General features: G+C 60.4%; 43 protein-coding genes and 1 pseudogene. 16 read left to right on the top strand and 28 right to left on the bottom strand.

The features are described from left to right. Both H0V34_06255 and H0V34_06250 read left to right on the top strand, forming a co-directional pair. Positions 1–2,948 (top strand): NAD-glutamate dehydrogenase (locus H0V34_06255; protein MBA2491313.1); only part of this gene is annotated, 2,948 nt, incomplete at its 5' end. A 697-nt stretch (positions 2,949–3,645) separates the two neighbouring features. Continuing rightward, positions 3,646–3,891 carry a BolA family transcriptional regulator gene (locus H0V34_06250; GenBank protein MBA2491312.1) on the top strand — a complete coding sequence of 82 codons (246 nt, stop codon included), beginning with the start codon at positions 3,646–3,648 and terminating at the stop codon, positions 3,889–3,891. A gap of 34 nt (positions 3,892–3,925) precedes the next feature. Here the strand turns inward: H0V34_06250 and H0V34_06245 are convergent, their stop codons facing one another. From H0V34_06245 to folB, 5 genes are all read right to left on the bottom strand, one after another. Next, entirely contained in the window at positions 3,926–4,249 is a 324-nt protein-coding gene (locus H0V34_06245; GenBank protein ID MBA2491311.1) for a cytochrome c, read from the bottom strand. A 3-nt stretch (positions 4,250–4,252) separates the two neighbouring features. After that, positions 4,253–5,692: a c-type cytochrome gene (locus H0V34_06240; GenBank protein MBA2491310.1), complete on the bottom strand. Its 1,440-nt coding sequence runs from the start codon at positions 5,690–5,692 to the stop codon at positions 4,253–4,255. Positions 5,693–6,035: 343 nt separating this feature from the next. Beyond that, on the bottom strand, positions 6,036–6,278 hold the full coding sequence (locus H0V34_06235) for a hypothetical protein (GenBank protein MBA2491309.1): 243 nt from the start codon (positions 6,276–6,278) through the stop codon (positions 6,036–6,038). Then, a complete protein-coding gene (locus H0V34_06230) occupies positions 6,275–7,810 on the bottom strand; it encodes a DUF4331 domain-containing protein (GenBank protein ID MBA2491308.1) in 1,536 nt (511 codons plus the stop codon). Before H0V34_06230 ends, H0V34_06235 begins: the two co-directional genes overlap by 4 nt. A 253-nt stretch (positions 7,811–8,063) precedes the next feature. After that, the gene (folB, locus tag H0V34_06225; protein MBA2491307.1) at positions 8,064–8,441 is read right to left on the bottom strand and encodes a dihydroneopterin aldolase; all 378 of its coding nucleotides are present in this window, start codon (positions 8,439–8,441) and stop codon (positions 8,064–8,066) included. Between the two features lie 159 nt (positions 8,442–8,600). On the opposite strand from folB, the gene rpmB reads away from it, so the two are divergent. Together rpmB and rpmG are read left to right on the top strand one after the other, a co-directional pair. Then, positions 8,601–8,837, top strand: coding sequence for a 50S ribosomal protein L28 (gene rpmB, locus H0V34_06220; GenBank protein MBA2491306.1), 237 nt, complete (start codon positions 8,601–8,603; stop codon positions 8,835–8,837). A gap of 2 nt (positions 8,838–8,839) precedes the next feature. Beyond that, complete coding sequence (rpmG, locus tag H0V34_06215) at positions 8,840–9,007, top strand: 50S ribosomal protein L33 (GenBank protein ID MBA2491305.1); 168 nt, start codon at positions 8,840–8,842, stop codon at positions 9,005–9,007. A 173-nt stretch (positions 9,008–9,180) separates the two neighbouring features. On the opposite strand, the gene H0V34_06210 is transcribed toward rpmG, so the two are convergent. Continuing rightward, positions 9,181–10,365, bottom strand: coding sequence for a fatty acid desaturase (locus H0V34_06210; GenBank protein ID MBA2491304.1), 1,185 nt, complete (start codon positions 10,363–10,365; stop codon positions 9,181–9,183). Positions 10,366–10,665: 300 nt separating this feature from the next. Between H0V34_06210 and H0V34_06205 the strand changes: the two genes are divergently transcribed. The 4 genes from H0V34_06205 to H0V34_06190 are packed head-to-tail and all read left to right on the top strand — an operon-like array spanning position 10,666 to position 14,601. Continuing rightward, entirely contained in the window at positions 10,666–11,631 is a 966-nt protein-coding gene (locus H0V34_06205; protein ID MBA2491303.1) for an ATP-binding cassette domain-containing protein, read from the top strand. Continuing rightward, on the top strand, positions 11,628–12,383 hold the full coding sequence (locus H0V34_06200) for an ABC transporter permease (GenBank protein ID MBA2491302.1): 756 nt from the start codon (positions 11,628–11,630) through the stop codon (positions 12,381–12,383). The genes H0V34_06205 and H0V34_06200 overlap by 4 nt, the downstream gene beginning before the upstream one ends. A 7-nt stretch (positions 12,384–12,390) precedes the next feature. Next, positions 12,391–13,749, top strand: a complete 1,359-nt coding sequence (locus H0V34_06195) for a GldG family protein (protein MBA2491301.1) — start codon at positions 12,391–12,393, stop codon at positions 13,747–13,749. A 24-nt stretch (positions 13,750–13,773) separates the two neighbouring features. Beyond that, positions 13,774–14,601, top strand: coding sequence for a DUF4340 domain-containing protein (locus H0V34_06190; GenBank protein ID MBA2491300.1), 828 nt, complete (start codon positions 13,774–13,776; stop codon positions 14,599–14,601). On the opposite strand, the gene H0V34_06185 is transcribed toward H0V34_06190, so the two are convergent. Next, complete coding sequence (locus tag H0V34_06185; protein ID MBA2491299.1) at positions 14,598–16,652, bottom strand: NAD(+) synthase; 2,055 nt, start codon at positions 16,650–16,652, stop codon at positions 14,598–14,600. The two genes, H0V34_06190 and H0V34_06185, sit on opposite strands and share 4 nt — an antisense overlap. A gap of 218 nt (positions 16,653–16,870) precedes the next feature. Here H0V34_06185 and H0V34_06180 point away from each other — a divergent pair, with 218 nt between their 5' ends. Next, positions 16,871–17,461 (top strand): cysteine hydrolase, encoded by a 591-nt coding sequence (locus tag H0V34_06180; protein ID MBA2491298.1) that lies wholly within the window; start codon positions 16,871–16,873, stop codon positions 17,459–17,461. A 207-nt stretch (positions 17,462–17,668) separates the two neighbouring features. On the opposite strand, the gene gatB is transcribed toward H0V34_06180, so the two are convergent. From gatB to gatC, 3 genes are all read right to left on the bottom strand, one after another. Further along, the gene (gatB, locus tag H0V34_06175; protein MBA2491297.1) at positions 17,669–19,108 is read right to left on the bottom strand and encodes an Asp-tRNA(Asn)/Glu-tRNA(Gln) amidotransferase subunit GatB; all 1,440 of its coding nucleotides are present in this window, start codon (positions 19,106–19,108) and stop codon (positions 17,669–17,671) included. A 187-nt stretch (positions 19,109–19,295) separates the two neighbouring features. Continuing rightward, positions 19,296–20,753, bottom strand: a complete 1,458-nt coding sequence (gatA, locus tag H0V34_06170; protein ID MBA2491296.1) for an Asp-tRNA(Asn)/Glu-tRNA(Gln) amidotransferase subunit GatA — start codon at positions 20,751–20,753, stop codon at positions 19,296–19,298. 80 nt (positions 20,754–20,833) lie between these two features. Next, positions 20,834–21,121 carry an Asp-tRNA(Asn)/Glu-tRNA(Gln) amidotransferase subunit GatC gene (gene gatC, locus H0V34_06165; protein MBA2491295.1) on the bottom strand — a complete coding sequence of 96 codons (288 nt, stop codon included), beginning with the start codon at positions 21,119–21,121 and terminating at the stop codon, positions 20,834–20,836. 114 nt (positions 21,122–21,235) lie between these two features. Here gatC and H0V34_06160 point away from each other — a divergent pair, with 114 nt between their 5' ends. The 3 genes from H0V34_06160 (at position 21,236) to mreD (ending at position 23,799) form a co-directional block, all read left to right on the top strand. Beyond that, complete coding sequence (locus H0V34_06160; GenBank protein MBA2491294.1) at positions 21,236–22,279, top strand: rod shape-determining protein; 1,044 nt, start codon at positions 21,236–21,238, stop codon at positions 22,277–22,279. 144 nt (positions 22,280–22,423) lie between these two features. Beyond that, positions 22,424–23,290 (top strand): rod shape-determining protein MreC, encoded by an 867-nt coding sequence (gene mreC, locus H0V34_06155; GenBank protein MBA2491293.1) that lies wholly within the window; start codon positions 22,424–22,426, stop codon positions 23,288–23,290. Positions 23,291–23,313: 23 nt separating this feature from the next. Next, complete coding sequence (gene mreD / locus H0V34_06150) at positions 23,314–23,799, top strand: rod shape-determining protein MreD (protein ID MBA2491292.1); 486 nt, start codon at positions 23,314–23,316, stop codon at positions 23,797–23,799. Here mreD and H0V34_06145 read toward each other — a convergent pair. Beyond that, positions 23,796–25,322, bottom strand: a complete 1,527-nt coding sequence (locus H0V34_06145; protein ID MBA2491291.1) for a dynamin family protein — start codon at positions 25,320–25,322, stop codon at positions 23,796–23,798. The two genes, mreD and H0V34_06145, sit on opposite strands and share 4 nt — an antisense overlap. Before the next feature lie 168 nt (positions 25,323–25,490). Further along, entirely contained in the window at positions 25,491–26,504 is a 1,014-nt protein-coding gene (locus H0V34_06140) for a ChaN family lipoprotein (GenBank protein MBA2491290.1), read from the bottom strand. Here H0V34_06140 and rnd point away from each other — a divergent pair. Both rnd and H0V34_06130 read left to right on the top strand, forming a co-directional pair. After that, a complete protein-coding gene (gene rnd, locus H0V34_06135; GenBank protein MBA2491289.1) occupies positions 26,503–27,699 on the top strand; it encodes a ribonuclease D in 1,197 nt (398 codons plus the stop codon). The two genes, H0V34_06140 and rnd, sit on opposite strands and share 2 nt — an antisense overlap. A 6-nt stretch (positions 27,700–27,705) precedes the next feature. Beyond that, the gene (locus H0V34_06130; protein ID MBA2491288.1) at positions 27,706–28,203 is read left to right on the top strand and encodes a hypothetical protein; all 498 of its coding nucleotides are present in this window, start codon (positions 27,706–27,708) and stop codon (positions 28,201–28,203) included. 747 nt (positions 28,204–28,950) lie between these two features. Here H0V34_06130 and H0V34_06125 read toward each other — a convergent pair. From H0V34_06125 to H0V34_06115, 3 genes are all read right to left on the bottom strand, one after another. Next, on the bottom strand, positions 28,951–29,556 hold the full coding sequence (locus H0V34_06125) for a nucleotidyltransferase domain-containing protein (GenBank protein MBA2491287.1): 606 nt from the start codon (positions 29,554–29,556) through the stop codon (positions 28,951–28,953). A 40-nt stretch (positions 29,557–29,596) separates the two neighbouring features. After that, a complete protein-coding gene (locus H0V34_06120) occupies positions 29,597–29,788 on the bottom strand; it encodes a DUF86 domain-containing protein (protein ID MBA2491286.1) in 192 nt (63 codons plus the stop codon). A 147-nt stretch (positions 29,789–29,935) separates the two neighbouring features. Next, positions 29,936–30,244 carry a nucleotidyltransferase family protein gene (locus H0V34_06115; GenBank protein ID MBA2491285.1) on the bottom strand — a complete coding sequence of 103 codons (309 nt, stop codon included), beginning with the start codon at positions 30,242–30,244 and terminating at the stop codon, positions 29,936–29,938. A gap of 290 nt (positions 30,245–30,534) precedes the next feature. On the opposite strand from H0V34_06115, the gene H0V34_06110 reads away from it, so the two are divergent. Then, positions 30,535–31,095 (top strand): hypothetical protein, encoded by a 561-nt coding sequence (locus H0V34_06110; GenBank protein MBA2491284.1) that lies wholly within the window; start codon positions 30,535–30,537, stop codon positions 31,093–31,095. 383 nt (positions 31,096–31,478) lie between these two features. Here the strand turns inward: H0V34_06110 and H0V34_06105 are convergent. The 11 genes and pseudogenes from H0V34_06105 to H0V34_06055 form a co-directional block, all read right to left on the bottom strand. Then, positions 31,479–32,717 (bottom strand): annotated as a pseudogene (locus H0V34_06105) (SAM-dependent DNA methyltransferase). A gap of 12 nt (positions 32,718–32,729) precedes the next feature. After that, a complete protein-coding gene (locus tag H0V34_06100; GenBank protein ID MBA2491283.1) occupies positions 32,730–33,170 on the bottom strand; it encodes a HEPN domain-containing protein in 441 nt (146 codons plus the stop codon). Then, the gene (locus H0V34_06095; protein MBA2491282.1) at positions 33,103–33,735 is read right to left on the bottom strand and encodes a nucleotidyltransferase domain-containing protein; all 633 of its coding nucleotides are present in this window, start codon (positions 33,733–33,735) and stop codon (positions 33,103–33,105) included. Before H0V34_06095 ends, H0V34_06100 begins: the two co-directional genes overlap by 68 nt. 115 nt (positions 33,736–33,850) lie before the next feature. After that, positions 33,851–34,156 carry a nucleotidyltransferase family protein gene (locus H0V34_06090; GenBank protein ID MBA2491281.1) on the bottom strand — a complete coding sequence of 102 codons (306 nt, stop codon included), beginning with the start codon at positions 34,154–34,156 and terminating at the stop codon, positions 33,851–33,853. A 111-nt stretch (positions 34,157–34,267) separates the two neighbouring features. Continuing rightward, on the bottom strand, positions 34,268–36,775 hold the full coding sequence (locus tag H0V34_06085) for a DEAD/DEAH box helicase family protein (protein MBA2491280.1): 2,508 nt from the start codon (positions 36,773–36,775) through the stop codon (positions 34,268–34,270). Beyond that, positions 36,772–39,240: a site-specific DNA-methyltransferase gene (locus H0V34_06080; protein MBA2491279.1), complete on the bottom strand. Its 2,469-nt coding sequence runs from the start codon at positions 39,238–39,240 to the stop codon at positions 36,772–36,774. Before H0V34_06080 ends, H0V34_06085 begins: the two co-directional genes overlap by 4 nt. Before the next feature lie 38 nt (positions 39,241–39,278). Continuing rightward, positions 39,279–39,494, bottom strand: coding sequence for a hypothetical protein (locus H0V34_06075; protein MBA2491278.1), 216 nt, complete (start codon positions 39,492–39,494; stop codon positions 39,279–39,281). A gap of 164 nt (positions 39,495–39,658) precedes the next feature. Continuing rightward, positions 39,659–40,060: a type II toxin-antitoxin system VapC family toxin gene (locus H0V34_06070; protein MBA2491277.1), complete on the bottom strand. Its 402-nt coding sequence runs from the start codon at positions 40,058–40,060 to the stop codon at positions 39,659–39,661. A 6-nt stretch (positions 40,061–40,066) separates the two neighbouring features. Continuing rightward, a complete protein-coding gene (locus H0V34_06065) occupies positions 40,067–40,318 on the bottom strand; it encodes a type II toxin-antitoxin system prevent-host-death family antitoxin (protein MBA2491276.1) in 252 nt (83 codons plus the stop codon). Positions 40,319–40,452: 134 nt separating this feature from the next. Next, the gene (gene msrA, locus H0V34_06060; protein ID MBA2491275.1) at positions 40,453–41,061 is read right to left on the bottom strand and encodes a peptide-methionine (S)-S-oxide reductase MsrA; all 609 of its coding nucleotides are present in this window, start codon (positions 41,059–41,061) and stop codon (positions 40,453–40,455) included. A gap of 116 nt (positions 41,062–41,177) precedes the next feature. After that, the gene (locus H0V34_06055; protein ID MBA2491274.1) at positions 41,178–42,890 is read right to left on the bottom strand and encodes an alpha-keto acid decarboxylase family protein; all 1,713 of its coding nucleotides are present in this window, start codon (positions 42,888–42,890) and stop codon (positions 41,178–41,180) included. Positions 42,891–43,038: 148 nt separating this feature from the next. Here H0V34_06055 and H0V34_06050 point away from each other — a divergent pair, with 148 nt between their 5' ends. Beyond that, complete coding sequence (locus H0V34_06050; GenBank protein MBA2491273.1) at positions 43,039–43,719, top strand: rhomboid family intramembrane serine protease; 681 nt, start codon at positions 43,039–43,041, stop codon at positions 43,717–43,719. A gap of 31 nt (positions 43,720–43,750) precedes the next feature. Here the strand turns inward: H0V34_06050 and H0V34_06045 are convergent, their stop codons facing one another. Beyond that, positions 43,751–44,515 (bottom strand): DUF2182 domain-containing protein, encoded by a 765-nt coding sequence (locus H0V34_06045; protein ID MBA2491272.1) that lies wholly within the window; start codon positions 44,513–44,515, stop codon positions 43,751–43,753. A 79-nt stretch (positions 44,516–44,594) separates the two neighbouring features. Continuing rightward, a partial coding sequence (locus tag H0V34_06040) for a DUF1326 domain-containing protein (GenBank protein MBA2491271.1) occupies positions 44,595–45,190 on the bottom strand: 596 nt, incomplete at its 5' end.

The raw sequence follows: 45,190 nt of genomic DNA, 5'->3' as shown, positions 1-45,190 counted from the left end.
CGTTCACACGCATCGTCAGCGGCAAGATCGAAAACGACGGCTTCAACCGTCTGGTGCTGGCGGCCGAACTGAACTGGCGCGAGATCGTACTGCTGCGCGCGCTGTGCAAATACCTGCTGCAGACACGGCTGCCGTTGAGCCAGGCGTACATGGAGCAGAGCCTGGCGAACAACCCCGCGGTCGCGCGCTGGCTGATGGAACTGTTCAAGCTGCGCTTCGACCCGACTGTGCCCCCGCAATCGGAGCACGTCGAAGCAGTCAAAACGCGCATCGAGCAGGCGCTGGAGGCAGTGACCAGCCTGGACGAGGATCGCATTCTGCGGTGTTTCATGGCGCTCGTGCTCGCCACCCTGCGCACCAATTATTTTCAACGTGAATCCGCAGGCCGCGAGGAGAAGTCTTACCTTGCCTTCAAACTGGACTCGGCCGAGGCCCCGGAACTGCCGCTGCCGAAACCGATGTTCGAGATTTTCGTCTATGCGCCGTGGGTGGAAGGCGTGCATCTGCGTGGTGGCCGGGTTGCCCGCGGCGGCATTCGCTGGTCTGACCGGCGCGAGGATTTTCGTACCGAAGTGCTGGGCCTCATGAAGGCGCAGACCGTCAAGAACGCGGTGATCGTACCGGTAGGCGCCAAAGGCGGGTTTGTGTGCAAGAATCTGCCGACGCCGGATGACCGCGACGCGGTTCAGCGGGAGGTCATCCGTTGTTATCGCACTTTCATCAGCGGCCTTCTGGATGTCACCGATAATCTCGTCGATGGCGCTGTGCGACCGCCACCGGACACGGTGCGTCACGACGGGGACGACCCGTATCTGGTGGTGGCGGCCGACAAGGGCACGGCCAGTTTCTCGGACATCGCCAACGAGATTTCCGCGCAATACGGCTTCTGGCTGGGTGACGCCTTCGCCTCCGGCGGCCGGTATGGTTACGATCACAAGAAGATTGGCATTACCGCGCGCGGCGCTTGGGAGTCCGTACAACGTCATTTCCGCGAGCTGGGGCTGGACGTGCGCAGCACCGCGTTCACCGTTGTCGGTGTGGGCGACATGTCCGGCGACGTGTTCGGCAATGGCATGCTGAGGTGGCCGAAGATGCGCCTGCTCGCCGCGTTCGACCATCGGCATATCTTCATCGATCCCGATCCGGACACCGAGCTCGCGTGGGCCGAACGTCAGCGGCTATTCTCGCTGCCGCGTTCGTCGTGGGACGATTACGCTGTTAGCGCGATTTCAACCGGCGGTGGGGTTTATCCGCGCACGGCGAAGTCCATTGCGTTAAGCCCGCAAGCGCGCGTGGCGCTGGGCATTCAGGCCGAGCGACTGCCGCCCATTGAACTGATCCGCGCGATCTTGCGCGCGCCGGTTGACCTGTTCTGGAACGGCGGCATCGGCACCTACGTGAAGGCCAGCGCGGAAAGCCACGCTGATGTGGGCGACCGCGGCAACGATGGCGTGCGCGTGGACGCCAACGAATTGCGCTGCCTGGTAATCGGCGAGGGTGGTAATCTGGGTCTGACCCAGCTCGCGCGCATCGAATTCACGCGCGGCGGCGGGCTGGTCAACACTGACGCGATCGACAACTCCGCCGGCGTGGATTGTTCGGATCACGAGGTCAACATCAAGATTTTGCTGAACCGCGCGCTGGCCAGGAGTGAAATCAATCTCGAACAGCGCAATGCGTTGCTGGCGGCCATGACCGATGACGTCGCGAGTCAGGTGCTGCGCGACAATTATTTGCAGACGCTGGCTATCAGCCTCGCCGTCTCCCAAGCCGCGGAACTGTTGGGTGACCAGAAGCGCCTGATCGCGCAACTGGAGCGCGAGCGCCTGTTGAACCGCGCGCTCGAAGCCCTGCCGTTGGACGAAGAGATCGCCAAACGCGAGACTGCGCGCGCGGGACTGATGCGCCCGGAGCTCGCGGTGCTGCTCGCCTACAGCAAGATCCGGCTGGCGCGCGAACTCACCGATTCCGGCATCGTCGACGACCCGTACTTTACGCGCGAACTGCAAGCGTATTTTCCGTCCATCTTGCGCGCGCGGTTCGCGCAAGCTCTGGTGGATCATCCGCTACGCGGCGAGATCATCGTCACGCATCTGACCAACGACATCGTCAATCGCATGGGCAGTACGTTTTACATGCTGGTGCACGAGCGCACTGGTGGCGGCGCGGATGATATCGCGCGCGCGTACGCCGCCACGTGCGAGATTTTCGGTGCGCGCGCATTGTGGGCGGCGATCGAGGCACTGGACGCTAAGGTCGCGGCCGCGATGCAACTGGAAATGATGACCGCAATCTGCCGTTTGATCGATCGCGCCACCGTGTGGCTGCTGCGCAATCGCCGCATGCCGCTGGACATTACCGCCACGGCCGAACATTTCCGCGGCGGCATGGAGGTAGTGCAAGCCCGCATTCCGCGTCTGCTGCACGATCACGGCCACGTGGAGCTGGAATTGCACATCGCAGAGTTGTGCGACGCGGGCGTGCCGGCGGAACTGGCGCGACAGGTCGCGGGACAGGAGATCGTGTTCGCCGCGCTCAACGTCGTGACCGTGGCCCGCGACACGGACACGCCGCTGGAGGTGGTGACGGACGTCTATTTCGAGCTGGGCTTCGCGCTGTCGTTCGACTGGCTTTACGTGTGCGTGCGCGATCTGCCGGCGCTGGATTACTGGCATCGCGGCGCGCGCGGCATGTTGCGCGACGAACTGAGCGTCGAACTGCGCAAGCTTACGACAGATGTACTCAGGCTAACGCCGGACAGCCTTTCGTTCGCGCAGCGAATCGACACCTGGCTGGAACTCAAACAGAACAAGCTCGCCCATTATCGTAGCGTGATCGCCGAACTGAAATCAGCCGGCACGCCGAACTTCGCGATGCTGTCGGTGGCCGTGCGCGAAGTCCGCGCGCTGACGCGCGACGGACAAATCGACGGGGAGAACGCGGCTTAAGGCGCGCGCGACGCGCCACCGAGCGATCTTTTCTCGCGATACACGGTTAACAACCTATTTAGGTTACCTTTGGTTAACGCGGTAATTACACCGATGCTTCTGGCAACATGAGCGTGCGTCATCTTTAGAAGCCCGGGGGTGCTCATAGCGCACCCGCCTTGCTGCAGTGGATACAATGTTCCCGGCGTTGGCGTAAGTGTCAAACGGGTAAGATTTCGCAATCTTGGTTAGTCCCTTCATGTCGCCAGCTCACAATGATGCGGGATTTTGGATTGAATTCGTAATAATAGCGGCAGGTGCCGCGAAACCGATATTTGTTTTCAGTGTTTCCATTTGGCAAGCGCCTGCGTTTCACCAGGGCACTACGGTCTACCCAATAAGTGCGGGGATCGTCTATATTCCTGCCAACGCCATCATCTATAAGAATCAAAAAGTTTTGATGTGGCGTTACCGAACTGCACGACGATAACGACATCAATAACAAAATCTAAGCCAGAATTACCTCAAATTTACCCTCATATGCCAGGCGTCCGGATGAATCTAATCAGGGTTTTCGTCTCGTAAAAGATACTGTCACACGATGAAATTATTCTGCCAGCCCTCGTGAGAATAAACGGAAAGCGAACCTGCAACGCTTCCCGCGGGCGCTGATCAACATGCGCATGACAGCGCGCTCAAAGTCCTTTACCCTTGAGTCATGCAGCCCGAAGATATAAAGACACTGATCGAGGCCGGCATTCCCGGCGCGCAGGTGATTGTGACCGGCGACGGCTACAAATTCGAAGCCGTGGTTATCAGCGAGACGTTTGAAGGCTTGAGCATGGTCAAGGAACAGCAGCAGGTTTACGCCACGGTGAACGCGCAGATCGCCAGCGGAGAGCTGCACGCGTTAACCATCAAGGCTTACACGCCTGTGGAATGGCACGTGCTTAACGCGCGCTAGGGTATACTCCGGCGCCCACGGGCGGCGGCTGTATTCAGTCGAGCTCCGGTTGAGACAAACCTTGCTGCTGCGAGAAATACGCGGCCAGGTCTTCGATATCCTGCTCCGACAGTGGCCCGGCCATGCCGGCCATTACGGGATTTTCGCGCGCGCCTGATTTGTAGTCGTGCAGCGCCTGCGCCAGATAGTCCTCGTGCTGGCCCGCGAGCTTGGGATAGGTCGGCGAGGTGCTGTTCCCGTCCGGCCCGTGACAGGAGGCGCATTGTTGCGCTAATTTCTCGCCCGCGGCAGGGTTACTCTCCGCCTGCGCGATGTTGAAAAACAGCGTGACGCTCAAGGTCAGAAGCATCGCTTTCATTGATTATTGCCCCTTTCTGGCAGTGCCTGACTGTGGCTCGTTGGCCGCGGTCGCCTTTCCTGATTGCCGTTGCCCGCCCGCAACCTGAGAAATAATGTAGTCAACGGCGAGTTTCACGTCAGCCTCGCTGGCCTGCGGATTACCGCCTTTGGCAGGCATGGCGCCGACGCCACCGATGGCGCTTGTGTAAAGGGCTTCCGCGCCCATCGCGATGCGCGTCTGCCACGCGCCCTTGTCAGTTATCTTCGGTGCGCCCAGCGCGCCTGAATCGTGACACGAAGCACACATGCTCTGATAAGCAGATTCGTTGGCTAGCGATGCGCCCTGCGTGGCTATTTGCTTGATATTTTGCCCCTTTGTTGCAGCGCCTGACCGTGGCTCGCTGGCCGCAGCCGCTTTTCCTGATTGCTGCTGTCCGCCGCCCGCAACCTGAGAAATAATGTAGTCAACGGCGAGTTTCACGTCGGCCTCGCTGGCCTGCGGATTACCGCCTTTGGCAGGCATGGCGCCGACACCACCGATGGCGCTGGTGTAGAGGGCTTCCGCGCCCATGGCGATGCGCGTCTGCCACGCGCTCTTGTCAGTTATCTTCGGTGCACCTAGCGCGCCTGAATCGTGACACGAAGCGCACATACCCTGATAAACCGATTCATTGGCTAGCGATGCGCCGCGTGCGGCTGCCTGCTTGATACCCGCCCCGGTAGCGGCGGGCTGAGATTCCTGCGCCGCCTTGCCGCCTGAGGACGCAGTCTGCTGCGCACCGCCGGCTTCGCTGACCATGTAATCGACGGCTGCCTGCACGTCCGCCTCGCTGAGACTGGGATCGCCGCCCTTGGCCGGCATCGCGCCGATACCGTTGATGGCGTGCTCGTACAGTGTCTGCCGGCCTTGTGCGATGCGCGGCTGCCAGGCCGTTTTGGAGCCCAGCTTGGGCGCGCCGGAGGCGCCGGAGTCGTGACAGGTCGAACATACCTGCGCGTAGGTCTGCTCGCCGCCGGCCTGTGCGCCACCCGAGGACTTCGCGGACGTTTGCTGACTACCAGACGAGGCCGTCTGTTGCGCTTGTTTGCCGGCGCCGGGCGCCGCGCTTCCCAGCGACTCGAAATACGCGGCGATATCGGCCATATCCTTATCGGAAAGCTCGGCTGCCTGAGCATGCATGGTGTCGTGATCGCGCTGACCGGCCTTGTAAGCCTGCAACGCGGAGACGATGTAATCGGCGTGCTGACCCCCCAGTATGGGTACGTGATAGGACGGATAGACGTTGGTATAACCGGGTATACCGTGACAGCCGAGACAGGTGTCGGCCTTCAGCCTGCCCACCTCGACGTTCCCTTGCGCCAGCACTGAACCGCTCAGTGGGCCGCACAGGATCGCGAATGCGCACGGCCAGGTGGCTTTAATCGATAACTTTCCGCCAATGCCTGGCAGCTTTCGCCTCATGCCTGCCTCTCCTCCGATGTATTTTGCTTGGACAAAAAACCGCGTCAGTATAACCGTATTTTTCAGCTGTGCGGAACAAAATCGCCCGCCATCGGACAGCATTAATTACATGCGCGCGGTCAACTGGAAGCTCTGGCGAAGAGATCGACGCTCTTCACAGGCATCAATTAAAATTACATTAGTGACCGAGGGGAAATGTCACACCGTGGATGGGTGTGCAGGCCCGGCGGCCGTCTCGGAAAAAAAGAAGGGGCCTCTGTGGACCCCTGGAATTCCTCCGATGTGCCGCCTGCTTTTTATTGACTGAGGTCAAACACCCTGCTGGCGGCATTGGTCATGCGGACTACAAAACGTCGTCGGGCTCCCTGGGTTCCTCATTCGGGCCACCGAATAATTTGCCGATACCGGGCTGAAGCGCGGCGGGATCGCCGTAGTCGACCGGCTCTGAGTTGGCGTCCCGTGTGAAGATGTCCGTAAAGGCGTTGCCCCCCGCACCCACGCCATCATCATCATCGTCATCCCCGCCGCAACCGGCCATGAGCAACGGCGCGGCACAGAGCAGCGCAACAAGTGAGCGCGTAATCATAGTCCGGTACCTCCGCCATTCGGCTCGCTGGACTCGAATGGCGAGCCCGGCAAAGGCAGTCCCAGATACGGAAACTGATCGATGAACAGGCCGTCTCCGGCGTTGGCCAGCGACGCGCCGTCGGTAACCACGGCGCCCGGCACCACGCTCGGGCTGGCGGGATTGCTCACGTCGCAGGTTTGCAGGCCATTGGGATTCTCGGCGGTAATGGCGCCCAGTGCGACACTAAGCGCGATGTCCACTACGTCGTCTATGGGCCGCCGGCCATTGGGAAAGCCGCTCAGGTCGCAGCCCAGAAACGCAAGATCGCTCTGGCTGCCGATTGGTGTCGCCGGCACGGCGGTGTTGAGCCGCAACATCTCGCCCGCACCCGCCAGCGTGGCAAGATTGACGTTGGCCGGCTTCGTCAGACCATCGACGCCGGTCACGAACGCCTGTACCAGATCGAGCCGGGGCGGCGTCGGCACCGCGGTGTCGAACAGCACGTTGGCCAGCACCGGCAGTGTCGGGTTGGTCACGTAAGTCGCAAAGTTGCTGACATCATTCGCCGGCTGGCTCGCGTTGAACAGATTCTTGTCCGGCAGGCCGATCACCACTTCGTTGACCAGCGGCGAACCCAGTCGCGACACCTGCGTCCATGCGCCGCCGTCGGCGGTGGGCGCGTCCAAATCCGGCGTCGGGTCCAGCACGCGCGCTTGCGGTAGCGATGCGGTGGCCCAGGCGCCGATGACCGGCTCCTGTCCAGCGGTCAGGCACTCGGTCGGCACCTCCAGTGCGAATGAGGTGACGTTCTTGTCGTCGATGATATTCTGCCCCTCGCTGCGATCGCCGACCGGATTGAGATTGATCAGGTCGAACACCTCGCCCAGATTGATATAGAAACCTTCACGGCGCTGACCGACGAAAACCCGCGCACCGGCGGCGCTGCAACCGGGAATGGTAATGTCAGAAATGTGCGCGTCGGCGTAGCTCTGGTAATCGGGGATGGATTTCTCGCCGATGTTATCGACCGGTTTGATGAAACTTGTTGCGCCGCTAGAGTCGGTCACGGGCTGGCTGACGCCAGAGCGCCGGTCGCCGCGCACCACGTTCATGGTGTAGCGCTCGACTCGGTTCAGATTGGCATCGGCAGGCCGGCTGATCGGCCCGATGTTGATCAACGGAATGGCGGATTCGGTCGGCGCGCCGTCAAGGCCCGGGCCGGTGGGTACGGAGAATTTGCGAAAGCTCGTGTCGAACTGGAATTGAAAGGTGATGTCTTCGACCGCGTCGCCGTTGTTATCGATGTGCATCTCGTACAGTGCGGCATCGTCCAGCGCGAAGTAGTTGGGCCCGCCGTAGGAATCCTGTAACGGTACCCAGTTGGCGATGATGGTGACGAAGCCCTCGCGCCCGGACTCGTAACTGTTGAACATGTAAAAATCAGTGTTGTCCACCTTGGGCAAGCCGGCTATGAGCGGCGCCTCGCGGTGGCTGGAAGCTTGCGCCGTGATTGAGGCGCCTGCACATGCCGCGGCGACGCCCGCGGCCATCAATACATGCGCAATGGGTTTGATCTGCATGATATTCCCCTCTTATGGATGAGCCCGACGTTGTACGGAATCAGATTTCCGGTAATGTCTAAATACGGCTTGCTTTTCTGTTTGGATGCAGATTTGATTGCTTGACCATCGAAGTTGCGAACGCCTCACCGCGAGCTTGCGTGAGCGCAGTGTCGGGCAGCCCCATCCCCAGGGCGCGAATATGCCACGAACCGATGTCACTCGCCAAATAGTTATTTGAGAATCAGGATGATGCCGCGGCCGACCGCTCAATAACGACGCCGACTTCGCGCGCGCCGCGTACCGCGCCGGGTTTGCTCACGCTGAGCTTGAGCCAGCGGATGCCGAATTCCGTCAGCAGCATGTCGGCGGCGCGTTCAGCCAGTGTTTCGATCAGTTTGAAGCGGCTTGCTTCGACAAAACTGCTGAGCCGTTCCGCGATGGCCTTGTAGTTGAGGGTGTCTTCGATGGCATCGGAAGCCGCGGCTGATGTGAAGTCCGCCGCCATTTCCAGATCGATGCTAATCGTCTGCCGGACCCGCTGCTCCCATTCGTAGATACCGATCACTGCGGCGAGTCGCAGTTCGCGCAGATAGACAAGATCGGAGGGTCGTTCGCTCATTAGTAGTCAATATAGCGGCCGCGGCGCACGCTGCCAATATCCGTGGGCGACCCTCGGGCGGCCTTGTGCATCGGTTGTTTACGCATGTTCGCCTTGAACCCTGACGGCTTATTTGTCAAAATCGCCGTCTGTGAACGATTACGGCAACCGGAGCGCCGCATGAGCAGGATCTGTCAGGTCACGGGCAAGCGCCCCGTTACGGGGAACAACGTTTCGCACGCCCATAATAAAACCCGGCGCCGCTTTCTGCCGAACCTTCATTTCCACCGGTTCTGGGTCGAAAGCGAGCAGCGCTGGGTGAGGCTGCGCGTATCCACGCGCGGTTTGCGAATCATCGACAAGAAAGGCATCGATCAGGTGCTGATCGACATGCGCGCCCAGGGCGGCAAGGTATAACCATGGCCAAAACAGCACGCGACAAGATCAAGCTGGTGTCCAGCGCGGGCACCGGACATTACTACACCACCACGAAAAACAAGCGCAACATGCCGGACAAGATGGAGATCAAGAAATACGATCCGGTGGTGCGCAAGCACGTGACCTACAAGGAATCCAAGATCAAGTAAGGTGAGCGGGGAATTCGCAAAGCGATCGAGCTTTGCGCCCGCGAACGACCAGCCATGGACGGCTGGGCCGTGGGATCGACGCACTTTAGCGTCTCGCCATGGATGGGGGGCACGCCGCCAATAGCGCGCCTATAGTAACAACGAGGAGTGAGCGGGGAATTCCAACGCGAAGATTACACCCGCGCCGGCTGCAGTGAATAGCTCTGTAACCGCCGAGCGAATTCCTGCAATACCTCCAGGCCGGTAGCTTCCGCGTGGCGGCACCAGTCCTGCAGCGCCTGCATCACGTGCTCATGGCTATCATGGGTGCGACCCCACAACGCCTGCAAGCGGCCACGAAACTCGTACACCGTGCGCAACGCGTCGTTGCGACTCAGCGCGTCTTGCAATCTTGCCTTCACCTGCGTGTCCACACGACTCTCCTCACGCACCAGAGCAAACCTCACTTTCTTGAGGGCGGCGCGGTATGGCAGGTCCGCCTGCCGCAACTGATCGCGGAAAACCGGCAGGGTCACGCTGCGGGCATATTGCGCCATGACGTACAAGCGGCCGGCGATGACGGCGCGCGCCGTCTCGATGTCGATGCCCTGCTTGTCATTACGAATCAGGGGCTTAGGCGCGACTTTCTTTACCCTGGCCAGACCCAGCGCGGACAGCAGGCGAATGTACAGCCAGCCGATGTCGAACTCCCACCACTTGTTGGAGAAGCGCGCCGAGGTCGGGAATGCATGATGGTTGTTGTGCATTTCCTCACCGCCGATGAGGATACCGAAGTTGGTCAAATTGGTGGAACCGTCCGGACTCTCGAAATTGCGGTAGCCCCAGTAATGACCCAGCCCGTTCACCACGCCGGCGGCGAAGAACGGAATCCACATCATCTGCACCGCCCACAAGGTGACACCGTAGAGCCCGAGCAGCGACAGTTCGATAATCGCCAGCAAGGTTACGCCCCAGTATGGGTAGCGACTGTAAACATGCCGTTCCAGCCAGTCGTCCGGCGTGCCGCGCCCGTATTGTTCCACGGTAAATGGATGATTTTTGATCTCGGCTCGATACAGTTCCGCGCCCTCCCACAGCACCTTGTGAATGCCTTCGACGTGCGGGCTGTGTGGATCGCCTTGCGTTTCGGTACTGGCGTGGTGCTTGCGATGCACCGCTACCCATTCTTTGGTGACCATACCGGTGGTCAGCCACAACCAGAAGCGGAAAAAGTGGCTGGTGACCGGATGCAGGGTCAACGCCCGGTGCGCCTGATAGCGATGCAGAAAGATGGTGACTGAGACGATGGTGACATGCGTCAGCACGAGACCCACGATGATGTAGCCCCACCATGGCAGGGCCAGTAAACCGGTAGCTATGTTCAAGATTCCCTCGAATATACGTAATATTTTATATGTAACGTTAATTAACGCCCGCACCGACTATAAAGCAACCCGGTTCGAGGCGTCTACCGCGATAGGACACCGGTGCGGCGACAAATATCCCGCGTATCGATTTGCGCGTGCAGCAAAGTGCGCTTTGGCAGAACGCCGCCGCCACGCATGCGGGTCGCGTGCCGCACCGCACTATCGTTTGCGCGGCGGAGCTTATAGAATCGCGCCGACCCGTTTTGATTCATATGGCGCGCGACGCGCCGCCGCTCAATATTCTACGCCTTAATGATCGACGAAGCCCTGGTCAGCGCCCACGCCGTCTTTCGCTACTACGGTCAGCACTGCGCGGTCGAGAACCTGAACCTTAAGTTAAGGCGCGGCGAAGTGCTGGGGCTGCTGGGCCCCAACGGCGCGGGCAAATCGTCAACTTTACAGATGCTGAGCGGCAACTTAGCACCCAGCCGCGGCCGCATCGCGATTAACGGCATCGATCTGCTCGATGCTCCGAAGCGCGCCAAGGCGCACATCGGCTATCTGCCTGAGCGCCCACCGCTCTACCCCGATCTCTCCGTGGACGAATACCTGCGCTACTGCGCGCGTCTGCATCGTGTTGCGCGCGCGCGCATTGCCGACGCGTTGATTGAGGTCAAGACACACTGCGGCCTGATCGATGTCGGGCACCGCATCATCGGCAATCTGTCCAGGGGTTTTCAGCAGCGCGTCGGCATCGCGCAGGCGCTTGTGCACAGCCCGTCGGTGGTGATCATGGACGAGCCCACAGTGGGCCTCGATCCCGTGCAGATTCATGAGATCCGCGCGCTGATCCGCGCACTGGGCCGCACGCATGGGGTGATTCTCTCCACGCATATTCTTCCAGAGGTGCAGGCGGTGTGCGATCGGGTGCGGATCATCCACGCCGGGCGCACGGTGTTCAACGACACGCTCACCGGTTTAAGCGAGCGCAAAGGCGCCAACGCGTGGATCGTTTCGTTTGAATCACCGCCCGCACTGAGCGAACTGCGCCGGCTGGCCGGGATCGAAACGGTCGAGCCGCTCGACGGCGGCCGGCTGCGGCTCGTGTACGGGAACGCGGCCGCGGTGGATGCGCTGGTCGAGTCATCGGTCGCCAATAACTGGCGCTTGCGCGAGCTCCAACGACAAAGCACCACGCTTGAACAAATCTTCATGGAACTGGTGCACAGCGAAGCGGACGCCGGTTCCGCCGCCGACCAGAATCGCGCCATCGCATGATCCTCACCATCGCCAGCGGCGAACTGCGCCGCATGTTCTATACGCCGCTTGCCTGGGTGATTCTGGCGGCGGTGTTGCTCGTGCTGGGGCTGCTGTTTCTGTTCCTGGTCGATAACTATCTGAACATCATTCAGCCGCAACTCATGGGCGTGCCTGGTGCGCCGGGCGTGACCGATACCGTGCTGGCGCCGGTGCTGTTCTGGGCCGGCGTGGTGATGCTTGCCGTGTCGCCATTGTTGACCATGCGCATCTTCAGCGAGGAACGCGCCCTGGGCAGTCTCACCCTGCTGACCAGCGCGCCGTTGTCCGTCACCGAGATCGTGCTGGGTAAATATCTGAGCCTGCTGATCTTCACCCTGGGGCTGCTGGCCCTGATCGCGCTGATGCCGCTGTCGCTACTGGGCGGCACGCAGCTCGACTGGGGCAAGTTCGGCGCCGGCATGCTGGGTCTGTTTTTGATGATCGCCTCGTTTCTGGCCGCGGGCCTGTTCATCTCCGCGCAGGTGCGAACGCCTCTGATCGCCGCGGTCGCGAGCGTCGGGCTGCTCATGTTGCTGGTCGTGCTTTACATGTCCGGCAGCGCCGAGGGCACGGCCAGCGAGCTGTTTATCTATCTCTCGCATTTCGGCCATTTTCTCTCCTTTCTGCAGGGCCTGTTCGACAGCAGCGATTTAATTTACTACCTCCTGTTCAGCGCCGCGTTCCTGATCCTGACCATCCGGCGGCTGGACAACGAACGCCTGGCGCGATGAAGGTCTGATGGAAATCACCCCCAGGTCGCGCTGGCGGCTGCGCCTGCAGAACGGCCTATTCGTCATGCTGTTCATCGGTGTCATCGGCCTGCTGGCGTGGCTCAGCACCGCGTACAGGTATCAGGCGGACTGGACCGCGGGCAATCGCAACACGTTGTCGGAGGACAGTCAGCAACTGCTGGCGACCATAGCCGAGCCGATTTCGATTACCGCGTTCGTGCCCGAAGACGCGACCTTGCGCGACCGCATCGAGGAGACGCTGGGGAAATATAAGCGCTTCAGGCCGGACTTGAACATCAGTTTCAGCAATCCCGATCTGGAGCCGGAGCGCGCGCAGGCGGCCGGTGTCACTAGCACCGGACAAATGGCGGTAACGGTCGGCGAGCGCACCGAGACCGTGGACGACATGAGCGAGCAAACCCTGGCCGAGGCGCTGCAACGGCTTGCGCGCGACGCTCCTCGCTGGGTAGTGTTTCTGGAAGGCCATGACGAACGCGATCCGGAAGCCGAGATCAACCCCGGCTTCAGCCGCCTGAACGACAATCTCACCCGTGGCGGTATGCAGGTGCGCACGCTCAATCTCATCCGCGATCCGCAGATCCCGGACAATACCACCCTGCTGGTGATCGCCTCGCCGCGCAAAGCGCTGCTGCCGGGCGAGGTCGCGAAACTGCGCGACTACGTGCGCGGCGGCGGCAACCTGCTGTGGCTGCGCGACCCGGATGAACCAGCGGGTACGGGACCGCTAGCCCGCGAGCTGGGTATCGAATTCATCGACGGCGTGCTGGTCGACGCGAACCCGGAGCTGCGCCAGATGCTGGGCATTCAGCACCCCGCGGTGGTGCCGGTGGTGGATTACGGTACGCATCCTGTGACCGAGGGCCTGTCCGCGCAAACCCTGTTTCCCTTCGCCACCGCGCTCGATACCGGAACCGCTACGGACTGGAGTGCCGCTCCGATACTCACCACGCTGGCGCGCACCTGGTCGGAAACAGGCAGCCTCACGGGTAAGGAAATCAGCTTCAGCAGTCAAAACGGTGATCGCGCCGGCCCGCTGACCCTGGCGCTGGGGCTGACCCGCGAGCGTGGGGATCTGGAGCAGCGCGTGGCGGTAGTGGGCGACAGCGATTTCCTGGCGAACGGCTACATCGGCAACGGCGAGAACCTGGCGCTGGCCTCCAATCTCTTTGACTGGCTGGCGCGCGACGACGAGCTGATCGCCATCAACCCCAAAGGCGCCCCCGACACGGTGCTTACACTGGGGAATACACAGATTTTCGCGGTGGCATTTTTCTTCCTGACCGTGCTGCCCATAGCACTGGTGTCGGTGGGCCTGTTGATCTGGCTGCGCCGCCGCCGGCGGTAATGGTTCCCCTACGGTGACCGCCAGATGACGGCGCGCGCATGGTTGAATATCGGGCTGCTGGTCGTGCTCGCCGGGCTGGCGGCGGTCGCCTGGCTGAGGCCGGGCCAGACGGATGCGCGTCTGCTGCGAATCGATGCGGAGGCTGTAAACCACATCGTTATCGAGCGCAGGCGCAAACCGGTCATCCGCCTTGAAAAGCGCCATCGACACTGGTGGGTGACATCGCCGATTGTAGTCCGCGCGAACCCGGCGCGCGTCGCGTCGGTGCTGGACCTGGCGATCACGACTGGTGATACGCGCTACCCTGCCGCTTCGCTCAAGCTCGCGCGCTTTGGCCTGGCGAACCCGGGCGTTACCGTTAAACTGAACGGCAAATCGATCGCATTCGGGCGGATCAACCCAGTCAACCAGCTACGCTATGTGCAAACCGGTCGCACAATGCACCTGATCAGCGATGTCCTGCTCGATCTGGAAAACTCGGGCGCGGCGGCCTACGCTTCCACCGCGTTACTGCCCATGGCCGTGAGAATCCGGGCGCTGCGGTTACCGGACATAGACATCAGCCGTGCGCAAGATGGTAGCTGGAAAACATCACCAGCGGCGTTTCCGCCGCGAGCAATCAAGGACACGTTGCGCGCCTGGCGGGAAGCCAGCGCTATTCGCATAGGCACGTACCGGAACAAGCCATCGGGAGATCGGATAACGGTCGAGCTTGAAAATGGATCTCCGGTAGTCTTCAACATCGTTGCAAGCGAGCCGGAGCTGATTCTCGCGCGCCCGGCGCTGCATCTTCAGTACCACCTGCCGGCCACCTCCGCCGCGCCGCTGTTGCCCCCTGCCGACGTCCACTAGTCCTGAGTATTTCGTCGTAATTCCTCCAGCCACACCGTCGCCTCCGAGTCCGAAGGCGCGCGCCAGTCACCTCTGGGCGAGAGCGAGCCGCCCGAGCCGACCTTGGGCCCGTTCGGCAAGCAGGAGCGCTTGAACTGGCTGATCTTGAAGAAGCGGTAGAGAAACACTTCCAGCCATTTCCTGATCGTCGCGAGATCGTACTCATGCCGCGCCTCGACGGACAAGCTCGCGGGCCAGTCGCCTTTGGTCCTGTCGCCCCACGCGGTTAAACTCAGAAACGCCACCTTGCTGGGCCGGAAGCCGAAGCGCAATACGTAGTAAAGATTGAAATCCTGCAACTCATACGGGCCGATTTTCTCCTCGGTACTCTGCGCCGGGTGGTCTTGATCTTTATCGCCAGGCACGAGTTCCGGCGAGATCTCGGTGTCGAGGATATCCCGCAGCGTGGCGCCGGTGTCCTCGTCGAACTGCCGGGAGCCGATCACCCAACGGATCAGGTGCTGCATGAGTGTTTTCGGCACCGAGGCATTCACGTTGTAGTGCGACATATGATCGCCCACGCCGTAGGTCGCCCAGCCCAGCGCCAGTTCGCTTAAATCTCCCGTACCGAGCACCAGCCCCTGATGCAGGTTGGCGAGCCGGAACAGATGCGATGTACGTTCGCCAGCCTGCACGTTCTCGAACGTGACGTCATATTCTGCCTCGCCCCTTGCGTAGGGGTGGCCGATGTCTTTGAGCATCTGCACGCATGACGGCTTGATATCGATCTCACTCGCGCTCACGCCCAGCGCGCGCATCAGCTTGTGCGCGTTGTCGCGTGTGCCGGTGCTGGTTGCAAAGGCCGGCATGGTATAAGCGAGGATGTTCTCGCGTGGCAGTTTCAGCCGGTCCATGGTGCGGGCGGCCACGATCAGTGCGTGCGTGGAGTCCAGCCCGCCGGACACGCCTATGATGATCCGTTCGATGCCGGCGCTGGTGAGCCGCTTCATAAGCCCGTGCACTTGAATGTTGTACGCCTCGAAGCAGCGTTCATCACGCGCGTCCGGGGCATTGGGCACGTAGGGGAAGCGCTCGATGCGCCGTAGCAGCGGGATTTCGCCTACGGGCGCTTCGAACTCGAATGATACGCGGCGCATGCCGCGCACGCGCTCCAGATGCGCGCCGACCGAATCGTTGAAGCTGGTCATGCGCATGCGCTCCTGCGCGAGTCGTTCGAGATCGATGTCGGCGGTAATGATTTGCTCGTCCGAGCAGAAACGCTGGGCTTCGGCCAGTAGTTCGTTGTTCTCGTAAATGATGGCGTGCCCGTCCCAGGCCAGATCGGTGGTGGACTCGCCGGGCCCGGCCGCGGAGTAAAGGTATGCCGCGAGGCACTTGCCCGACTGTGAGGCGCACAGGCCGCGGCGATAGTCGGCCTTGCCGATCGTGATGTTGCTGGCCGAAAGATTCGCCAGCACGGTAGCACCGGCGAGCGCGGCGTAGGTGCTGGGCGGGATCGGCGCGTACAAGTCTTCGCAGATCTCCACGTGCAGCGAGAAATCCTTGACGTTCGATGCTTTGAAGATCAGATCGTTGCCGAATGGGACGCACTCGCCCCCGAATTCAACTTCCGTCGCGACGGCAGCGCGCGCGGAGGTGAACTGACGCTTCTCGTAAAACTCGCGGTAGTTGGGCAGATAGGACTTGGGCGCCACACCCAGCAGCCGCCCGCGGTACACAACGAACGCACAGTTGAACAGCTTGCCCTCGAACCGCAGCGGCGCGCCGACCAGCAACACCGGCGAAAGATCGCGGCTCGCCGCGACGAGTTGGGCGAGGGCCGTTTCGACGCCGTCCAGCAATGCGTCCTGATGAAACAGGTCTTCGCTGGAATAGGCCGAAATGCCGAGTTCCGGAAAGAGTGCGACCGCGGCGTTCATCTCCGAGGCGCGACACGCCAGGCCCAGGGCCTGCTCTACATTGAACGCGGGATCGGCCACCCGCACGAACGGCACGCACACGGCCGCGCGGATGAACCTGTGGGTATAGATCGAGAGAAACGGTTGGGGCATAACGCCGACCCTTGACTGAACACAGACGCGTCTAGTTTCGACTTTTACGCACCGCGCGTCGACACCCCAGGGCCGAGCCAGCGCCGAGCCGACCTATCGAGCAGTCATCTCGCCTGCTGGTTCATGCCAAGCAAGGCAACGCGGGCGCTAAAACAGATCAATCTGGCATCAGGATTGCTCTTTGCCGGGTAATCTGGCGACGACATTGGACACACAAAATGACTGACAAAGATCTTCATGGAAACGCGCCAGATAGCGCCGGTACCGCGCTGTTGATCGTGGATGTGATTAACGATCTGGAGTTTCCGGGCGCCGACCGCCTGTTCGAATCCGCGCTCAACATGGCCAGGTGCCTGATCGAGTTCAAGGCGCGCGCCAGCCGCGCCGGCATTCCGTGCGTTTATGTCAACGACAATTTTGGTCGCTGGCGATCCAGCCTGGAAACACTGGTGTCGCACGGCCTGGAATCGAATGTGCGAGGCAAGCCCATCGTGAAGATGCTGAGACCTAAGGAAGACGACTACTTTATCCTCAAACCGAAACACTCGGGCTTTTATGCCACGCCCCTGCCGATCCTGCTCGACCACCTGGGCGCCAAACGTCTTATCATGACAGGCTTGACGGCGGACAGCTGCGTGCTGTTCACCGCCAACGACGCTTACGTGCGGGAGTATGAGCTATGTGTGCCGGCCGACTGCGTGGCATCGATAGATCCGGAATTGAACGAGCAGAGCCTGCGACACATGCGCAGCGTTCTGCGCGCGGATATCGCGTTATCGACCGAACTGGATCTGGGCGCGCGGGCGTGATCGAAAGGCAGTGCAGACTTTGCGCCCAGCGTTTGCCACGGCGAGAGGGCGCTTGCGGTTAGGTCACAAGCACCCCTTGAAGCCTGCTCGTATTCGCTTGCCGTACCCACAACGGCGATTGAGTCATCAACGCCGGGAGCACACGTTCGCCCGAAGCCCTGCGCCAGCACGGTCGGAGGCGATTTCCTCACGCGACTGATGCGCGCGCTAACCCGCGCGGAGTTTCAGCTTCAATATCTCATTGACCTGCGCCGGGTTTGCCTTGCCCTTCGACGCCTTCATCACCTGGCCGACGAAGAAGCCGAACAGCTTGTCCTTGCCGGCGCGGTACTGTTCGAGTTGTTGCGGATTGTCGGCGATGACTTCGTCGATCATGGATTCGATCGCCGACGTATCCGTGATCTGTTTCAGGCCGCGCTTCTCGATGATGTCGTCGGCATCGCCTTCGCCCGCCCACATGGCTTCGAACACGTCCTTGGCGAGTTTGCCGGAAATAGTGTTGTCATCGATGCGCGCGAGCAGTCCGGCCAGTGCTTTGGCAGTTAACGGACTCGCGCCGATTTCCCTGCCGTCTTTGTTGAGCGCTGCGCTCAGATCGCCCATTACCCAATTGGCCGCGAGCTTGGGGCTGCCGTCCAGTTCGCGCACGACATCCTCGTAATACGCCGCAAGCTCACGCGTGCTGGTCAGCACGGAGGCATCGTATGCACTCAGGCCAAAGTCGTGGATGAACCGTTCCTTTTTCGCGTCCGGCAGTTCCGGCAGATCGGCGCGCACCGATTCGATCAGTGTGCTGTCGATTTCGAGCGGCAGCAGGTCCGGGTCCGGGAAATAACGGTAGTCGTTGGCCTCTTCCTTGCCGCGCATCGAGCGGGTCTCGTCCCTGCCAGGATCATACAGACGCGTCTCCTGTACGACCGAGCCGCCGCCCTCCAGCAGCTCGATCTGTCGCTCGATCTCAAAATCGATGGCGCGCTCCACGAAGCGGAACGAGTTCAGATTTTTCAGCTCCGCGCGCGTGCCCAGCTTTTTCTCGCCCACGGGCCGCACCGACACGTTGGCGTCGCAGCGGAACGAACCTTCCTGCATATTGCCGTCGCAGATTTTAAGATAGCGCACCAGCATGTGCAGCTTCTTCATGTAAGCGACGGCTTCTCTGGCCGAACGCATGTCCGGCTCGGAGACGATCTCCAGCAACGGCGTGCCGGCGCGGTTGAGGTCTATACCGGTCATGGCCTGAAAATCTTCGTGCAGCGACTTGCCGGCGTCTTCCTCCAAATGCGCGCGGGTGACGCCAATGGTTTTAATTGTGCCGCCGTCCAGCACGATGTCGAGATGCCCGTGATGCACCACCGGCAGCTCGTACTGACTGATCTGGTAGCCTTTCGGCAGATCGGGATAGAAGTAATTCTTGCGCGCGAACACTGATCGCGGCGCGATCTGCGCGCCGATCGCCAGCCCCAGCTTGACGGCCATCCGCACCGCTGCCTCGTTCAGCACCGGCAGCACGCCCGGCAGACCGAGGTCCACGGCGCACGCCTGCGAATTGGGCGCCGCACCGTAGGCGATGGACGCGCCGGAAAAGATTTTCGATCGGGTCATCAACTGGGCATGAACCTCAAGCCCGATGACGGATTCCCATTGCATGTAATTTACCTCTGGAAAGCGGTCCGCGAAGTACGCAAAAAACGCGGAAGACTTAAGTCAGAACGTTAGCATGCAGCCGTCCCGCGAACGCAGGAAAGTAAGCTATGCCGCAAATTCTTAGTGCTTGCCAGTGTGCGTACGGCAGTGCGCAAAACGGCAACATTATTTTAGGCGCACTTCGCGGACACTATTCCGCGAAGCCGTCCGGCTTTCGCGTATGCCAGTTGGTCTCCTGCTGAAACCGATGCGCGACATTAAGCAGCCGGCTTTCGTCGAAGTGATTGGCAATGATCTGCAAGCCCACCGGCAAGTCCTGGTGTAAACCGGCGGGGATTGAAATGCCGGGCAGGCCTGCGAGGTTGGTCGCGATCGTGTAGATGTCGGACAGATACATCTGTACCGGGTCGCTGGCTTTTTCGCCGAGTTTGAACGCGACCGATGGCGAGGTCGGCCCCATGATGACATCGACCTGTTCGAACGCGCGCTTAAAATCATCGCTGATCAGCCGCCGCGCCTGCTGGGCTTTAAGATAATACGCATCGTAATAGCCGGCCGACAGCACGTAGGTGCCGATCATGATGCGGCGCTTGACCTCCGCCCCGAAGCCCTCACCGCGCGAGCGCTGGTAAAGATCCAGCAGATCTTGCGGATCCTCGCAGCGGTGGCCGAAGCGCACACCGTCATAACGCGCGAGGTTGGACGAACATTCGGCCGGCGCGACCACATAGTAAACGGGTACGGCGAGGCCCGTGTTGGGCAGGCTGATGTCGATCACGTTGCAGCCCAGCGAGCGATACCCCGCGATCGCCTCATCAATGACCTGAGCCACGCCAGCGTCCAGCCCCTCGCCGAAATATTCTTTCGGCAAGCCTATGCGCAGACCGTCCAGCGGGCGATCGAGGCCTGTGGCGTAATCGGGAATCTCGCGATCGATGCTGGTCGAATCACGCGCATCGAACCCCGCCATCGCCCGCAATAACAGCGCGCAATCCTCGGCGCTGCGCGCCATCGGCCCGGCCTGATCCAGGCTTGACGCGAACGCGATCATGCCGTAACGCGATACGCGGCCGTAAGTCGGTTTCAGTCCCGTGATGCCGCACAGTGAGGCGGGTTGACGGATGGACCCGCCGGTGTCCGTACCGGTCGCCGCGGGTACCAGACGCGCCGCCACCGCCGCGGCCGAACCGCCGGATGAACCACCCGGCACGCGCGCCTTATCCCACGGATTATTTACCGCGCCGTAGTAGCTGGTCTCGTTCGATGAGCCCATGGCGAACTCATCCATATTGGTTTTGCCCAGCATCACCGCGCCGGCCTCCCGCAGGCGGAGTACCAGCGTAGCATCGTAAGGCGCGATGAAATTATCCAGCATGCGCGAGCCGCACGAAGTCTTTACGCCCCCGGTGCAAAAGATATCCTTGTGCGCGAAGGGCACGCCGGTCAGCGGCCCGCCCTCGCCCGCGCGCAGACGCTGATCCGCGTCATCCGCGGCCGCCAGCGCCTGCTCGTGGGTCACGGTGATGAAGCAGTTGAGCGCGCCGGCATGGCGCTCGATGCGCGCGAGGAAATGCGAGATCAATTCTCGCGCAGTGAATTCCTTCGCGCGCAGGCCTGCGGTCAGTTGTTTGATGGTGAGATCGTGCATTGCCTAAAAAACGTCGTGTGGAGAGTGAGGCGTGAGGAGTAGCAAATCGATCCGCAAGTGAACTACTCTTAACCGCTCCTTCACTCAATCACCCGCGGCACCAGGTAAACGCCCGCCTCGGTAAGTGGCGCGTTTTCCTGAAAGCGCGCGCGCTGGTCGGTTTCTGTCACCTCGTCGGCGCGCAACCGCTGTGCAACGTCCTGCGGATGCGCCATGGGCAGCACGCCTTGCGTATCCACCTGGCGCAGCTGTTCCACGAGGTCAAGAATTTCTGACAGGCTGTCCGCGTAGCGGGGGATATCCTGCTCGTCAATCCGCAGCCGCGCCAGATGCGCGATCCTGCGGATGTCTTCAGCGCTCAGCGCCACTGCCGTCTCCCGCAATAAAGTACCCGCAAAGTATCATATTTCCCGGCTTGCCCAAACCTGACCTCACTGCTACATTACCGCCCTTTACACATAACAATTAATCGGCAGCCCAACATGCTGAACCGTATATTCGGGGCATTTTCCAACGATCTCTCCATCGACCTTGGCACCGCCAATACGCTGATCTACATGCGTGGCAAGGGCATCGTGCTGAACGAGCCGTCGGTGGTCGCCATCCGGCACGATCGCAACGGTGGCGCGCGCACCATCGAAGCCGTGGGCACCGACGCCAAACGCATGCTGGGCCGCACGCCCGAAAGCATCACCGTCATACGGCCGCTTAAAGACGGCGTGATCGCCGACTTCACTACCACCGAAAAGATGCTGCAGCATTTCATCCGCAAGGCGCATCAGAGCAAATTTTTCAGGCCAAGCCCCAGGGTGCTGGTGTGCGTACCGGTGGGCGCCACGCAGGTGGAGCGACGCGCGATCCGCGAATCCGCGACCGGCGCGGGCGCGCGCCGCACTTTTCTCATCGAGGAACCCATCGCGGCGGCCATCGGCGCGGGTCTGCCAATCGACGAGGCGCAGGGGTCTATGGTGCTGGATATCGGTGGCGGCACCTCGGAGGTGGCGGTGATCTCGCTCAACGGCATCGTCTATTCGTCGTCCGTACGCATCGGCGGCGACAAGTTCGACGACGCCATCATCGGTTACGTGCGCCGCAACTACGGCGTGCTGATCGGCGAGGCCACTGCCGAGCGCATCAAGCACGAAATCGGCACCGCGTATCCGGGCAAGGAACTGCTGGAGATCGAGGTCAAAGGCCGCAATCTGTCCGAAGGCGTGCCGCGCAGCTTCACGCTCAACAGCAACGAAATACTGGAATCTCTGCAGGAGCCGCTGTTCGGCATCGTCAGTGTGGTCAAGGGGGCGCTGGAGCAGACGCCGCCGGAACTGGGCGCGGACATCGCCGAGCGCGGCATCGTAATGACCGGCGGCGGCGCGCTGCTGCGCGACCTGGACCGGCTGATCATGGAAGAAACCGGCATTCCGGTGGTGATTGCCGAAGACCCGCTCACCTGCGTGGCGCGCGGCGGCGGGCGCGTGCTGGAGATGATAGATTCCAAGCGCGCCTCTTTTCTGGCGATGGAGTAGTCATCCCCGGCGTCCGTTCGCGGGGCCCGCCTCACCACCGGTATCCCCGCCTCGACCGGCTGTCGCCGGCATCGGTATCCGCTCCGCAACCCGTGGTTTAACATCGGCGCCTCAAACGCGCTTGCCACACGGGAGAAACAGCCAATTAAACCCCTTTTTAGTGCCGACGCATCGATCACCGGCAAGCTGGTGATCTGCGTCATCACCTCCATCGTGCTGATGACGATCGACCAGCGCTATACGCATCTGGACCCGCTGCGTACATCGCTCGCCACGGTCATTTATCCATTGCAATACCTGGTGGATCTACCGTCGCGCGCCGGATTGTGGTTCACGCAAACGCTGGTGGCGCACAAGCGATTGGTCGAGGAAAATCGAAATTTGCGTGCACGACAACTCCTGTTTAGTGCGCGGCTGCAAAAGCTCTCCGCACTGGAGCATGAAAACATCCGTCTGCGCGAACTGCTTAAATCATCCACGCAACTGCGCCGCGAGCGGGTACTGGTGGCGGAGTTGCTGTCCGTAGACCTGGACCCTTACCGGCAGCGCATCGTTATCAACAAGGGCGCTAACCACGGCGCGTTCGTGGGCCAGCCGCTGCTGGACGCGCACGGCGTAATGGGCCAGATTACGGAAGTGAACCCACTCAGCGCTTCGGCGATCCTGATTTCGGATCCCAGCCATGCGCTGCCGGTGCAGGTCAACCGTAACGGCCTGCGCATGCTGGCGTACGGCACCGGCAACCCGCAGGTGCTGAGCCTGCGCCACTTATCGGTTAACGCGGATGTGCGGGTGGGCGACGTGGTCAGCACGTCCGGACTCGCCGGACGCTACCCGCCTGACTATCCGGTCGGCACGATTACGCGCGTGCATCGCCAGTCGGGCGAGCCGTTTACAACCTTCGAAGCCGTACCATTTTCTCATCTGGATCGTAGCCGTGAGGTCCTGCTGGTATGGTCGCCCACGCCCGGAACGCGTGCGAAGGCAGCGCCGGCGCCGGCAGCGCCCTGACGTAAGTGGCCGGCGCCGCCAGCATGAGCCGCTCCTCGTCTTCCGCACTGGCGATTGTCAGCAGTTTCGCGATCGCCGGCATGCTTACCCTGACGCCGCTGCCGGAGTGGGCAGTGGCGTGGCGTCCCGAGTGGGTGGCGCTCACCTTGATTTACTGGGTGCTGACCGTGCCGCGCCAGGTGGGTATCGGCGCCGGATGGGCGCTAGGGCTCATCATGGATGCGGCCCAGGGCACGCTGCTGGGCGCGCATGCCCTGGGGTTTTCGGTGATCGCCTACATCACGTTGCGCCTGTATCCCCGTCTGCGCTGGTTCCCGCTGTATCAGCAGGCGATATTCGTCGGTCTCATGCTGCTGGTATACCGAAGCGCGACATTGTGGATCAACGGCATTCAGGGTTTTGCGCAGGAATCCTGGCTGTACTGGGCGCCAGTGCTGAGCAGCATGGTGCTGTGGCCATGCGTGTCGGTGCTGTTGCAGGCAACCTTCCGAGCGCGCGGCATGCGTTAGCCGCGCTGCCCGGACGCCTGACGGGCGGGCGATTCGTCTTTATCCGCCCCGAAGTTAGCCGCCCCGGCGTTGTCAGACGTGGCGGCGGCAGACTTTCCGCCCGAGGGATTGGTGTAGCGGTCGTTGAGCTTCTGCACAAAACCGTCGGCTGCCTCGCGCACTTTGGCGATATGTTTACGGCTGGCCTTACCCCATCCCGCCGGGGTTGAGCGGAACACACTCCTGGTGGCGCGGGTGTTTTTGAGAAACGCCCGCGCCAGATGACCGGGACCCTGATCGTCTTCGAGCCCGCCCGCGATGCGTCTGGCGATTATCGCGCGCATCCAGAAATGAATTCCCAGCATGGCGGCGAAAAGTACCGCGCCCAGTACAGTCAGGGTGATCCACGCAGCGCCCAGCGCATCGATCCAGGGTGGTGCAAATACAATGCCGTCCCAGTAACCCGCCGAAATGCTGGCGCCCAGCAACAGCAACAATATGGGCAGTATGATCAGGAGATCGAGGGTCATCACCCGCCGGTACCACCGCTCCAGGGATCTACGCAACATGGGCACACTGTGCTGCTCGATACGGTTCGCGAGGCTCTCCAGCGAACCGACGATCCGGTATACGCGCTCCACGCTCACCTGCTCGATACGCTGACCGATTTCCGCAAGATCGGCGTCGCGCTTTGTTTCATAGCGCCGGCGCAGATTCGCGTCCTCGATCGGCACCGCCGCCTGCTCGTTGTACACGGTATAGAAACGACCGCTTGCGATCCCGCCCCGCGCGATCGCGCGCTGCCAGGCGGAAACCACGTCCTCGACATTGTCTTCACGCGCGGTCACGTCCATCTGATTGAGAATAAATAACACCTTGTTGGCGTCGTTGCGCTGCACCGTGCCGGCGACCAGATGTTCAAGGGTGTCCTGCATGGCGCCCGGTTCCGGATGCCGGGCATCGAAGAACACCAGCACCAGGTCAGACAAATCGATGATGTGATCGGTGATGCGCAAGGTGGCGTTGCGTTGCTCGTCGGCGTCGAAACCGGGCGAGTCGATGAAAATTTTGCCGCGCAAATTTTCCGACGGACAGGTTTTCAGTTGCAGATAGGCGTTGATGCGGCCGCCCTCGCCGGTGGCGACCTTGTCCAGCTCTTCGCTGATCTGATAGAAAGGAAAGCGCGGATCGGCGTCCAGCGAGAGCCCCGGCAGCACGCGCACCTCGTTGTCGGAGCTGTAGCAGATCACGGTAAACCGGTCGTCCACCGCCTGGTTGCCGGTCTGCTGCAGAGGTGCGCTCAAATATTGATTGATGAAGGTGGATTTGCCGGCGGAGAATGTGCCGAGCACCGCGATCATCGGCCACCAGGAGATGCGGGTCGCGAACGACTCGTTCCGATCGAGCAGACCCAGCCGGTAAGCGACCTTGTCCAGCTCCTGGTAACTGCCAACCACATCGACCAGAACCGGATTCTCATCTTTAAGATGCGCGCGCAGATTCGAAATGCGTGCGTTCATCTGTTTGCTTGGGCGCCAGAACATTAATAGTCCTTATGATTTAGTTGTTCGAACAGGTTACCGGAAATGCCGCGCAACGCCGGCATGAACGTGATCTTGCAGGCCGGTCAATCTGGCCGCGCCGCGTCAGGTCATCATAGCCCTGTTATCACTGGATTAAAACGCACACACGCCGGCATCGGCCGCTTAAGGCTAACGCTGGCGCAGCTTGCGCAGGCTCTCCTCAAACCTGGCGCAAGCTTCGCCGGGCTGACTGCCGGGAGTAAACCAGAGGTAATCGAATGCGGCGCGGTCATCTGCCGCTGCCGGCAGGTAATCACCGGGCGACGTCTGGCCCGCGGCAACTTCGGTAAACGCGACGCTCGCCGCAGACTTGCCGGGCGCGCGCCGTCGCAGGTAGGCCGGCACGGCGAAGTCGTTGCGCACATGGCCACTGCCGGCGATCAGCACGGCGCCTTCGTCATCCTGGGCGAGCAGTGTGTCGGTGAACGTCGCATCGCGCGCGCGTTGCGCCGCGACCATGCCATCCAGCCGCGCTTGCGGTGCGTATCCGCAATGCGCGGCCACGATATCCGCGCGCATGACCTCTTCATCGCGCGCTGCCAGCGGCGCGTCCAGCGCCAGTCGCCGCATGCGCTCAGGCCTCAGCACGTCCGCGTCTTCCGCCACAATCCGGTCTACTGTGGGACCTGACAAGTCCGCGCCGGCAATCGGCAAACCGAGCGCCATCGCGTTTTCGATCAAGGGTCTGTAAAGCGGCCAGGGCCACCCGCGCGCACTCATGCGCGTGACCTTACCGAGACGATCCGCCGAACGAGAACTCTGCGCGAGCGTGCGCTCGATTGCCCCCTGCTGATCGCGCTCCAGCATCTCGAACACGATAGCGGGCCGGCGGCCGCGCGCCACAAGCTGCTGGATCACGAGGGCTTGCAGCGCATGATGATCGGGGTTGTCGTGTACCTCGCCCAGCAGCACGAAATCAGCCTCGCGCAGCCGGTCATAGAGTGTCGCTGGTGTGATGAAGCGCCCGTTCGTCGTATCCCATATTTTACCCGTCAGCACGTGTCCGGACAGATGATCGCTTTGCCACTCGATCCCGCCGTCTTTGGTCCCCGCCTGGTCCGGCGATGGTAAAGCGGAACCTAACGCCAGTATCATGCATGCGGGCAGCAGTTGCCGATAAACAATGCCAGGTTGGATTTTCATGCATGCACCAGTTGAGAAGGACTCAGTCAACAAAGACGATTTATTCATCGATACGCCGCAGGGCCTGACATCGCTCTGCGCGCATCTGCAAGACGCCGAATGGATCGCGCTGGACACGGAATTTATCCGCGAGCGGACCTACTACCCGCGCTTATGCCTGCTGCAGATCGCCACGCCTACACTGGTGGCCTGTATCGACCCGCTCGCGCTGGATAGTCTGTCGCCGCTGCTCGACGTGATTTACGACACGCGCATTATCAAGGTGTTGCACGCCGCCCACCAGGATCTGGAAATACTGTATCAATTGCGCGGCGAACCGGCCCGGCCTGTGTTCGACACCCAGATCGCGTCCAGCCTGCTCGGCTTTGGCGAGCAGGTCGGTTACGCCAACCTGGTGCAGCAGATACTGGGTGTGGCACTTTCGAAAACACACACTCGCAGCGACTGGTCCGAACGTCCCCTGGATGCTGAACAAATTCATTACGCCGCCGACGATGTGCGGTATCTGAGCGTGATTTATCCCAGGCTCCAGACGATGCTGGCGGACAAGGGCCGTCTCGACTGGCTGACGGACGATTTCGAGCGCTTGCAGCGCGCCCACACCTTTGAAATCGACGCCGCGCAGGTCTGGCGCCGCATTGGTGGCTTGCAAAAACTCTCATCCGGCCAGCTTAACATTCTGCGCGCCCTGGCCACGTGGCGGGAACGGGAAGCCGCGCACCGCGACAAGCCGCGCAAGTGGATTCTGCCGGACCCGGCGCTGGTCGATCTGGCGCGTCAGACGCCGCGCGATCAGACCGCGCTGGCGCGCATGCGCGGACTGCAACCGCAGCAGGTGCAACGCTACGGCGCGACGCTTATCGAGACCATCGCCCGTGCATCACAGGAACCGGAGGCGACCTGGCCAAGCCCACCCTCGCGGCTTGACCTGACACCCGCGCAGGACGCGATGGTGGACGTGCTGATGGCGCTGGTGCGCGCGCAGGCGGCGCGGTTTGAGGTCAGTCCCGCCGCATTATCGACGCGCAGCGCGCTCGAACGGCTGGTGGCGGGAGACACCGACGTTCCGGTGCTGCAAGGCTGGCGCGCGCGGCTCGCGGGGCGCACGTTGCAGAAAATGCTCGCGGGCGAACTGGGGGTCCGCTTCGCGCCGGACGGGCTCAAGCTGGAGGAAACGGGCACGGGCGCCGCGTGAATCCGCATGGACTGGCGCGCCGACATCATCGGGATCGTCGAACGGCTGCGACCAGGCTCGATACTGGGGGTGATGCCGGCGGATGAACCGTTGCGCGCCGAACTGACGCGGCGCACGCTTGGCGCGGATTGCAGGTTCGTATCCGCGGCCGAATTGCTACACGAAGATTTCGCCATCGCGCGCAGCCGCCTCGCGATCGTCACCGGCGTTATGGAACAACTGAATAAACGCGACGCGGGCCAGCTAATCGCCCGCCTGCGCGATCTACATGCCGAAGTGACCTACGCCACCGTTGCCATCGGTGACACCTGGCCGCAATCGATCAGCCACTGGCGCAATGAGGAGCTGATCGCGTATGGCCTGCGGCAAGTGCGGCATTACACGATCGAGGGCAAACCGCTGAACCTCTATCACTACGACATCTACGATTACAAGCTCACCCCCGACTGGCTCAACAGCAGATACTGGGCAAACCCGGAGCGGTGGGAAAAGGAGCGGTGGTAGGGGAAACTTCTTCGGGAAACAATGGTATTCGAGCGTGGCAGCAATGTCGCTTGGGGCGAGGCCACGGAGACCGTCGCCGTTCACTGGCTCTTGGCCGCGTATTTGGCGGGAATCGGCACGGGCTTATCGAACGGCGGCTTGGACTGCTCGTCCGCCATCTTCAGGAACACAGAAACGTCAAATGCTCGACGTAATCGCCGTACGAAGGCCGTCATCGCGCAGGGTGAGCCGGGATTTCTCGCGAACATATGAGCGTTCGCGTGCCAGGGCGAACGGGCGAGGCTCTGGCCGAGCCTCGGGGGGTTGCGCTTGCAGCAGTATCAGGGCTTCTGGACGATGGTTACTGAATTCATGACACCGGCACCATGGCCGAAACTTTTTCAAGCAACATGTGCGTAATCCTGGTGAGGTCAATTACTAACTGTTCATCTGCTTCCAAGTAACCCTCATATTCCGCCGCGTTGCACCGCTGATGGCACTTCGCAAGGACTTTCCACTCTCGGGGTTGATGCGCAATGTGTGCTCCAGGCATTGAAAAACCAGGTAGCGATTTTCCGATCGATAGCCGTGCCAGCGCAGTGCCGCGAGCGCCAGCGCGTGCGAGGCGTTGTATGTGAGATCGAACCGGCTATCGAATGAAAGTCCCTCGATTTGTGCGTCGCGTAGCCGATTTCGCGCCGACCGCACCAGGCCGTCGACTTCCTGTTGGCTTCCCGCCTCTTTCTTGAGGCTGCCGCCCGCACAAGGTTATCGAGAGGCTTTGATGTCATCGTCAGACCCGATCAGAAAGATTCTGGGTTGCTTAAAAACCCTGTTGAGGAACGCATTACCCGCCGCTAGTTTGCGCTGGAGTTCTTGCCGATTGTAGAGGGTTGGATTGATGGCACGCCCGAGCGCCTTTTCGCTTTCTTCAAGTGCGCCAATGACGTCCGGGCAGGAAATATCATGACCGACGACCATAACGTCAATGTCGCTGCTTGCGGTGTCCGTTCCCTTCGCGACCGAGCCATAGATGAAGGCAGCTTGCACATGCCCGGCGAGCGACGCCAGTGCCACACGGAGCACGTCAGCCACGCCAAAAGCCTTGATGACAATGGCGCGAAGCTCTTCGAATATGGGCGATTGCCGGTTAGCCTGGTAATGCTTCTGATTGCCGATTTTCGTGACATTCAACAAGCCAGCAGCTTCCAAACTCTCAAGCTCGCGCTGCACCGCTCCGATGCCCATATCGGCGAAACGCAGGATTTCGTTCACGTAGTAACTACGGTCTGGATTACCGAACAGCAAGCCAAGCACGCGACGCTGGGTTGCGGTGAACAACGCATCAGACAGGCCTTTTCGTTTGATACCCATATTGGGAATGATAATTCCCTTATTGGGTACACTCAAGCCTTCAACTACGAAATTCAAAAGAGGGCGGTAACAGCTTGGGAAGCACCTCGATACAACGCAGCACATCCCGCGTCGCGGTCGGGTACAACAAGTCGTAGCCGATCTTGCCGTACTGATGTGCCAGCACGTTACGCTGCCCGATAGTGTTCCGCCACGGAACTTCTGGATGCTGATCCTGGAACGGCTTCGACACTCTGCCTGCCGCCTCGCCAGTCCGCGTTCCACCGCCATGCGAAGCATTTTGTTCGCATGCTAATCTTGGCGAGTCTTGCCAGCCATCAACTCGACCACGTCCTTCGCCGCTTCGAGCACGTCCCATTCGTAAGCGGCGTTGCGGTCTTCAGGGGCCATACACGCGCTCCAGGTCTTTGAGTATCGCCCGCCGTCGATACGGATTGCGGAAGATGGCCGGCGTGACCACGTCGACCGCACGATTGCCAAATAGCTCCGACAACTCGCGCTCGATCTCGACCAGATCAAAAAGACTTGCTTGCGCAGTCTCTTCAAACTCGACCAATACGTCGATGTCGCTATCCGGCCGAAAGTCGTCTCGTGTCGCGGACCCGAACAGGGACAGGCTGCGGATGCCGAACCGGCGACAGAGATCCGCTATTTGTTCGTGTGGCACCTCGATGGCGGAGTTAGTCATTGCCATCTGTATCAGCTCGGCGCCAACTCCCACTTAAACTTTCACGCGCGCTCATAATATCCAAAGTCATCGCTTGAATTACCACAACTAGGCAAGTTCTTTCTATCTTATTCCTTGACAGTGCTTTACATCGTGATCAGGTCCAGCTTGGGATGAGACTCCCCCGGCCATGTACCTGGATCGATAGTGGCGTCAACGCCGTGACTTAGCGCGCGTCTCTCACACTGGAGGAACGTGCTGAATGAACCAAAAAGCTTAGTACTCATAATCAATCCGAGAAGGAGGCACCAATGAAAGCCATGAACCTGAGCATAATCGCGGCAACCGTCGCAGCCCTTGTCAAAACCGCGCTTCTCTCCGGGGTAGTCATGTCCTTTGCCCCCGGGGTCGTCCTAGCAGATCCGATGGCAACGAAGGGGACCACGCCCTACGTGACGCACTTCATTTTTCGGCCTCTGCAGACCATTGACGTTCCCGGCGTCGGTAAGGTCACCACGCTGGAGGCGGTCGGGACCACCGAAAACATGAAGGGAGAGAAGATGCTCGACAACATGTCAGCCCGTTGCGCAGCGCTGAGCGTTGCGTCGGGCGACAAGCAATACATTGATGGCGCCTGTGCACTGACCGATACCGACGGTGACGTCATATTCTCGACGTTCGATACGCGCGACATCGACAAGTCGCAGCCGAAGATGGATTGTGGCACCCATATCATCACGGGCGGCACCGGCAAATACGCGGGCATCACCGGGCGTGAGCCATTTGCTTGTTTACCAATGCCTGATCTGGTTGGCCCCGGCGGCTACACCGCGATGGATATCCCGCATAACACGACCTGGGAGATCAAATGATAAGAACCCTGACCTATCCCCGCAAAACAGACATTGATTTCAGCGAGGTAGGCGGTAGGCTTCAGTAGAAACGGCGTGTGCATGGACTTTTTGTCTTCCGAGGACACCACATCTTCGGGAGAAGCCCATGCACACAGCCAGTATTGCAGAAGTTTTTTCGTGAATCACTGCCTGACATCCATCAGAAGCGTTGCCATGCGCTGACGGTCGCTGTGGACGCGGTAGCCCGTGGCGCGCGGGTCACGATCACCGGCATGGGACGGTCTCTGGTGAATACCGGCATTCGCATCAAACATCGCGTCAAACGCATGGATTGCCTGAACGGCAATCGCTGGTTGGGCGCGCAGCGCAAAGCGTTTTACCGCGCCATCGTCTGGCGGCTCCTAGAAGGCTGCCGGCTGCCGATCATGTTGCTGGATTGGTCGGATTTCAGGGTGGCTCGCCAGCAACAGTGGTTGCGCGCTTTGCTGGCGGTGGGCAGCCGGGCGCTGACGCTTTATGCGGAACGCCACCCGTCCTGCAAGCTGGGCAACCGGCAGGTGCAGCTTCGCTGCCTGGATCAATTGGCAGCGCTGGTTCCAGCCCCCTGCACGCCCATCATCCGCCTGCTTGAGCAGTTCGCGACGGATCGTCTCGCCCGCACCGCCCTCGAACAGCACATTGTCCGGGACGACCACGGCCGCGCGCCCGTGCATCTTCAGGATCGAATGCACATGCTGCAGGAAGTTGAGCTGCTTGTTGGAGGTGCTGGCCCAGAAGTCGTCGCGGTTGTATGTCAGCTACTCGCGGCTCTGTTCGCCCGCCTCGTTGACGACGGTGATGCTGCTCTTCTTGCCGAACGGCGGGTTGGTGAGCACAAGGTCATATTCGCCATGCTTGCCACGCAATGCGTCCTGCACCGACACCGGCACATGATCGGCGCTCTCGCCGCCGACTCCGTGCAAAACCAGGTTCATACAGCACAGGCGCGCGACGCCATCGACCAGCTCTACGCCGGCCAGCGCCGTCGTGTTCAGGTGCTTGAGCTGCGCCTTGTCCAGCTTGTTGTGCTTGCGAACATAATCATGTGCCGCCAGCAGAAAACCGCCGGTGCCGCAGGCCGGATCGCACAACGATTCGCCCGGACGCGGCCGCATCACATCCACGATCGCGCGAATCAGCGGGCGCGGCGTGAAGTACTGACCCGCGCCACCTTTTACGTCCGCCGCGTTCTTCTCCAGCAGCCCCTCGTAGGCATCGCCTTTCACGTCCGCATCCAAGGTTGACCACTGTTCCTTGTCGATGAGATCCGCGATCAGCCGCGTAAGCTTCGCCGGGTCTTGAATTCGGTTTTGCGCCTTGCGAAAGATCACGCCGATCAAGCCCGGCTGCCTGCCAAGCTCCTTCAGCGTATGCCGGTAGTGCGCCTCCAGATCATCACCATCTCGCTTGACCAGCTCCGGCCATGAATACTCGGGAGGGATTGGCGAAGGTCTATCGAACGGCGGCTTCGACTGCTCGTCCGCCATCTTCAGAAACAGCAGGAACGTCAACTGCTCAACGTAGTCACCGTAGGAAAGCCCATCATCCCTGAGAATGTTGGAGTAGTTCCAGAGCTTCTGGACGATGGTCGCTGAGTTCATTATGGCGTGAGCTTATACGAGTTCGGGACGATTAATAGAAAGCCATGCACGCAAGCCTTCAAGTAGAAGGCGCGCCTCCTCAACGCATTCCCGCGCCACCGCATGCGACACAGGGACCCCGTCGTAATCGCTTCGATTCCGCGCGGCCCGGAATGCGTCGAGCAAGCGAACGCGTTCAGCAGGTAAACCCAGAGTCTTGGGCAGCGCTTGGATCAGAAGCTGATGGTGACCAGGTTCACCTGTAGACGGACGGAAACCGTTTGCGAGTAGTGCGACGAGCGCTGTCTGCATGATGGCACGATAGGCAAGATCAAGACGTCCATCGGAACTTATGCGCGACATATTAGCGTCTTTCAACGCGCGTTCCGCCGCCGCCAGCAGGCGCTCAATCTCGGCCTTGTCTGGTGTGTGTGGTTTGAGCTTTCCGATTCGAAGCAAGTTGTCTAAGGTCATCTTCAGCGCCAATAAAGAGAATTTTCTTATCGTCCATCACGCGCCGCAAAAATGGTTCGCCCGCTGTGAGCCTGGTACGGAACTCGCGCCGCGAATAGACGTTGGGGTTGATTTCCCGTCGGAGCGTCTCCGCAGCCTTGGTAAGAGCTTCAACTAACTCGACGAGTTTAACCTCACCTATGACCATAAGGTCGAGATCGCTCCCCGCGCGCTCATCGCCACGCGCCACAGAGCCATAAACAAACGCAGCGACGATTTTCTCGCTGAGAGGCTGAAGCGCGCCCTTGAGCACATCGGCGACACCGGCGGTTCTCCTTAAAATGCCGCGTAAGTCCTCATAAATAGGGCAGGCTGGGTTGGCCTGGTAATGTGCCTGATTCCCGATCTTCTCGCGTTTGATTACCCCAGCATCCGCAAGCAGCGCGAGTTCGCGTCTCAACGTGCCCGGTTGCGTATTGGTGATCCGCGCTATCTCTCGCAGGTGAAATGATTCATCCGGATGGAGCAGCAACAAAGCGAGGACTTGACGGCGGTAAGCACCAAAGAACAAAGCTCCAAGATCAATAGGATTCTTTGTGATCACTAGGGACTTCTTGTGGCCTTTTGGGCTACAATTGTAGCCGATTGAGCTACACAGCGTAAAGCTCAATTCCCTCCCGCTTGGACGTCGCTCCCGCTACTCAGACGCCATACACGCGCTCCAGGTCTTTGAGTATCGCCCGCCGTCGATATGGATTGCGTAAGACTGCCGGCGTGACCACGTCGACAGCACGATTGCCAAATAGCTCCGACAACTCGCGCGCGATCTCGACCAGATCAAAAAGACTTGCTTCCGCGTTCTTCTCAAACTCGACTAATACATCGATGTCGCTGTCTGGTCTGAAGTCGGCTCGGGTTGCAGACCCGAATAAAGAAAGACTGCGGATGCCGTACCGGCGACACAGGTCCGCCATACGTTCGTGCGGGATGTTAACAGCGGAATTAATCATTTCGAGCGTCGGTGATGAATAAACACTTAACCGCGGCCTGGATACGAGGCTAGAGCCTGCAGAACCGCAATGACGGAATTCACAAATCGCCGTCCCTCTCACGAATTGTTAAATTAATGTGTCCAATGCTCCATCCACATTTGTCGCAAGCACCTTTGATCGCACACTCCCTGTATTGACGTCAAGCCGCTTTATCTGGTTGCCCTCGACCCTGATGAATTCGATGCGCCCGAATTGGCCGCCGTGTTGCTCCGCGAACCGGCATAGACCATGCGCTTTGGCGAGTGCATCCGCGCCTTGATGAGGCTCCAGCAGGTCGACGACGATGTGCTCGCCTTGTTCCCGGAACACCACGAAGTCAGGATAACCGGGCGTGTCCACTCCTTTGTTTTTATAGGTATACGCAATGCTCCACGGTTTGCGTGGGTAGTTGCGCAGCCAGCCCAGAAAATCCGGTGCGATGAGAACATTGTCGAGCACTGGCTTCTCCCAGGTGTTCAGCGCTGCCTTGAATTCGCCCTGCTCCGTGACAAACAAATGATCCGAAAGTAACTGGCCATCCTTGTCCGTCTTTTGCCGCACCGGATCGGGTATTGAAGGCTCCGTTGCCTTGAAGTGACGGCTCATCTGCGCAATCCGGCGGTATGCGGCTTTCCGTTCGGTAGACAGCTTGGCGATGTCCGGCTTTTTGCGCTCGTAGATGTCTTCAATGAGCTTGATAGCCTCACGTTCAATCTTGTTTACAACGCTCTCATCCTGCGAAAGCAGAAACAACTCCAGCTTGCAGCGCCAGAACTGCGCATTGGGATCACTTACGTCATACCGCGCTGAGACGTATGAGCGGGCCAGCTCTTCGGTGAGCGTCACGAAGCTGCGGGAGAATACCGTCTCCACGTCTTGCTCCGTGACCGGCAAGCTTGTTTGCTCACCTTGGTCGTCCGGCTTGAGGGCGCCGTTTTCAACCCGCAGCACGCGATATGTAATTGTCGACAATCCCTCACACTTCCGCATGAAATCGGCATCCTCGCGATGTGCATTGCCGATTTGCAGCAGCTTTGCGCGTAGCCCGTCACGGATCGCTACGGCCTCATCTTGCCAGCCATCGTAGGCGAGCTCGAAACAAAAGCGCAACGCGCGGCGGATGTCCGCGACTTTGCGACCTTCTTGCGACGTGTAAGTGGGCAACTTGCGGTAAATATCCAGTAGTGTTTCTTTGCCCGGCGCTACTGTGAGTGTCTGAAACTCGCTCTGGTCGCCCGCGTCAGCGCCCTTGGATTCACCGCCATCGCCTTGCAGCCGCTCCACGACGGCCTGCACTTGCGCGCGGCGATAGAACGGCAAGAACAGCATCACGCTATTGAGTAAATCGTTACCCGCCATCCTGCGCGCGAGTGGCGTGCGCACAATGCGGCCCACAAGCTGTGCGATGTACGTGGCGTCCTCGGCCCTGCGGAAAGACATCATTACTTCCGCGCGCGGACAGTCCCACCCTGTTGTCAGCGCCATCTTGAAGATGACTATTCGGCAATATTCATCATGCTCGATCCGGTGCGGCTCGACGTAGCGAATGTCAATGCCGTCAGCCGTAAGCAATTTTCCGGATTCCAGACAATGAGCAAAGTTAACGGGCTTCAGATCTGGCAGTTGCTTCTTGACCACCCCCAGCAGTTTCGCCAGCGACGTTTTCGATTGCGTGGCGTCGCCGCCCTGTCCCGCATCTTCGACCTGAATCACAAGCACGGGCCGAACCGTGCTCCGCTCATCGTTTGCCGCGCAGTAACGTTCCCACTCGTCCGAGATACGCTTGAACTCTATACAGGCGCCGGCCAGCAAGGTCCATTCGGTTGGCTGATCGTCGTCGTTGTGGCACATCAGGATGAAATCCTTGATGAGTCCTGCGTCGCGAGGCTCGCTTGCGGGAATGTTCACCACGTGGCGCGTTCTTGCGGCACCGGGCAGTAATGCATCGAACCGCTCAGGTGTAGCGGAGATGCCAATCACGATGGGCGCGGGATGCACGTCGGCGGAGCCAAAGATAAACCGCTGGATAATGCATTTGGCCTGATTCTCGTCAGCCTTCGAGCGCATTCCGCGATGCGCCTCGTCGATGACGACGTAGAAACGGTCCTGCTGCCGTTGAATGGTGTTGTTGATCGTCTCCCAGATCGAGTATTGGCGGCCGTCACCCTTCTTGGTCAGCAGACCCGCCACACCCAACTTCTGCGAGTTCAGAAAATAGATGAATCCGGGCTCGAAGTACTCGGCGTCGAACCTGGCCTCCACCGGTTCCAGGCGACCGATCAGTTCGCCGGACGCCGCCACGCTCATCTTTTCCAGCGACTGCTGGTTTAACTGCGGACTGTCGGAGAGCCAGAGGAACACCGCATTCGGTTCGGTCAGGAAATCCGGATCATCGTGGTCTTCCAGTCCGCCCTTGCCGAACAGTATGCGCTCGATCAAGGAGGTCATCATCACGGTCTTGCCGGAAGCCGTTGGCGCGGACAAGGTGATAGCCTGGACGACGCCGTCATCCCGCAAGTCTCGCTTGGCGTTTTTCAGGCGCTTGAGCAGTTGTCTTACGGCCGCCTTCTGGAACTCGCGCAGCGCGAATTTCATGGCGTCTCCGGCGAGGACCTGTCCGCGTTGATGAAGAAGTTATCCAAGTAGTTGCGCCACAGGTGCACGCGCTGCGTGACCGGCACATGCTCCGGCAGCCGCTCGCTCATGCGGGCGAAACTATCCTGATCGTTGGTCACCAGAAAAGCCCAGTCGATGTCCGCACGCTTGCGAAGCTCATCCAGAAATGACTTGATCCCGCTTTCCTCCACCAGCACCGCGAATGGACAGTCAGGATAAAGCAGCATGGATTCACTGCCATCGCACGTGGGCAATTCGCCGCTGCAGCCCGCCATCATCCACAACGCGGGCAGCAGGTCGAAGAGGCTGCCGCCAGATTCCACTCGCGCTCGATCGAGAAACTCCAGGCGAAAATAATCGAGGTTAGCGGCGAAGCCATCTTTCATCGGACGTTTGACTTCTACGCTCTTGGTTCGCGGAGGCCAGGCCTCCGCGAGTTTGGCTTTCGCTTGATTAAAGGCCTTACCAGAAGGAAGCGGCAGATAGACCGTCTCAATGTTCTCTGCCGACTCCTCGCCTTCTTCGATGAATTCACCCAAGGCGCTCGGATCGAGCAGGACAGCCACCTTTTCATCCTTGGCCAGCAAAAAAGTTTCCTTGCCGGTTACCTTAGATTTGGCAAAGCCCACCGCCAGCGCGAGCGCCTCGCGCGCCTTTTTGTTCCCCAGCGTCTCGCGCGTTGCGAATTCCAGTGAACGAATACTGCGCCTGACTTCCTGTTCCTCGAACTGACCGGTCAGGTACTCGCCCGGCAGTTCCGTGCCATCGTCGCGCTTGCCGTTTAGCACGAACTTGCAGCGGGGGAAGGTAACTGACTGACAGATACCATACTGCTCCCACTCAACGCCACCCGGACTATGTCTCTCGCGGAGAAGGGTCTTCGCGTTCTCGTTTGACACCTCATTGTTGGTCACCAGCACGCAGCGCCGATTGCCTCCATCAGCGGCATTCAGAAGGTTTACCGCATGCAGCGTCGTACCAGAACCGGCGAAGAAGTCCAAGATCAACGCAGCGGGATTGCCGCGGACAACCGCACCGATAGCATCACGCACGGCATACACAGACTTTGGAAACGAGAAACGAGGCTCATCGCCCAGAATGGAGCGGAGAACATTTGAACCATATATACCAGCGTCGTGCTTACCGCGATGCCAGACGGTCTTGACGTTTCGTTGACGCGCCTGAGCATCAGCATATTCAAGCTTGACAACACCAGTTACAACATCACGATCCGAGGTCCGAATCGCGCCACTGTCAATCCGCGCTCGCGTGCCTTTATTAAGATACTGTACCGTCCAGGTGCAGCGCTTTTTGTCAAAGCCACCGAGCCGCACATAGCCGAGTGCCAACAGTTGCCTCAAAGTCCGAGGGCTGACTTGCCAGTTACCAAACGAGTTGTCGGTGCGAATAGGCCACGCAACGGAACCATCGTCTGCTGCTTTCAGGTCTGGATTCTTTTCCAACGGCAAAAAGTCGCCGATGCGAGTGACAGCTTTACGGATTGGGTCCACGAAGATGGGATAGAACAGTTGCTGCCGATCTTCGCGTCGCGAGTTGCTCCCGCCACGCAGCAACCACTCCCAACGAGGCGTCATAAATCGCTTTTGGTCTGATTGATCTGGCGAAAGAAGGTCATCGTGGTGAGTTTGGAGAAAGGCATTTGGCATAAAAAGAAACAGCGCGTATTCCTCTGTTCGTGCAAGTCGCCCTTGAGCCACTCCTTTCTGATTGATGACGATCGTGGCCATCTGCTGGTACGCACTTGGGAATATTTGCTTCAGCAACATGCCCAAGTGATGAACTTCATGCTCGTCTATCGTCACGATGAGCACACCGGTCTTCGGATTCAACAACCGTTTGGCCAATCGCAGGCGCCGGTGCATCATCGCCAGCCATTTTGAGTGCCGCCAATCGTCGTTTTTATCAACGTAGTCGTTGTTGTACTTCCAGTCCCGCGCCCCGGTGTTGTAGGGCGGATCGATATAGATGCAGTCCACCTTACGGGCGTATAGCCATTCAAGAAGCTGAAGCGCGTGGTAATTGTCGGCTTCGATGAGTGTGTGATGCGGCGCGTCGCCGCCGCGCAACACGGATTCGACGTGCCGTAACGCAGGAAAGATCGGCTCACCGAAACGCTTGACCACTACCAGTTCCGCGACTGGAATGCTTTGAGTCTCGCCCTCGCCATGCTCCGGCTTGACCATGGCGGCGCCTTCCGCGACGCCCAGGATGATGAAGGTCTCTGTCAGCTTTCCATCCTTCCGCGCCACACGGGACTGGCCGCGGATCGCGGCATTGTGGATGGGTAAGAGCTCGGGTAAATGTTCCTCGAACACCAGCCCGAACTTCTTCGCCTTCTTGAGTTCTCCGATGACCGTCGCCAGCCGCGCCTTCAAACGCTCGTCCGGAATCTCGTCAAGCAGAGTTTGGATTTCGTTCGCCATTGCTATCGTTCAATTAGCTGTGCCCGCGCGATCTGTTCTTATAGTGTTCGATGCGCCTTCCACTTGGCCGCGACGATACTGATGCCCGCGCCGCGCATCCAGCAGTTATTACAGCGGCGGTCTTCGAGCGGCACCTCGCGCAACGCGCTGCCGCGCGCGGCCCCGGGAGCATAATGCTTGTAATCCTGTACCGCTCTGCCTGTCGCAATCAGCAGCCGATCAATCTCCCCGCGGACTTGTTCGTAGTCTGGCATTGAATCCCCTCTTGCTAAGGATTCTGCTGATGTAGACGAGTGATTACAAGTTACAGGACGTGCAGCTCGGTCGTGAAGAGCAGATGCCAGGCGATTGCCAGGCCCGGAAGGTCGCTCCCGACACGCACTTGAGACTCGACCAGGTTCAAGCTCAGCCTGACGCCTCAGAGTGTCTTCACTTTGGCTTTCTTAGCAGCGGATCGTAGTCGATCGTCGAGGGTGGCGAGCGCCAGTTTACGGCGCTGGGCCAGCTCCAGATAGCTAGCATCGTAGATAGTGAGGCCGTAACGCTCCGCAAGCGGATAAACAGCCTTACTCACTCGCCTACGATCTGGCGGCTCGACTTCCGCCGTGAGCGCCAGAAATGCGGTTGTTGCAAGGTCGGCTTGGCTTCCCGATATGCGGCCGCGCCGGGCCATAATCAGTATTGCGTTATTGACTTCGTCCGGCCAGACAGGCGGCGCGACGAGCACATTGGTACGAAGCGCCGCTTCCAAACGTGAATCTATAATTTCATCCGGTGCGAGGCACGCGATGACCGCGCTGCCATCGAATACAATGGCCATCCTGGGCTACCGCCGGCCCTCATTCTTCCACGCGATGATCTCGTCGCGTGTGATCTTAACCCCCGACCGCCGAAGCTCTTCACGAAGCTCAAAAAGAGCGTCCACGGCTTTACAATGCTTTTCCATGTCGTCCGCTTTCGGGGACGTCAGTACCGCCACCGGCCTGCCGTGCCGGGTGATCGTGATGCGCTCGCCTTTTTCCGCCCGCGCAATCAGGCTGGCAAGATGCGTCTTCGCTTCGTAAATTCCGATTTCCATGTGGAGACCCTTTATCTAGTCTGAAGTCAGACTAGATTAGAATCAGCACATTGTCAAAGCTACACAGGAAGGCAATGATCGCGGGATCGCTGAATTTAGAACGCGAACCGCGAGCAGAGCGTCTAACTTCCGCACTATCCCTGCTCGCCCCACAGCTCCTCCAAACGCCCGTCGCGGCCGCAGGAGTAGCGGTAGAACTTGTAGCGCAGGGAATTCTTCTGGTAGTAATCCTGGTGGTAGTCCTCAGCTTTGTAGAACTGGCTGGCCGGGACGATCTCGGTGGCTATGGGCTGATCGAAGCGCCCGGATTTTTCCAGTGCGTGTTTCGATGCCTGCGCCAGGCGCTTCTCTTGATCGTTTTGATAAAAGATCGCGGAGCGATAGGAATCACCGCGATCGCAGAATTGCCCATCCGCATCCAGTGGATCGATGTTGTGCCAGAACACGTCCAACAGCTTTTCGTAGCTGACTTTCTTCGGATCGTAAATGATTTGCACCGCTTCAGCGTGACCCGTGCCGCCGGCCGAGACCTGTTCGTAGGTCGGATTATCCAGCTCGCCGCCCGTGTAACCAGAGACGGTGGCGGTCACGCCGGCCAGCTTGTCGTACGGCGGCTCCATGCACCAGAAACAGCCACCGGCGAAAATGGCAGTGGCGCGCCCTTCGGCCCCGCTCTCCTGCGCCTGCAGGTTGAGCGTTGCAATGGTTATGAAGCCGAGCAGCAGGATCAGAAGTTTTTTCATCGCGTGTCCTCAATCGAATAGTAGCGATGTGACAGTTTTCTCGTGCGCTAGTGCGAGGCGCGAGTCACGTTATGCATTGCACAACTCGATAACCGGCGCTCGCGCCCGAACCTGAGCTACGGATGCTCGCCGCCCACCCGCGATTTCAAATGCTCGGCCAGGCGCCGCATCGCGGGCGACGGATCATTGGGATCGAGATGCACGTTGATGAGGCTGGGCGCGTCGCGCACCGCAATCGCCTGTTGAAACGCGGTTTCGAACTCGGTCTCGGTAGCGGCCTCGAAGCCGTGCAGCGGGCCGAACACCTGGCTTAAGTTGTGGAAGCGCCATTCGCCGATGTCGTTGAACGGGCCGTCCAGAATAAACCGCTCGGTGCCGTAGCCGCGATTATTGAACACAATGACGATGGGCGCGAGACCGAACCGCGCATGCGATGCGATCTCGGTGCCGGTCATCTGAAACGCGCCGTCACCGACCAGCACCAGCGCGCGTCGATCGGGTCGCGCGATCTGCGCGCCAAGTGCTGCCGGCACGGCGAAACCCATGGTCGTATAAAAGCCGGACGCGAGAAACTCGGTGCGCGCGTGCGTGCGCATCTCCACAGCCGCGAACAGACAGTCGCCCACGTCGCACACCACCATCATGTCCGGCGTGAGTCCCTGATTCAGCCGGCCGATCAGGCGCGCGATGGTCATGGGCTTGTCGGTTTCCGGAAAACCCGGCGCGTCCGGGCCGGCCGGCATCGGGGGCAACGGTGCGGCGTGCGCCGTAACTTTCGCCGCCAGCGCCGTGATGAAATCGCCGAGCGCGACGTTGGGGTAACGGTGATGGCGGATGATGACCTCGCCCTGCGCCGCCCGCACCATGCGCTCGGGGTCAAGCTTCGCGGTATAAATGCCGGTGTCTACGTCGTTCAATGTCACGCCCAGCATCAGCAGCAATTCCGACTGCTCGACCATGTGACGCGCGGTGTCCGAACTCATCGCGCCCTCGTACACGCCCAGGTACGACGGGTGCCGCTCGCCGACCACGGACTTGCCCGTCAAGGTGGCGGCGACCGGCAGGTTCGCGCGCTCGATAAGGCTTATCAGCGCATCCTGCAAATTGCGGCGATGGACTTCCACGCCGGCAATCAATACCGGCGAGGCGCGGTTCGCCAGCAACGTCACGGTCTCCGCGACGGCCTCCGTGAGCGCGCCCTGATTGGCGGGCACCGTTTCGATCGCTTCGGCCGGCACGTGATAGCCGGTTTCCATCACTCGGTCGCGCGGCAGCTCGATATACACCGGCTTGCCTAAGCTCCGCGCCGCGGCGATGGCGCGGTCGATCAAACGAAATGCCATCACCGGATCGTCCAGCACCGCGGTCATACACGTGATGCGCTCGAAGATCTCACGCTGAAAAGTGAATGGTCCGAAGCGATGGTGCAACAACGGGTCTTCGCGCCGCTCGCGCACACCGGGCGCGCCGCTGATGACCACCACCGGCGACGACTCCGCATACGCGCCGGCCACCGCGTTGACCACGCTGAGTGCGCCCACGCCGTAGGTCACCGCCAGCGCGCCGATGCCCTGACAGCGCGCGTAACCGTCGGCCGCGAACGCGGCCGTGTCCTCGCGCGTGGTGCCGATGTGTTTGATACGGCTTTTCGTGATCTCATCGTAGAACTTCAGCACATAGTCGCCCGGCACACCGAAAATGTGCCGCGCGCCTGCCTCGACGAGCCGGTCGATGAGATAGGCGCCGATGGTGGTGTTGCTCGCACCCGCCGTGGTGCGGCCGGGAACGGGCTGCCCCTCGAACGCGGATGATGTGACCGTGGATGACATGCGCAAGAAACCCCCTGTGACGCTGGTTCAGCCCAGTCTATTTGAGAAGTCTAACATCCAGTCGCCATTACGACTCGCAAGTCGCTTAAGGCACGCGCACGCACCAAGCTGCTAGACTGGCGCCTACTCAAATTCACGGCTCGCGCTGATGCTCATTCCACTCCAAGACGACAATCCCACGCACATTACGCCGGTGGTCAGTTACGCGATAATCGCGGCGTGCGTACTCGTGTTTCTGTGGCAGATTTCGCTGGGCGCGAACCAGCAGGCCGCGGTTTATTCGCTGGGCCTGATTCCGGCGGTGCTGTTGCAGGGTGCGTCGCTGCCGCCGGAATTGACCATCGTGCCGCCGCTCGCGACCGTGTTCACGTCCATGTTTCTGCACGGCGGCTGGCTGCATCTGATTGGCAATATGCTTTACTTGTGGATCTTCGCGGATAACATCGAAGACGCCATGGGGCACGGCCGCTTCGTCGTGTTTTATCTGCTGTGCGGAATCGCCGCCGCGCTGGCGCAGGCGCTGCCCGCACCAGGTTCGGAGATTCCCATGATAGGCGCAAGCGGCGCGATCTCGGGTGTGCTGGGCGCTTATCTGTTATTACATCCGCGCGCGCATGTGATGGTGCTGATCCCGCTGGGATTCTTCTCGCAGGTCATGCGCCTGCCGGCGTTGCTGGTGCTGGGATTATGGTTCGTACTGCAATTGATCTCGGAGCTCGGCGCGCCCGAAGGCGCTGGTGTCGCGTTTCGCGCGCACATCGGCGGTTTTGTGGCCGGCATGGCGCTGATTACGTTCTTCAAGCATCGGCGCGTAAAACTTTTCAGCTAGGCTCGCGCGTTTGAGGCGCGAACCCAAGGGTTCACGAATCGAGCAGATAAACGCCGGCGATGACCATCGCGCCGCCGGTGACTCGGGCGAGTCGCAGGCCGCCCGGTGAAAGCTTTTCGATGAGCACGAGCACTGCGATGAGCGCCACCCACAAGAGGTTCATCACTCCGCCGACGAACAACAGGCCCATCAACAACCCGCAGCAACCCAGACAGTACGCACCGTGCTCCGCGCCCATACGCAGCGCGCCGCCCACACCGCCGCGCCAGCGGAAAAGAATGAAATCCAGAGGCGAACGGCAGTTTTCGAGGCAAACGCGTTTCAGTGGCGTCCACTGATAAACGCCAGCGGCGATGAGCAACGTCCCGCCAAGCGCGCTGCTGGTGCTGACCAGCATGGGCGAAAGCAGCGACGCCTGCTGCAGCGCGTTCTGAGAAGCGGTCGCGAGCAGACTGAACGCCGTCCACACCAGCAGGTAGCCCAGCGTGAAGGCGGCGATGCGGGCGTAGGGCATGACGCGGTTGGTCTGCTTGCGATGGATCGCGGTGAACAGCAGGATCGTGGGCGCGGCGCCGGGCAGCATCATGCCGGCCATCATAACCACCCACATGATAAACATCAGCGCAAAACCCGTCGCATCCCAGGGCGCCACGCCCATCGCGACGGCCATGATCGCCGATGCGTCTTGCATATCCGCCATGTCGATAAGCCAAAGCCACGCGAGCCCTGTGACGCCCGCCAGGGCGCTGGCGATCAACACGCGCTCGCGCATGAACAAGCCTTCGACCGCGCCCATAGATGCTGCCGGGAACCGCTCGGTATTCATACGAGTTCGCGCGCGCAGCGCTGGGTTGAGCAACGGCCTGGCCCGCGGTTTACTGCGGGCCAGACGGCGTGTGATCGACGAAGGCAAGCGAGCTGTGACGATCGGCGAAATCGAATTTGATGTCGCCCGTACCCCGCGTGGTCGCGCTGGCGATTTCGGTCTCCAGGTACTCGAAGCCTTCGGGCATGTGCACCTGGATGCGGTGCGGATCGCCGGTGACGGGGTTCCTGATGGGCTGCGAGGTGGTTTCGAATACACCGGGAACCGCCACTCTTGCGGTGCGACCATTCAGATCGAAGTCGAAGTCGATCGGCAGGAACTTCGGTTCCAGGAAATTGCTCACGATCTGGCTCAGTATCCAGAAGAACGTGCCCTGGTCCTGCTCCTGACCCGAAAAAATGGTCAGCAGCGCCTGTCTTTGCTGGTCGTCGGCGCGCTCATCGACGATAGGTTGCATGGTGCCGTTACCCTCGTGCAGGGCGCCCGGCCAGTGATACGTCGCGGCCCAGCGCAGACCTTCGAGTCGCACATCGCCGAAAAAACCTTCGTCGATGTGCATGCCGGCCATACCCTCGCAATGACCATAGGTGGGCCGCGCATTGAAGTCGCACGGACAACCGAACGCACAGTTGCAGTTCTTGACGT

The organism is Gammaproteobacteria bacterium (genome assembly GCA_013696315.1).
Taxonomy (GTDB): Bacteria; Pseudomonadota; Gammaproteobacteria; order JACCYU01; family JACCYU01; genus JACCYU01.
The sequence above is the reverse complement of the archived record's forward strand: the minus strand, read 5'-3'. Positions and strand labels throughout refer to the sequence as shown.

What these genes read in the sequence shown, in the direction of transcription:
- H0V34_06245 (MBA2491311.1), bottom strand. Translation starts at nt 4,249, where the DNA reads ATGAAAGCGATGCTTCTGACCTTGAGCGTCACGCTGTTTTTCAACATC.
- H0V34_06110 (MBA2491284.1), top strand. Translation starts at nt 30,535, where the DNA reads ATGAAAGCCATGAACCTGAGCATAATCGCGGCAACCGTCGCAGCCCTT.
- H0V34_06065 (MBA2491276.1), bottom strand. Translation starts at nt 40,318, where the DNA reads ATGGAAATCGGAATTTACGAAGCGAAGACGCATCTTGCCAGCCTGATT.
- H0V34_06195 (MBA2491301.1), top strand. Translation starts at nt 12,391, where the DNA reads ATGGAAATCACCCCCAGGTCGCGCTGGCGGCTGCGCCTGCAGAACGGC.
- H0V34_06085 (MBA2491280.1), bottom strand. Translation starts at nt 36,775, where the DNA reads ATGAAATTCGCGCTGCGCGAGTTCCAGAAGGCGGCCGTAAGACAACTG.
- rnd (MBA2491289.1), top strand. Translation starts at nt 26,503, where the DNA reads ATGCATGCACCAGTTGAGAAGGACTCAGTCAACAAAGACGATTTATTC.
- H0V34_06230 (MBA2491308.1), bottom strand. Translation starts at nt 7,810, where the DNA reads ATGGCCGCGGGCGTCGCCGCGGCATGTGCAGGCGCCTCAATCACGGCG.
- H0V34_06235 (MBA2491309.1), bottom strand. Translation starts at nt 6,278, where the DNA reads ATGATTACGCGCTCACTTGTTGCGCTGCTCTGTGCCGCGCCGTTGCTC.
- H0V34_06125 (MBA2491287.1), bottom strand. Translation starts at nt 29,556, where the DNA reads ATGGGTATCAAACGAAAAGGCCTGTCTGATGCGTTGTTCACCGCAACC.
- H0V34_06115 (MBA2491285.1), bottom strand. Translation starts at nt 30,244, where the DNA reads ATGACTAACTCCGCCATCGAGGTGCCACACGAACAAATAGCGGATCTC.
- H0V34_06205 (MBA2491303.1), top strand. Translation starts at nt 10,666, where the DNA reads ATGATCGACGAAGCCCTGGTCAGCGCCCACGCCGTCTTTCGCTACTAC.
- H0V34_06190 (MBA2491300.1), top strand. Translation starts at nt 13,774, where the DNA reads ATGACGGCGCGCGCATGGTTGAATATCGGGCTGCTGGTCGTGCTCGCC.
- H0V34_06200 (MBA2491302.1), top strand. Translation starts at nt 11,628, where the DNA reads ATGATCCTCACCATCGCCAGCGGCGAACTGCGCCGCATGTTCTATACG.
- H0V34_06055 (MBA2491274.1), bottom strand. Translation starts at nt 42,890, where the DNA reads ATGTCATCCACGGTCACATCATCCGCGTTCGAGGGGCAGCCCGTTCCC.
- msrA (MBA2491275.1), bottom strand. Translation starts at nt 41,061, where the DNA reads ATGAAAAAACTTCTGATCCTGCTGCTCGGCTTCATAACCATTGCAACG.
- H0V34_06160 (MBA2491294.1), top strand. Translation starts at nt 21,236, where the DNA reads ATGCTGAACCGTATATTCGGGGCATTTTCCAACGATCTCTCCATCGAC.
- mreD (MBA2491292.1), top strand. Translation starts at nt 23,314, where the DNA reads ATGAGCCGCTCCTCGTCTTCCGCACTGGCGATTGTCAGCAGTTTCGCG.
- rpmB (MBA2491306.1), top strand. Translation starts at nt 8,601, where the DNA reads ATGAGCAGGATCTGTCAGGTCACGGGCAAGCGCCCCGTTACGGGGAAC.
- H0V34_06100 (MBA2491283.1), bottom strand. Translation starts at nt 33,170, where the DNA reads ATGACCTTAGACAACTTGCTTCGAATCGGAAAGCTCAAACCACACACA.
- H0V34_06130 (MBA2491288.1), top strand. Translation starts at nt 27,706, where the DNA reads ATGGACTGGCGCGCCGACATCATCGGGATCGTCGAACGGCTGCGACCA.
- H0V34_06045 (MBA2491272.1), bottom strand. Translation starts at nt 44,515, where the DNA reads ATGGGCGCGGTCGAAGGCTTGTTCATGCGCGAGCGCGTGTTGATCGCC.
- H0V34_06070 (MBA2491277.1), bottom strand. Translation starts at nt 40,060, where the DNA reads ATGGCCATTGTATTCGATGGCAGCGCGGTCATCGCGTGCCTCGCACCG.
- H0V34_06145 (MBA2491291.1), bottom strand. Translation starts at nt 25,322, where the DNA reads ATGTTCTGGCGCCCAAGCAAACAGATGAACGCACGCATTTCGAATCTG.
- folB (MBA2491307.1), bottom strand. Translation starts at nt 8,441, where the DNA reads ATGAGCGAACGACCCTCCGATCTTGTCTATCTGCGCGAACTGCGACTC.
- rpmG (MBA2491305.1), top strand. Translation starts at nt 8,840, where the DNA reads ATGGCCAAAACAGCACGCGACAAGATCAAGCTGGTGTCCAGCGCGGGC.
- H0V34_06240 (MBA2491310.1), bottom strand. Translation starts at nt 5,692, where the DNA reads ATGAGGCGAAAGCTGCCAGGCATTGGCGGAAAGTTATCGATTAAAGCC.
- H0V34_06080 (MBA2491279.1), bottom strand. Translation starts at nt 39,240, where the DNA reads ATGGCGAACGAAATCCAAACTCTGCTTGACGAGATTCCGGACGAGCGT.
- gatA (MBA2491296.1), bottom strand. Translation starts at nt 20,753, where the DNA reads ATGCACGATCTCACCATCAAACAACTGACCGCAGGCCTGCGCGCGAAG.
- H0V34_06140 (MBA2491290.1), bottom strand. Translation starts at nt 26,504, where the DNA reads ATGAAAATCCAACCTGGCATTGTTTATCGGCAACTGCTGCCCGCATGC.
- gatB (MBA2491297.1), bottom strand. Translation starts at nt 19,108, where the DNA reads ATGCAATGGGAATCCGTCATCGGGCTTGAGGTTCATGCCCAGTTGATG.
- H0V34_06185 (MBA2491299.1), bottom strand. Translation starts at nt 16,652, where the DNA reads ATGCCCCAACCGTTTCTCTCGATCTATACCCACAGGTTCATCCGCGCG.
- H0V34_06250 (MBA2491312.1), top strand. Translation starts at nt 3,646, where the DNA reads ATGCAGCCCGAAGATATAAAGACACTGATCGAGGCCGGCATTCCCGGC.
- H0V34_06075 (MBA2491278.1), bottom strand. Translation starts at nt 39,494, where the DNA reads ATGCCAGACTACGAACAAGTCCGCGGGGAGATTGATCGGCTGCTGATT.
- H0V34_06180 (MBA2491298.1), top strand. Translation starts at nt 16,871, where the DNA reads ATGACTGACAAAGATCTTCATGGAAACGCGCCAGATAGCGCCGGTACC.
- H0V34_06050 (MBA2491273.1), top strand. Translation starts at nt 43,039, where the DNA reads ATGCTCATTCCACTCCAAGACGACAATCCCACGCACATTACGCCGGTG.